General features: G+C 66.4%; 50 protein-coding genes and 3 tRNA genes (2 of these 53 running past the window's edge). 19 read left to right on the top strand and 34 right to left on the bottom strand.

Annotation, left to right across the window (positions count from 1 at the left end; all coding sequences use genetic code 11):
* From WMN78_RS20550 to WMN78_RS20490, 13 genes are all read right to left on the bottom strand, one after another.
* Nucleotides 1-452: the 5' portion of an Asp23/Gls24 family envelope stress response protein gene (locus WMN78_RS20550; protein ID WP_340535598.1), read on the bottom strand. It extends 10 nt beyond the left edge of the window; the window shows 452 of its 462 coding nt (coding positions 1-452); its start codon is at nucleotides 450-452; the stop codon falls past the left edge of the window.
* 87 nt (nucleotides 453-539) lie between these two features.
* Entirely contained in the window at nucleotides 540-989 is a 450-nt protein-coding gene (locus WMN78_RS20545) for a hypothetical protein (protein ID WP_340535597.1), read from the bottom strand.
* 225 nt (nucleotides 990-1,214) lie between these two features.
* Complete coding sequence (locus tag WMN78_RS20540; RefSeq protein WP_340535596.1) at nucleotides 1,215-2,810, bottom strand: glycoside hydrolase family 68 protein; 1,596 nt, start codon at nucleotides 2,808-2,810, stop codon at nucleotides 1,215-1,217.
* Between the two features lie 396 nt (nucleotides 2,811-3,206).
* On the bottom strand, nucleotides 3,207-4,805 hold the full coding sequence (locus WMN78_RS20535; protein WP_340535595.1) for a glycoside hydrolase family 32 protein: 1,599 nt from the start codon (nucleotides 4,803-4,805) through the stop codon (nucleotides 3,207-3,209).
* Nucleotides 4,802-5,944, bottom strand: a complete 1,143-nt coding sequence (locus WMN78_RS20530) for an ABC transporter ATP-binding protein (RefSeq protein WP_340535594.1) — start codon at nucleotides 5,942-5,944, stop codon at nucleotides 4,802-4,804. The genes WMN78_RS20535 and WMN78_RS20530 overlap by 4 nt, the downstream gene beginning before the upstream one ends.
* Nucleotides 5,941-6,894: an ABC transporter ATP-binding protein gene (locus tag WMN78_RS20525; RefSeq protein WP_340535593.1), complete on the bottom strand. Its 954-nt coding sequence runs from the start codon at nucleotides 6,892-6,894 to the stop codon at nucleotides 5,941-5,943. Before WMN78_RS20525 ends, WMN78_RS20530 begins: the two co-directional genes overlap by 4 nt.
* Nucleotides 6,891-7,832 (bottom strand): ABC transporter permease, encoded by a 942-nt coding sequence (locus tag WMN78_RS20520; protein WP_340535702.1) that lies wholly within the window; start codon nucleotides 7,830-7,832, stop codon nucleotides 6,891-6,893. Before WMN78_RS20520 ends, WMN78_RS20525 begins: the two co-directional genes overlap by 4 nt.
* A gap of 90 nt (nucleotides 7,833-7,922) precedes the next feature.
* The gene (locus WMN78_RS20515) at nucleotides 7,923-8,900 is read right to left on the bottom strand and encodes an ABC transporter permease (protein WP_340535592.1); all 978 of its coding nucleotides are present in this window, start codon (nucleotides 8,898-8,900) and stop codon (nucleotides 7,923-7,925) included.
* A 102-nt stretch (nucleotides 8,901-9,002) separates the two neighbouring features.
* Nucleotides 9,003-10,682, bottom strand: coding sequence for an ABC transporter substrate-binding protein (locus tag WMN78_RS20510; RefSeq protein ID WP_340535591.1), 1,680 nt, complete (start codon nucleotides 10,680-10,682; stop codon nucleotides 9,003-9,005).
* A 77-nt stretch (nucleotides 10,683-10,759) separates the two neighbouring features.
* Nucleotides 10,760-11,860: a LacI family DNA-binding transcriptional regulator gene (locus WMN78_RS20505; RefSeq protein WP_425341189.1), complete on the bottom strand. Its 1,101-nt coding sequence runs from the start codon at nucleotides 11,858-11,860 to the stop codon at nucleotides 10,760-10,762.
* A 532-nt stretch (nucleotides 11,861-12,392) separates the two neighbouring features.
* A tRNA-Phe gene (locus WMN78_RS20500) sits at nucleotides 12,393-12,468 on the bottom strand.
* 48 nt (nucleotides 12,469-12,516) lie between these two features.
* A tRNA-Asp gene (locus tag WMN78_RS20495) sits at nucleotides 12,517-12,590 on the bottom strand.
* Between the two features lie 96 nt (nucleotides 12,591-12,686).
* A tRNA-Glu gene (locus tag WMN78_RS20490) sits at nucleotides 12,687-12,759 on the bottom strand.
* Between the two features lie 173 nt (nucleotides 12,760-12,932).
* On the opposite strand from WMN78_RS20490, the gene WMN78_RS20485 reads away from it, so the two are divergent.
* Complete coding sequence (locus WMN78_RS20485; protein ID WP_340535590.1) at nucleotides 12,933-13,952, top strand: PHP domain-containing protein; 1,020 nt, start codon at nucleotides 12,933-12,935, stop codon at nucleotides 13,950-13,952.
* Nucleotides 13,953-13,999: 47 nt separating this feature from the next.
* Here WMN78_RS20485 and WMN78_RS20480 read toward each other — a convergent pair whose 3' ends face one another.
* Together WMN78_RS20480 and WMN78_RS20475 are read right to left on the bottom strand one after the other, a co-directional pair.
* Complete coding sequence (locus WMN78_RS20480) at nucleotides 14,000-14,545, bottom strand: isoprenylcysteine carboxylmethyltransferase family protein (RefSeq protein WP_340535589.1); 546 nt, start codon at nucleotides 14,543-14,545, stop codon at nucleotides 14,000-14,002.
* Nucleotides 14,546-14,651: 106 nt separating this feature from the next.
* On the bottom strand, nucleotides 14,652-15,242 hold the full coding sequence (locus WMN78_RS20475; RefSeq protein ID WP_340535588.1) for a LysE/ArgO family amino acid transporter: 591 nt from the start codon (nucleotides 15,240-15,242) through the stop codon (nucleotides 14,652-14,654).
* Nucleotides 15,243-15,323: 81 nt separating this feature from the next.
* On the opposite strand from WMN78_RS20475, the gene WMN78_RS20470 reads away from it, so the two are divergent.
* The 5 genes from WMN78_RS20470 (at nucleotide 15,324) to WMN78_RS20450 (ending at nucleotide 20,245) form a co-directional block, all read left to right on the top strand.
* Entirely contained in the window at nucleotides 15,324-16,205 is an 882-nt protein-coding gene (locus WMN78_RS20470) for an ArgP/LysG family DNA-binding transcriptional regulator (protein WP_340535587.1), read from the top strand.
* A gap of 77 nt (nucleotides 16,206-16,282) precedes the next feature.
* The gene (locus tag WMN78_RS20465; protein WP_425341188.1) at nucleotides 16,283-17,215 is read left to right on the top strand and encodes a DMT family transporter; all 933 of its coding nucleotides are present in this window, start codon (nucleotides 16,283-16,285) and stop codon (nucleotides 17,213-17,215) included.
* 9 nt (nucleotides 17,216-17,224) lie between these two features.
* Nucleotides 17,225-17,653, top strand: coding sequence for a metallopeptidase family protein (locus tag WMN78_RS20460; protein WP_340535586.1), 429 nt, complete (start codon nucleotides 17,225-17,227; stop codon nucleotides 17,651-17,653).
* Nucleotides 17,654-17,667: 14 nt separating this feature from the next.
* The gene (locus WMN78_RS20455; RefSeq protein WP_340535585.1) at nucleotides 17,668-18,594 is read left to right on the top strand and encodes a cation diffusion facilitator family transporter; all 927 of its coding nucleotides are present in this window, start codon (nucleotides 17,668-17,670) and stop codon (nucleotides 18,592-18,594) included.
* A 235-nt stretch (nucleotides 18,595-18,829) separates the two neighbouring features.
* Nucleotides 18,830-20,245 (top strand): C40 family peptidase, encoded by a 1,416-nt coding sequence (locus tag WMN78_RS20450; protein WP_340535584.1) that lies wholly within the window; start codon nucleotides 18,830-18,832, stop codon nucleotides 20,243-20,245.
* A 64-nt stretch (nucleotides 20,246-20,309) separates the two neighbouring features.
* Here the strand turns inward: WMN78_RS20450 and WMN78_RS20445 are convergent, their stop codons facing one another.
* The 5 genes from WMN78_RS20445 to WMN78_RS20425 form a co-directional block, all read right to left on the bottom strand.
* On the bottom strand, nucleotides 20,310-21,185 hold the full coding sequence (locus tag WMN78_RS20445) for an ABC transporter permease (RefSeq protein ID WP_425341187.1): 876 nt from the start codon (nucleotides 21,183-21,185) through the stop codon (nucleotides 20,310-20,312).
* Between the two features lie 4 nt (nucleotides 21,186-21,189).
* On the bottom strand, nucleotides 21,190-22,167 hold the full coding sequence (locus WMN78_RS20440) for an ABC transporter ATP-binding protein (RefSeq protein ID WP_340535583.1): 978 nt from the start codon (nucleotides 22,165-22,167) through the stop codon (nucleotides 21,190-21,192).
* Nucleotides 22,164-23,357, bottom strand: coding sequence for a hypothetical protein (locus WMN78_RS20435; protein ID WP_340535582.1), 1,194 nt, complete (start codon nucleotides 23,355-23,357; stop codon nucleotides 22,164-22,166). Before WMN78_RS20435 ends, WMN78_RS20440 begins: the two co-directional genes overlap by 4 nt.
* Before the next feature lie 106 nt (nucleotides 23,358-23,463).
* Nucleotides 23,464-26,184, bottom strand: a complete 2,721-nt coding sequence (locus tag WMN78_RS20430; protein ID WP_425341186.1) for a PEP/pyruvate-binding domain-containing protein — start codon at nucleotides 26,182-26,184, stop codon at nucleotides 23,464-23,466.
* Between the two features lie 30 nt (nucleotides 26,185-26,214).
* On the bottom strand, nucleotides 26,215-27,246 hold the full coding sequence (locus tag WMN78_RS20425; RefSeq protein ID WP_305943307.1) for a universal stress protein: 1,032 nt from the start codon (nucleotides 27,244-27,246) through the stop codon (nucleotides 26,215-26,217).
* Between the two features lie 460 nt (nucleotides 27,247-27,706).
* On the opposite strand from WMN78_RS20425, the gene WMN78_RS20420 reads away from it, so the two are divergent.
* Nucleotides 27,707-28,339 carry an FAD-dependent monooxygenase gene (locus WMN78_RS20420; RefSeq protein WP_340535697.1) on the top strand — a complete coding sequence of 211 codons (633 nt, stop codon included), beginning with the start codon at nucleotides 27,707-27,709 and terminating at the stop codon, nucleotides 28,337-28,339.
* Between the two features lie 7 nt (nucleotides 28,340-28,346).
* Here the strand turns inward: WMN78_RS20420 and WMN78_RS20415 are convergent, their stop codons facing one another.
* Nucleotides 28,347-29,030: a copper resistance CopC family protein gene (locus tag WMN78_RS20415; protein WP_340535581.1), complete on the bottom strand. Its 684-nt coding sequence runs from the start codon at nucleotides 29,028-29,030 to the stop codon at nucleotides 28,347-28,349.
* A gap of 112 nt (nucleotides 29,031-29,142) precedes the next feature.
* Between WMN78_RS20415 and WMN78_RS20410 the strand changes: the two genes are divergently transcribed.
* Nucleotides 29,143-30,585 (top strand): NCS2 family permease, encoded by a 1,443-nt coding sequence (locus tag WMN78_RS20410; protein WP_340535580.1) that lies wholly within the window; start codon nucleotides 29,143-29,145, stop codon nucleotides 30,583-30,585.
* 163 nt (nucleotides 30,586-30,748) lie between these two features.
* Nucleotides 30,749-31,723, top strand: coding sequence for a formimidoylglutamase (gene hutG, locus WMN78_RS20405; protein WP_340535579.1), 975 nt, complete (start codon nucleotides 30,749-30,751; stop codon nucleotides 31,721-31,723).
* A 15-nt stretch (nucleotides 31,724-31,738) separates the two neighbouring features.
* Here hutG and WMN78_RS20400 read toward each other — a convergent pair whose 3' ends face one another.
* Nucleotides 31,739-33,751, bottom strand: coding sequence for a hypothetical protein (locus WMN78_RS20400; RefSeq protein WP_340535578.1), 2,013 nt, complete (start codon nucleotides 33,749-33,751; stop codon nucleotides 31,739-31,741).
* 118 nt (nucleotides 33,752-33,869) lie between these two features.
* The gene (locus WMN78_RS20395; RefSeq protein ID WP_340535577.1) at nucleotides 33,870-35,174 is read right to left on the bottom strand and encodes a cation:proton antiporter; all 1,305 of its coding nucleotides are present in this window, start codon (nucleotides 35,172-35,174) and stop codon (nucleotides 33,870-33,872) included.
* Nucleotides 35,175-35,294: 120 nt separating this feature from the next.
* Between WMN78_RS20395 and WMN78_RS20390 the strand changes: the two genes are divergently transcribed.
* From WMN78_RS20390 to WMN78_RS20380, 3 genes are all read left to right on the top strand, one after another.
* Nucleotides 35,295-35,777, top strand: coding sequence for a transporter substrate-binding domain-containing protein (locus WMN78_RS20390; RefSeq protein ID WP_340535576.1), 483 nt, complete (start codon nucleotides 35,295-35,297; stop codon nucleotides 35,775-35,777).
* Nucleotides 35,774-36,799, top strand: a complete 1,026-nt coding sequence (locus WMN78_RS20385) for a cation diffusion facilitator family transporter (protein ID WP_340535575.1) — start codon at nucleotides 35,774-35,776, stop codon at nucleotides 36,797-36,799. The genes WMN78_RS20390 and WMN78_RS20385 overlap by 4 nt, the downstream gene beginning before the upstream one ends.
* Before the next feature lie 131 nt (nucleotides 36,800-36,930).
* Nucleotides 36,931-37,167 carry a hypothetical protein gene (locus WMN78_RS20380; RefSeq protein WP_317781131.1) on the top strand — a complete coding sequence of 79 codons (237 nt, stop codon included), beginning with the start codon at nucleotides 36,931-36,933 and terminating at the stop codon, nucleotides 37,165-37,167.
* A 36-nt stretch (nucleotides 37,168-37,203) separates the two neighbouring features.
* Here the strand turns inward: WMN78_RS20380 and WMN78_RS20375 are convergent, their stop codons facing one another.
* The 4 genes from WMN78_RS20375 to WMN78_RS20360 form a co-directional block, all read right to left on the bottom strand.
* Nucleotides 37,204-37,440: a hypothetical protein gene (locus tag WMN78_RS20375; RefSeq protein ID WP_340535574.1), complete on the bottom strand. Its 237-nt coding sequence runs from the start codon at nucleotides 37,438-37,440 to the stop codon at nucleotides 37,204-37,206.
* Nucleotides 37,441-37,605: 165 nt separating this feature from the next.
* Nucleotides 37,606-39,198: a histidine ammonia-lyase gene (gene hutH / locus WMN78_RS20370; RefSeq protein WP_340535573.1), complete on the bottom strand. Its 1,593-nt coding sequence runs from the start codon at nucleotides 39,196-39,198 to the stop codon at nucleotides 37,606-37,608.
* A complete protein-coding gene (gene hutU, locus WMN78_RS20365; RefSeq protein WP_340535572.1) occupies nucleotides 39,195-40,898 on the bottom strand; it encodes a urocanate hydratase in 1,704 nt (567 codons plus the stop codon). Before hutU ends, hutH begins: the two co-directional genes overlap by 4 nt.
* A 203-nt stretch (nucleotides 40,899-41,101) precedes the next feature.
* Nucleotides 41,102-41,935 carry an IclR family transcriptional regulator gene (locus WMN78_RS20360; protein WP_340535696.1) on the bottom strand — a complete coding sequence of 278 codons (834 nt, stop codon included), beginning with the start codon at nucleotides 41,933-41,935 and terminating at the stop codon, nucleotides 41,102-41,104.
* Between WMN78_RS20360 and WMN78_RS20355 the strand changes: the two genes are divergently transcribed.
* Both WMN78_RS20355 and WMN78_RS20350 read left to right on the top strand, forming a co-directional pair.
* On the top strand, nucleotides 41,847-42,524 hold the full coding sequence (locus WMN78_RS20355) for a hypothetical protein (RefSeq protein ID WP_340535710.1): 678 nt from the start codon (nucleotides 41,847-41,849) through the stop codon (nucleotides 42,522-42,524). The genes WMN78_RS20360 and WMN78_RS20355 overlap by 89 nt on opposite strands.
* A 25-nt stretch (nucleotides 42,525-42,549) precedes the next feature.
* Nucleotides 42,550-43,464 carry an SDR family oxidoreductase gene (locus tag WMN78_RS20350; RefSeq protein ID WP_340535571.1) on the top strand — a complete coding sequence of 305 codons (915 nt, stop codon included), beginning with the start codon at nucleotides 42,550-42,552 and terminating at the stop codon, nucleotides 43,462-43,464.
* 39 nt (nucleotides 43,465-43,503) lie between these two features.
* On the opposite strand, the gene WMN78_RS20345 is transcribed toward WMN78_RS20350, so the two are convergent.
* A complete protein-coding gene (locus WMN78_RS20345; RefSeq protein ID WP_340535570.1) occupies nucleotides 43,504-45,222 on the bottom strand; it encodes an HNH endonuclease signature motif containing protein in 1,719 nt (572 codons plus the stop codon).
* A 270-nt stretch (nucleotides 45,223-45,492) separates the two neighbouring features.
* Between WMN78_RS20345 and WMN78_RS20340 the strand changes: the two genes are divergently transcribed.
* Both WMN78_RS20340 and WMN78_RS20335 read left to right on the top strand, forming a co-directional pair.
* Nucleotides 45,493-46,965 (top strand): amino acid permease, encoded by a 1,473-nt coding sequence (locus WMN78_RS20340; RefSeq protein WP_340535569.1) that lies wholly within the window; start codon nucleotides 45,493-45,495, stop codon nucleotides 46,963-46,965.
* Nucleotides 46,966-47,167: 202 nt separating this feature from the next.
* On the top strand, nucleotides 47,168-47,446 hold the full coding sequence (locus WMN78_RS20335) for a hypothetical protein (RefSeq protein WP_340535568.1): 279 nt from the start codon (nucleotides 47,168-47,170) through the stop codon (nucleotides 47,444-47,446).
* A 27-nt stretch (nucleotides 47,447-47,473) separates the two neighbouring features.
* Here WMN78_RS20335 and WMN78_RS20330 read toward each other — a convergent pair whose 3' ends face one another.
* The 3 genes from WMN78_RS20330 to WMN78_RS20320 all read right to left on the bottom strand — a co-directional run bounded on the left by WMN78_RS20330 (nucleotide 47,474) and on the right by WMN78_RS20320 (nucleotide 50,578).
* Nucleotides 47,474-48,391, bottom strand: coding sequence for a hydroxymethylglutaryl-CoA lyase (locus tag WMN78_RS20330; RefSeq protein WP_340535567.1), 918 nt, complete (start codon nucleotides 48,389-48,391; stop codon nucleotides 47,474-47,476).
* Nucleotides 48,391-49,662 carry a CaiB/BaiF CoA-transferase family protein gene (locus WMN78_RS20325; RefSeq protein ID WP_340535566.1) on the bottom strand — a complete coding sequence of 424 codons (1,272 nt, stop codon included), beginning with the start codon at nucleotides 49,660-49,662 and terminating at the stop codon, nucleotides 48,391-48,393. The genes WMN78_RS20330 and WMN78_RS20325 overlap by 1 nt, the downstream gene beginning before the upstream one ends.
* A gap of 118 nt (nucleotides 49,663-49,780) precedes the next feature.
* Nucleotides 49,781-50,578: an IclR family transcriptional regulator gene (locus tag WMN78_RS20320; RefSeq protein WP_340535565.1), complete on the bottom strand. Its 798-nt coding sequence runs from the start codon at nucleotides 50,576-50,578 to the stop codon at nucleotides 49,781-49,783.
* A 254-nt stretch (nucleotides 50,579-50,832) separates the two neighbouring features.
* On the opposite strand from WMN78_RS20320, the gene WMN78_RS20315 reads away from it, so the two are divergent.
* Genes WMN78_RS20315 through WMN78_RS20305 form a run of 3 tightly spaced genes read left to right on the top strand, consistent with a single transcriptional unit; the run spans nucleotide 50,833 to nucleotide 53,642 of the window.
* Entirely contained in the window at nucleotides 50,833-51,672 is an 840-nt protein-coding gene (locus WMN78_RS20315; RefSeq protein ID WP_340535564.1) for an ABC transporter ATP-binding protein, read from the top strand.
* A complete protein-coding gene (locus WMN78_RS20310) occupies nucleotides 51,669-52,514 on the top strand; it encodes an ABC transporter permease (RefSeq protein ID WP_340535563.1) in 846 nt (281 codons plus the stop codon). Before WMN78_RS20315 ends, WMN78_RS20310 begins: the two co-directional genes overlap by 4 nt.
* 42 nt (nucleotides 52,515-52,556) lie before the next feature.
* Nucleotides 52,557-53,642, top strand: coding sequence for an ABC transporter substrate-binding protein (locus tag WMN78_RS20305; RefSeq protein ID WP_340535562.1), 1,086 nt, complete (start codon nucleotides 52,557-52,559; stop codon nucleotides 53,640-53,642).
* Between the two features lie 92 nt (nucleotides 53,643-53,734).
* Here the strand turns inward: WMN78_RS20305 and WMN78_RS20300 are convergent, their stop codons facing one another.
* The 3 genes from WMN78_RS20300 to WMN78_RS20290 all read right to left on the bottom strand — a co-directional run.
* Nucleotides 53,735-54,367, bottom strand: a complete 633-nt coding sequence (locus WMN78_RS20300; protein WP_340535561.1) for a flavin reductase family protein — start codon at nucleotides 54,365-54,367, stop codon at nucleotides 53,735-53,737.
* Nucleotides 54,368-54,479: 112 nt separating this feature from the next.
* Nucleotides 54,480-55,229, bottom strand: coding sequence for a 3-hydroxybutyrate dehydrogenase (locus tag WMN78_RS20295; protein WP_340535560.1), 750 nt, complete (start codon nucleotides 55,227-55,229; stop codon nucleotides 54,480-54,482).
* A gap of 76 nt (nucleotides 55,230-55,305) precedes the next feature.
* Nucleotides 55,306-55,969, bottom strand: partial view of an MFS transporter gene (locus tag WMN78_RS20290; RefSeq protein ID WP_340535559.1) — the final stretch only. The gene runs 716 nt beyond the window's last position; 664 of the gene's 1,380 nt are visible here — the last part of the coding sequence; the start codon falls outside the window, past its right edge; the stop codon is at nucleotides 55,306-55,308.

Below are 55,969 nucleotides of genomic sequence, written 5' to 3'. Positions count from 1 at the left end.
GCCTCCCTTTCAACCGGGGCTTCCACGGGCAGGCCGGGCTTTGCGGGCCCCGCCACGTAGACGTCGTTGATCTCCACGTTGACCTCGATGACCTGCAGGCCCACGAGCTCTTCCACGGCGGCATAGACTGCGGCACGCACCTGGTCCGCCAAGGCATGCAACGGCGTCCCGTAGACGGCCACGAGGTTAATGTCCACGGCCACCTGGGTCTCGCCGACTTCCGCGTGGACTCCGGCGGCGTGGTCTGAGCTGCCTACGGCGTCCCGGATGGCTCCGAGGGCGCGGGACGGACCGGTGCCGAGCGAATACACCCCCGGAACAGCGCGGGCGGCGATGCCGGCAACCTTGGCGACAGCTGTCTCGGAAATCACGGTTCGTCCGGTTCCGGCCGTCAGGGCAACGGCTGGATCAGCGTGGGCCCCCGGCGCGGGATGTGGGTTCTGGTATTCCATCAGGCACTCCCCTTCTCTTGAACACCACCCTATCCCTTGGCCGCGAAAAGCGACCGAACGCCGGTGATAATCGCTAGCCGAACATCCCTAGGCGCAGTTGGCGGCGAGCCAGGCGGTAACCGGTGTCATGGCGGCGTCGAACTTTCCGCTGGAGTACACGGACTGGTCGCCCAGCCCGGCGACGGCCACCTCCTTGAGGTTGGCGAAATCGGCCTTGAGCTCGTCCGGAACGCGTTCGGCGGTTTCGCTCAGCTCCGCCTTGAGCTGGTCCAGTTCAGCCGTTTTACCCTGCGCGGCCGAGAGCGGAAACAGCGACGCCCCGGTGACTTGCTCGGAGATGGTGGTGCACGCCTCCGCCGCGGACGGAAAGTCCCCGTGGGGGCCGGAGCTCTTGCTGGGGCTCGGCGTCGCCGCTGCAGCGGCCGTTTCAGGAGCGGACGACGACGGCGCGCTGCCGGCTTCCGGTGCGGAGCATGCGGTGAGTGCCAGTGCGGCGAAGAGGGCGGCTGCGGTCAGAGGGCGTGCAAGGTTTTTCAAAAGTCACTTTTCTGGTTGAGATTGCGCCGCCCGATCCGTTTCCGGCCGCGTGCGGCAATGGCGTTCTGTCCCCGGCGTGCGAGTCTAGCCCGGATGGGCTGGGGTATTCCACGTGGCGTCGCGCAATTGTCCCTATATATAGAGGTACAAAAAACAGCAGGGGCGCCCGGAAAGTTCCGGACGCCCCTGCCTTGCTACTGCGGGCGGTGAGTCCCGCCACGCGGGTTACTTGTAGAGACCCTCGCCGCCAACCTTCAGGTTGGTGGGCAGGTAGCCGAACGGGCCAAGGCCGTTCTGGCCGAAGCTGCGGTCAACCTGGGACACGCCGTCGCGGAAGTTGATCTTCACGGTGGGCGAGAGGGATCCGCCGCGGACGCCGTTCACGTTGTCGATGAAGGACTGAACCAGGCCGCCCGGCTGCACGTAGTGCGAGTATGCCTGGAACTGGCGGCCGTTCTGGCTCGGGGTGGGTGCCTCCGGGGACTCGGACGGAAGGTTGAGGTCCGTGGGTGAGCCCAGGGCCAGGCCGCTGTTGTTCATCGGCTGGTAGTCCGAGCGTACGCCGTCACCAACGAAGCCGTAGACACCGTCCGGGCCGCGCATGCCGGCGGCGTAGGTGAACTGGTGGCTGATGGTGAACAGGTAGTACTTGTTCTTGCCGCCTTCATTCTGGATGAAGATCTGCGGACGCTCGGTCTGGTCGTTGACGCAGTTGGCCGAGAGGACCGGGGGCAGGAAGGACCATTTGGTCAGGTCCTTGTTGTCTGCCACGGCCAGCCCCACGTTGGCGGTCTGGTAGTAGGCGCCGCTGCTGTTGACCTCGTTGAGGCTTTCGGCGTTCGGGTCGCCGGCCTTGTAGCCGAGGTCCTCGGGCTTGCACTCGTATTCGCCGCGGGTTCCGCCGGTATTGCCTTCGAAGACCATGAAGGTCTTGCCGGGGTGGGCCGGGTCAGCGAACGTGTAGGGGTCGCGGAACGCGAAGCCCGGGTTCTGCTCCTTGGTCTGGTACATCTTTCCGTCCGGTTCCAGCAGCTTGGTGTGCTTGAAGCCGTCGAAGGTCACGCCGTTCTGGTCGGCGTGGATCTTGCCCAGCGCCTTGGCGATGGATGCGTCCGGGGCGATGCCGCCGCCTCCGGCGTTGCGCTCGGCAACGTCGTAGAACGTGGTGGCGGTGTAGAACACGTTGACCTGGTTGCCCTGCATCAGGCGGGTGGAACCGGACCATTCGGTGTTGCCGATGGACGCGCCGTCAGCAAAGACGTGTCCGCCGTAGTTCCACTTGTCCTTGGCCGGGTCGGCGTTGGTCTTGCGGAAGAAGTAGCCGATCCTGGCGTTCCAGTGGCGCTGGTCGAAGCCGTAGCCAGCCTTGCGGTCGGCAACGAGGGAGAAGATGACGTCCCAGCCCTTGTAGCTGATCTGGTTGGCATTCTCATCCGTCAGGGACCAGGTGTCCCAGACCCAGACGTCGTCGTTCATCGCGGGGAAATCCTCGGGGATTTCCGGCATGGTGACATCCGGGCTCATGGAGTTCTCGCCGGGGGCCACAGTGGAGTCGCTCTGCGCCATAATCTGCTTGGCGTCGGCGCGGGTCCACTTTGAGGTGAAGTCCGCCGCCGGGTCATAGGCCTTCTGGCTGTGCTCGGTGGGCAGCGGGAAGCCGGGGGTGGGGGCAGGCATCTGCTCAGCGGCGGGCGGGTCCGCGGGTTCGTTGGCCTGGGCCGACGGAACCGCAAGGAAGGCAGAGGCCGCCACGGCCGCTGCCAGTGCTGCGGCGGCGGGGCGCCACCGCAGCATCCGGGGTGTGTTGGGGTGCTTGTGCATTTTTTGCTCTTCTCGCGGAGTAAGACCATTCGTGGAAGACGGGCATATGCCCTTTTCCCGAAACTCCGGCGTTCCCGACGACACGGCAGGCGTCATCGAGGACGCCTTTGTGTCGAGGGGTCGGGGCTTGGGTAGGGCCCCGGCAGGCGATTCGGAAAGGATTCCTTTCCGGCGCCGGTTTCTACGTTAGGCAGGCCGAAGCCTGCTTATCAAACCGCGTTTCACGGCTCCGAAAGCCTAGTTTCGCTCCATTTGTGCAAGCGCTTACATTGCCCATTGCGCGCGCGTGCCACATCGGAATTTTCGAGTCAAATGTTGCATCATACATCTGCTTTAGCGTGAAATGTCACCCTCCGGCCACGCGGTATTCACGTTCTGCCCCGGCCCGAACGGGGCCTAGGGGAACAGCGGTCGGGGGCCGCCGAAGACTCCCTCCATCCGCCACGCGTCCAGCCGCAGCAGCCGGACCGTGCCGTCGGCAGACAGGCGGACGGCTTCCCCGCCGAGGGTCGGGTACGCCCGGACCGTCAGCGGTTTGCCGTTGGCGAAGACCTCCAGTGCCGAGCGGTCCACCAGGACGCGCAGGTGCAGTCTCCCGCCGGGGAGGTTCACCGGGCCGGATTTCTCGTCCGCGTCCACAGAGGGGTCCAGGCTGCTGCGGGAGCGGTCCAGGCGCAAGCAGGAATCCCCGCTGGTTACGGCAGCGCTTGCGGCCGGCTGTCCGGCAGGACGAACAACCTCGATGACAGTTTCCTCGGCTGCGCCGCCGCCGAAATTGGCACCCGAACCCGTGACGCCCGCGCCCAAGACACCCAGGCGGAAGACGCTCCCCGGCTCCAGTTCGAGCTCCAGCTCCAGGTCCAGCTGGTTTCCGGACACGCCGGACAGGACCTCGCAGCCGGCAATGGCACGGGGACCGATCCGGACGTGGTCCCGCCGCAGCAACGCCACCTCCGGAACGGGAGCGAAGGCCAGGTCCCCGCCCGCGTCCAGGGTGGCCACTCGCGGCAGGCTCATCACGCCGGACCAGCCGGCCTCCACCATGGCCGCCTCCGACCGGCCCTCCTGCAGCCAGCCGAACATGACCCGCCGCCCGGCCCCGTCGGCAAAGGACTGCGGGGCGTAGAAGTAGCGGCCGCCGTAGTCCAGCCGGTGGAGGTCCCGCGGGGAGTACGAATCCCCCGCATAGCGTCCGGTCCAGTAGAGCGGGTGGCGGGTATCGCCGTCGTGCCAGGCCGAGAAGACCAAGACGTCCGTTCCGACGTCGGTGCCCGCGGCGGGCATGTGGTCCCCCAAAGCCCCGCCGCCTGCACGGAACAGGTCAACACACTCCCACATGGTGCCCTGCCAGTCCGTGGCGGCCGGATCCCCCGAGGACGCATCTCCGATGAACAGCGGGCCGATGTAGTCCCAGCGGCGAAGGTCGGCGGACTCGTACAGGAACGCCGTACCGCCGCGGCCGCGGATGCCGGACCCCACGAGCTGGCGCCAGCGCGGGCCTTCCCGCCAGACGCAGTGGTCGCGGTAGGCGGTGATGTCCACGCCGGCGGGGGGCGCCGGGATGACGGGGTTCTCAGGAGCCTTCGTCCAGCTCAGGAGGTCCGGGGAACCGACAGCCACGCAGGGCAGTTCGCTGGCGCCGTGCCGGCCGGAGTACACCAGGGTGGGCGTGCCGCCGTCGTCCACCATCACGCCGGACCAGCAGCCGTCGGCGTCCGGCCCCTCGGACGGCACCAGCGCCACGCGCTGGTCGGTCCAGTTGACCAGGTCCGGGCTGGTGGCGTGGCCCCACAGGATGCGGTGGTGGAAGGCGCCCTCCGGGTTGTACTGGTAGAAGAGGTGGTAGGTCCCGTTCCACTGGCTGACGCCATTGGGGTCGTTGAGCCAGCCTGCGGGCGAGACGAAGTGGAACCGCGGCCGGTGCGGGTCCGCCTCGGCGCGTGCCACGAGTTGATCCCGGGGCACGGTGGCCAAGGGGTGGGTCAATTCGGTCATGCGGAAGCCTTGTTTTCTGTGCGGGAATCGTTCGTTGGCGACGCTTCCAGGGGTTCGAGGGGTCCGGCGGGTTCGAGGGGCTCGGCGGACAGGGCGTGGCTGGCAGCCGATGCCGGCGGCCGGTAGAGGTGGCAGCGCACCCAGTGCTCGTTGGCGGGATCGCCCACACGGTGGCGGACCGGTTCGACGGCGGAACACCGCTGCTCCGGGTCGCCGTCGAACGCGCACGACGCCGATTCCATCACCGCTGCGCGTAGCGCCGCCCGTTCCCGCGGATCGTAGGATCCGGTGCGGGCGGGATCCGGCACGGCCGAAACCAGCAGCCGGGTGTAGGGATGGGCGGGGTTGGCCAGCAGGTCCAGCGATTCGCCCTCCTCCACCAGCTCCCCGGCGAACATGACGGCGATCCGGTCCGCGAGGTAGCGCGCCGAGGCGAGGTCGTGGGTGATGTAGAGCATGGAGATGCCCTGCTTGTCCCGCAACTGGCGCATCAGGTTCAGGATGCCGATCCGCACGGAGACGTCCAGCATGGAGGTGGGTTCGTCCGCGAGGATCACTTCCGGTTCAACTGCCAGGGCCCGGGCGATGGCCACGCGCTGACGCTGCCCGCCGGAGAGCTCGTGCGGGTAGGAGTTGAGCATGTCCGGGGTGAGGCCCACGGTGGTCATCAGCCCGTCCAGGCGGGTGCGTAGCTGCGCGGGGGTCCCGGCCTTGCCATGCAGGGTCAGCGAACGGGTGAGGAAGTGCTCGATCCGGTGGACCGGGTTCAGGGAGCCGAAGGGGTCCTGGAACACCATCTGCAACTGGCTCCGGTACTCCCTGGATGCCTGGAACCGGTCCCGTTTTAGCACGTCCGTGCCATCAAGCAGGATCCGGCCGGCAGTAGGCTTCTCCAGCCGTGCGATGCAGCGTGCCAGCGTGCTCTTGCCCGAGCCGGACTCACCCACCAGGGCCACGATTTCGCCTCTCCTGATGGTGAGGTCGACTCCACCAAGGGCCCGGACCGAGGCGCGGGAGAACAGTCCGCCACTGTGGAAATCCTTGACCAGGCCTTTCACCTCGAGGGCGGGAGCCTCGCCGTTCGTGAGGTCAGGCGTATTCAGTGCCGTTGCCGGCCGTGCTGAAACGGGGGTGCTCATGGCTGTGCTCCTTGGAGGACGGCGGCCTTCTGGTCCGCGGGAAGGGGCGAAACGAAGTGCCCGGGCGAGGCTTCCTCAAGATCGGCGATGTTGCTGAACTTCACGCCCTCGGCAAGGCCCCTCAGCGGCACCCGGGGGCCGGTGAGCGGAGGGAACGCGCCCATCAGGGCCTGGGTGTAGGGGTGCTGCGGGGCGGCGTGGATGTCCCTGGCCTTGGCCGTCTCCACGATCCGGCCGCCGTACATGACGGCCATCCGGTGCGAGAGTTCCACCATGAGGGACATGTCATGCGTAATGAACAGGACGGAGAAGCCCAGTTCGCGCTGCAGTTCCTTGATCTGGGCCATGATCTCCTGCTGCACCACCACGTCCAGCGCGGTTGTGGGCTCGTCCAGGATCAGCAGCGAGGGCCTGAGGGCCACCGCCATGGCGATCACCGCGCGCTGCCGCATCCCGCCGGAGAGCTGGTGCGGATAGGACTTCAGCCGGGCGGGATCGATCCGGACGAGTTCCAGCAGTTCGGCCGCCCGCCGCAGCGACTCCTTCCGGGTGTAGCCCGCGTGGGTGGTGTAGATATCCACGATCTGGTCACCGATGGTCATCACCGGGTTCAGCGAGTTCATGGCGGACTGGAACACCATGGCCACGTCCTGCCAGCGGAAGCGGCGCAGCTCCTCTTGCTTCATGGCCAGGACGTCCTTGCCGCCGAAGCGGATGCTGCCGCCCGCGATCTCCGCCGGGTCGCGCAGGAGCCGCATGATGGCATTGGCGATGGTGGATTTGCCGCAGCCGGACTCACCCGCCAGGCCGAAGATTTCGCCGGTGCCGATGCTGAAGGAGACACGGTCGACGGCGGTGGTGGACCGGGTGTCGCCGCGGTACTTCACGGTGAGGTCCTTGATTTCCAGGACCGGTTCGTGGGACCCGAAGGAGGTCTGGGAGACGGTCATGCCGATGCTCGCTTTCCGGGTTGTGCAGGCTTGCGCACCGGCTTGGTTTTCTGTATTTTCCGCAAGCGGGGATTCGTAACCTCGTCCACCGCGTAGTTGATCAGCGACAACGAGAACGCCACCAGCGCGATGCACAGGCCGGAGGGCACGAACACCCACCAGCTGCCGGTCAGCAGGGCCCCCTCGTTGCCGGCCCAGTACAGGTTGTTGCCCCAGGAGACCGTGCTGACGTCGCCCAGGCCCAGGAACTCGAGGCCTGCCTGCGCGCCGATGCCGTAGATAATGCAGGCCAGCAGCGTGCCCATCACGATGGAGGCCATGTTGGGCAGGATTTCGCGGAACATGATCCGCAGGGGCCGTTCGCCGGTAACCACGGCTGCGGCCACGAAGTCCTTGGAACGGATGGACAGGGCCTGCGAACGCAGCACCCGGGCCGAGCCGGCCCAGCCTGTGACCACCAAAACAAGAATCACGGTGCCCAGGCCCGGCGGCAGGAACGCGGCCAGGATCACCAGGAGCGGAAGTCCCGGCAGGAGCAGGAACACGTTGGTGGTCAGGGACAGGGCTTCGTCGATGAACTTGCCGAAGTAGGCTGAGGCAAGGCCCACCAGGATGCCGATGAACGTGGAGGCGAAGCCGACGGTCAGGCCCACGAACAGGGAGCTGCGTGCGCCGTGGATGGTAAGGGCCAGGACGTCCTGGCCCTTGGCGGTGGTGCCCAGCCAGAACTCGGCATCGGGCTCCTGGGACGCCATGCCGGTGATCTTGGAGGGGTTGTCCGGGTACAGCACCGGGGCCAGGAGCGCCAGGGCGATGAAGATGAACAGGATGGCTGCGCCGGTCATGGCTTTCTTGTTCGTCAGCAGCCCGTGCAGCAGGGTGCGGTTGGGCCGGCGGACGGAGGCTCCGGGCGGAACGCCCGTGCCGCCGTCGGGCATTCCAGCGATAGTGCCGGTGCCGCCGGCGAGGGTCTCCCCCGCCACGGTTGAGGCGGTGGTTGCGATGGACGTGGTCATGGTCCGTCCTTCCTAGTTGGCGCGCACGCGCGGGTCGAGGCGGACGTAGAGGATGTCCACCAGGAAGTTGGCCAGCAGCACGGCGGCGGTGATGGTCAGGAACAGTCCCTGCATGAGCGGGTAGTCGAGTCCCTGGACGGCGTTGAGGAGCTGGTAGCCCACGCCGGGGTAGGCGAACACCACCTCGGTCAGCAGCGCGCCGCCCACCACGAAGCCCAGGCTCATGCCAAAGCTGGTCACGGACGGGAGCATGGCGTTGCGGGCGGCGTAGCGGAACATGATCCGGCCCGGGCGGAGGCCTTTGGCTTCGGCCATGGTGATGTAGTCCTCGGCGTTGGTGGCGATCATGGTGTTGCGCATCCCGAGCATCCAGCCGCCCACCGACACCAGCACGATGGTGAGGGCCGGCAGCACCAGGTGCATGCCGACGTCGGACATGAACGCCCAGCTGAGGCTGGGCTCAATGGTGTCGCTGAACGCGTGGCGGATCGGGAACCAGCCCAGCGTGACGCCGAACAGGTAGAGGGCGCCCATCGCGAGCCAGAAGTACGGGAAGGACCCGATGAAGATCAGAAGGGGAGGGAGGGCGGAGTCAATGGCTCCGCCGCGCCGCCACGCAGCCAGGATGCCGAGCAGGTTGCCCACGACGGCGGCAATCACCAACGCGGTTCCGCCGAGCAAGAGGGTCCAGCCCACCTGCGAGGCGATCACCTCGGTGACCGGCGTGGGGAAGCGGGAGATGGAGACCCCCATCTGCCCGGTGACCATGTTGTGAAGGTAGTCGACGTACTGCTCCCAGATGGGCCGATCGTCGACGCCGAGCAGTTTGCGCAGCGCCTCGATCTGTTCAGGCTGCATGCGGTCCTGGGTGCGGGCGAACATGCGGGATACGGGGTCCCCCGGCATAAAGCGCGGGAGCAGGAAATTCAAAGTGATGGACACCCAGAAGGCGATCAGGTAGAAACCCAGGCGGCGCAGGATAAAGCGCACGGTTTCCCTCCATTCGGGAATTGCGGAAGTGGGGCGGTGCACACCCGGCGCCGGAAACAGCGCCGGGTGTGCGGTCTGGGGCGGCCTCGGAGGGGCCGTGGATTACTTGGCCGGTTCCAGGGAGGTCAGGACCAGCACCGTGGTGGGCGCCCTGACCGACAAGGTGGCGTACGGGTTTTCTTCCGTGGGCCAGCCGGTGAAGCGGGTGTTGTTGTAGGCGCCCCATTCCGGGCCGGCGAACAGCGGGATGGCCGGGGCAACCGCGCTGTACTCCTCTTGGAGCTTGTCAACGATCTCGTGCTGGGTGTCCTCATCCGCAGAGGCGGCAAACTCGGTCAGCAGGGCGTCGGCCTTGGGGTCGCCGAAGCGGTGGTAGTTCTCAAAGGTCTTCTCCCCCACCGGCTTGACCGTGGCCGTACCCATCATGCCGGCGAAGTATTTGTACGGGCTGGGATCGTTGGCGCTCCAGACGATGCCGGAATCGAAATCGCCGGTCTCGTAGCCTGCCACCACGGCGGCCCAGTCCGGGGAATCAACCTTGGCGGTCACGCCCACCTCGGCGAGGTTCTGTGCGATCACGTTGGCCACGGAAAGCCAGTCGGAGGACGCGGCGCCCACGGAGATCTTGAACTCGAAGGGCTTACCGTCCTTCAGCGTGCGCTTGCCGTCCGCGCCCTTCGGGTAGCCGGCCTTGTCCAGGAGCTTGTTGGCTTCGTCAACGTTGAGCTTGGTCCAGTCGCAGCTGTCCTGGACGTCCTTGTTCTTCCATGTTTCGTAGTTCCCCGACAGCCCGGTGCAGTCCGCCGGCTTGGTGTAGCCGCTCATGCCGATCTTGGTGACCTGCTCCCGGTCCACGGCCATACTGAGTGCCTTGCGGACATCTGTGTCGTTGAACGGGGCCTTGGTGGTGTTCAGCTGCCAGTTGATCATCGAACCCGTGGGCGGGAACCAGTACTTGCGGTGGTCCGGGTCCTTGGAAATGAAGGTCTTCTCGATGTTGGGCATGTACTGGGGCGCCCAGTCAACGTCGCCGTTCGCGGCAGCGAGGTTGGCGCCGTCGTTTCCGGCGAAGGCGAGCATCTTGATGCCGGCGATCTTCTGCTTGTCCGGCTGCCAGTAGTTGGGATTCTTCTTCAGCACGAAGGACTGGGCTTGGAAGGTGTCCACTTCGGTGTAAGGGCCCGTCCCCACGGGCTTTTCGTTGGCGTCCTTCTCGGGATCGGCGATCTTGGACCAGATGTGGTCCGGCAGGATGCTCAGCTGGCCCAGGTCGAACAGCGCCGGGGACCAGGCGGTCTTGAAGCTGAACTTCACCTGGTTGGTGCCTTCGGCCGTGACCGTGTCCAGGTAGTCGTAGCCACCCTTGATCTTCTTCTGCAGGGCGAACGTGGTGACCACGTCGGCCGGGACCAGGGGCTGGCCGTCGGACCATTTCACGCCGTCGCGGAGGGTGAAGGTGATGGACTTGCCGTCCTCGGCCGCCGTCCACTCGCTGGCCAGCCACGGGGTGGTGTCGCCCTTGGCCGGGTTATAGATCAGCAGGGATTCGTAGATGGCCTGCTGGGTCATGGGCGCCACGGTGGGGGCGAACGGGTTGAAGTTGCGAACGAACGTGCCCATGTCCTCGCGGGGAATGGTCAGGAGCGCGCTTTGGGCCGAAGCATCAGCGTTGGCGGACCCGGTGTTGCCCGCGTTTGCGGAGCATCCGGTGAGCACCAGGGCGCCCACGGCAAGGCCGGCCGCGGCGATGCGGGCAGACCTCAGGAATCGTGCTTGTGTCATGATGGATATCTCTTTCCTCGTCTTCGCTGTGAAGGTGAAGGTGTGGTTGGGGTTGCTGTTCAGTAGTTGATTTGCCGTCAGACTGAATAGCGTTCTAGCAGCGGACAGTCGACCATTTGCTGATGTGCAGTGATCGGCTGTCCGGCTGTAAGGCTTGCGAGTGTCTGGACACCCAGCGCACCCATCTCCTCGAAGGGCAACGCAACCGTGGTCAGCTTGGGCCTGAGATAGGCCGCAATGAGTTCCTGGTTGTCGAAGCCGATCACGGCGATGTCTTGGGGGATGGCGAGCCCGCGCTCCTTGATGGCGTCGTAAGCGCCCATAGCCATCCGGTCGTTGAGGCAGAACAGGGCAGTTGGCCTGCCTGCCCCAGCCTGGTATTTATCAAGAATTTCGCAGGCGGCCTCATAGCCGCCGTCCGCCGTCGCGTGTCCCGAGACTACGAGCTCAGGATCCAGTTCCAGCCCTGCTTCGGCGAGTGCTTCGCGGCACCCCTCCAAACGCCCGACGGCCGCGGGGATGTCCGGATCCAGGTTGATGACACCGATTCTGGAGTGGCCGGCTTGCAGCAAACGTTCGACGGCGACGCGTCCCCCGGCGCGCTCGTCCGGGACGATCGAGGGCAGCTTCCCGTCCGCATCGAAGCAGTTGATAAGGACAGTGGGCACCTCGCTGGCGCTCTTCGGAACGTGCACGGCCCGGTGGTAAGTGGCCGCGTAGAGAAGTCCTTCCACTCTTTGTTCCAGCAGCTTTTCAACGGCCGCGTCTTCCATGCCGTGGTTCGGTCCTGTTGCATCGGCTTGGTCGGACGGGGCGATGAGCAGGAACCGGCGGTCCAGCCAGGCCTGGTCCTGCGCGCCCTTGATGATGTCGACGGCGAAGGGTGCCGTGACGATCTCCGTGACGATGCCGTACCAGTCGCTGCGCTGCGATGCCAGGGCCCGGGCACCTGCGTTGGGCCTGTAGCCGAGCGCTTGGACGGTCTCGAGGATGCGGTGCTTGGTCTCTTCCGAGATGCTGGCGTTCTCCCGGTTGCTGAGGACGAAGGACACCGCGGTGCGTGACACTCCGGCAGCTTTGGCCACGTCCGCCATGGTCACGCCCCGGTGGGCGGGCACTGTGGATGCCAGCCGGTGCCCGGGGCCCGTGCCCGCCGCTTTGGGGGTGCTGTTCGCCATCGAATGCTCCAAAATCCTGCCGACGTTGGCCGTCTTGGCCAGCCGAAAGCCTAGTTACTAACGCGCGTTACCTCGAGCGTGTGATTTAGGTTACGCGCGTTACTTGATCACTGTCAACGGGTAATTTTCGGAAGTTCCGCGGGACGGTCTACTCCCCCGGCGACTTTTGGGGCCCGTTGCGCGGCCCGTTGCGTGGGGCCCGTTGCGTGGGGCCCGTTGCGTGGGGCCCGTTGCGTGGGGGCCCGTTGGGCCGCTTCCGCGGTGCGGGGCCCGAGCCGCAGGAATATCACCAGGGGATACGGCCCGGCCTAATCCTCACGAGTCGCAAATCGATTGGCGACACGCAAATTACCCGGCGACACCGGAATACGGGGGGCGCGGGAGCATTTGCGTGTCACAGGGACATTTGCGCGTCGAAACTGCATGGGCGGGGAGGCTGCCAGGCTCCGCCATAGGTGACGCAGGCCCAGTCAGCCCGCGGCTACGGCTTAAAGAAGAAAAGCACCAGTTCCGAAGAACTGATGCTTCCCAGTGGTGGCTCCGACCGGCGTCGATCCGGTGACCTTTCGATTTTCAGTCGAACGCTCTACCAACTGAGCTACAGAGCCTAGGTGACATGTCACCTTGACAGCCGGAATTTCTTCTGGCAATCAGAGCGACCCTGACGGGACTTGAACCCGCGACCTCCGCCGTGACAGGGCGGCGCGCTAACCAACTGCGCTACAGGGCCTTGCTATTTTCTTGCTATCTGCAGTATCGCTACCGCAATTTTTCAAGGCCTTTAGCCTACCAGACTTTTCCATCCGGTTTGACCACATTCCTTGCGTACCCCCAACGGGATTCGAACCCGTGCCGCCGCCGTGAAAGGGCGGTGTCCTAGGCCGCTAGACGATGGGGGCCTGAACTCAATTCGGCTCATTCAGGGCAAAAATAAAGGGCCGAAGCCTTTCGTTTCCGCCCGTTCGAGTTGCTCCGAACTGGACTATAAAAGTGTAGGGCAGACCTTGGGAATATCCAAAATCGGCGGTGTGCGGGGGCCGCGATGGGTGCAGGGCGGGTGCAAGATGGACTGATGGATGCCGTTGATGCCCTCAATGAGATCGCTTTCTGGCTGGAACGCGAGCTGGCCCCCACGTTCAAGGTCCAGGCCTTCCGGAAGGCGGCCGGGATCATTGCGGACCTGGATCCGGCCGAGGTTGCCGCCCGGGCGCGCAACGGCCGGCTGAAAAGCATGAAGGGAATCGGGGACAGAACCTTCGAGGTGATCCGGCAAGCGGTCGACGGCGGCGTTCCCGACTATCTTGACGGCCTCCGCCAGCGCGGGCAGCAACCGCTCGCGGACGGCGGCTCCGAACTGCACTCAGCCCTCCGCGGGGACCTCCATAGCCACAGCGACTGGTCCGACGGCGGGTCCCCGATCGAACTGATGGCGGACGCCGCCCGCACCCTGGGCCGGGAGTACCTCGCACTGACGGACCACTCCCCCAGCCTCAAAATCGCCAACGGGCTGAGCGCCGAACGCCTCACGGAGCAGTTGGATATCGTGGCGGGCATGAACGACGGCGGCGGCGGCTTCCGCCTGCTCGCCGGCATCGAGGTGGACATCCTGGAGGACGGGACCCTGGACCAGTCCGCGGACATGCTGGACCGCCTGGATGTTGTGGTGGCGAGCGTCCACTCGAAACTCCGTTCCGACCGGAGCACCATGACCGCCAGGATGCTGGGCGCGATCAGCGATCCGCACATGAACGTCCTCGGCCACTGCACCGGCCGGCTGCTGCAGGGGTCCCGGGGGAAGCGGCCGCAATCGGAGTTCGACGCCGAGCGGGTGTTCGCGGCGTGCGCCGAGCAGGATGTCGCCGTCGAAATCAATTCCCGCCCCGAGCGGCAGGATCCGCCGGATGACCTGATCCGGGTGGCGCTCGATGCGGGCTGCCTCTTCAGTATCGACAGTGACGCCCATGCGCCGGGCCAGCTGGATTTCCTGCAGTACGGCGCAGCGCGTGCGGCCTTGAACGGCGTCCCCGCCGAGCGGATCGTCACCACGTGGCCGCTGGACCGGCTGCTGGAGTGGGCAGGGCGGGGGAAGTAGCAACCTGGCTCGGGGTTCAAGGCTCGGGCCCTAGCTCCAGCCCGGCCTTAGCTCCCGGACGTCCCGGAATCCTGCGGCCGCCACGGGGTGAGCCGGGGCAGCCAGCGCGGGACGTTCCGCCGGTACTCCTCGTACTCTGCGCCGAATTTCCGGAGCAGGGCGGGCTCCTCATACAACCTGACAAAAGCGACCACCGGGACGGCGCCGACGGCCATGGCCACGACGAGCTTGGGCTGACCCAGCAGCAGCCCCTGCCCGGCCACGGCTGCAGCGATGGCCACATACATCGGATTCCGCACGTAGCGGTAGAGTCCGCCGACCACCAGGTGCTTGGGCGGGGCAAACGGTGCGGGGGTCCCGAGGCCCTCCACGGCGAAATGCACAAAGGAGTTCGCGATCACCGCCGCCCCTGCGCCGATCAGCAGGACGCCCGCGATCTGGGCAGGGACCCCGCCGGGGACAGGAACCTGCACTTCCCAGCGGGTCAGGAGCCACGGAACCGCTCCGGCCACCGTTGCGGGTTCGACGGCGAAGGCCGCAGTGCCGATCGCGGCCCGTTTCCTGTCGCGGGCCGAAGCTGCGGATGCTGTCATAGCTGTAATCGTGGACCCGCCGTATTGAGCGGACAAGGGCCAACCGGTCTTGCGGCGGGGCGCGGCGGGGCGGGGCGGGGGAAATAGCACAGCTGTGCGGCACTTCTCAGCTGACCAGGAGTACGGCCATCGTCATCATGACGGCGGCGATGACGGCGTCAAGGATGCGCCAGGCGCTCCGGCGCCGGAAAACCGGGGCCAGGAACCGTGCGCCGAGGCCGAGGGCCGTGAACCACGCGATGCTGGCCATGCCCGCTCCGGCGGCGAACCACCAGCGGCCGTCCGGGCCGTGGGTGCTGGCAAGCGACCCGAGCAGGAGCACGGTGTCCAGGTAGACGTGCGGGTTCAGCCACGTAAAGGCCAGGCCGGTCCCCAGGACGGCCATCCAGCTGGCAGCCCGCGCCGGCCCGAGCTGTCCGAGCGCCTGGCCGCGGAAGGCACGCCAGGCGGCGAGGGCGCCGTAACCCGCCAGGAAAGCGGCTCCCGCCCAGCGCACCACCTCGAGCACGCCCGGCGCCCGTTCGATCACGACGCCAATGCCGGCCACGCCCAGCAGGATCAGCACCAGGTCCGAGACGGCGCAGACGGCAATGACGAGGGCTACATGCGAGCGCTGGATGCCCTGGCGCAGGACGAAGGCATTCTGGGCGCCGATGGCGACGATGAGGGACAGGCCGCTGGCTAGGCCTGAAAGCACGGGAAGGATCACCCTTTCAACGGTAGGAGAATGTCCATCATGAAACCAGTTAAAGATCCTTTGGCTGGATAAGATGAGCTAATGATGGACATTCATCCGGATCAGGCGCGGACGCTCGCGGCCATCGTCTCGCAGGGAAGTTTCGACGCCGCCGCCGCCCACCTTTCCGTCACCGCCTCCGCCGTCAGCCAGCGGATCCGGGCCCTGGAAGTCGCCGTCGGCCGTCCCGTCCTCAGGAGGACCAGGCCGATTGAACTCACCGAATCCGGCCAGGCCGTGGTGCGCTTCGCGCGGCAGCTCGAGATGCTCTCGGCGGACCTCGCCGATGAACTGCAGCCGGGCACCCCGCACCCGGACACACGGCTTACCCTGGTGATCAACAGCGACTCGCTGCACACGTGGGCGCTGACCGGACTGGCCGCGGTTGCCGGCACGGTGCAGCTGGAAATCCTTCGCGAGGACCAGGACTATTCTCTGGAGCTGCTCCGCAGCGGCGCTGCGGCGGCCGCCATCACGGGCACCCAGAAGCCGGCCCCCGGCTGCACCTCCCGCAGGCTCGGCGTCATGCGCTATCTGCCCGTCTGCACCCCGGCCTTCGGGGCACGCTGGCTCGACGGCGGCGCGACGGCTGAATCGCTGGCAAAGGCCCCCGTCATCATCTACGACCGCAAGGACGACCTGCAGGACCGCTACCTGCGGCGGTTCAGCCGCAAGCCCCTCCAGCCGCCGCGCCACTACGTTCCCGCGGCCCACGAGTTCGGCGAGGCCATCCGGCTGGGCATGGGGTGGGGCCTGCTTCCAGAACTTGAGATCGGCGAGGACCTGGACCAAGGGACACTGCAGACGATGGCCTCCAGGTCCTTCGTTGACGTCCCGCTTCACTGGCAGCAGTGGCGCTACGGTTCGGCCGTGCTGGACGGCGTCGCCGCCGCCATCCAGGACGCTGCGCGCGTGCTGCGGTGAATATTTTGGCAGGATCTCGACTAGACGTGGCCGATTTCCGCCAGCCGCACGGCCGCGGCGGGGGCTAGATTGGCAGCATGGCAACCACCGCCGAAGGCACAGCACCCACACCCGGCGACGCCGGCGGGACGATGCCGGTCAACAACCCGGCCAACAAACTGGGCGTCGCCGCCGTCGTTATCACGGTGGTCCTGTGGGCCTCCGCCTTCGTGGGCATCCGCGCCGTCGGCCCAAGTTTCTCCCCCGGCTCCCTGACGCTGGGACGGCTGGCGATTGCCGCCGTCGTCCTGGGCCTGGTGGTGCTGCCGAAGCTCCGGATGCTGCCCAAGGGCCGGGAGTGGTGGCCCATACTCGCATACGGCGTGATGTGGTTCGGCGGCTACAACGTGGCCCTGAACGCCGCCGAGCACCTGCTGGACGCCGGCACCGCAGCCCTGCTGATCAACGTCAATCCCATCCTTGTGGCGGTGATGGCCGGCATCCTGCTCAAGGAAGGTTTCCCGCGCTGGCTGATCATCGGCAGCCTGATAGCGTTCGCCGGCGTCGCGGTGATCGCGCTCAGTTCGGGACAGCGTTCGACGGCGGATGTGGCAGGCGTGCTGCTCTGCCTCCTTGCCGCTGTGCTCGCCGCCGTCAGCGTGATCGTCCAGAAGCCGGTGCTGCGGAAGTTCCCCGCAGCCCAGGCCACCTGGTTCGGGATCATGGTGGGCGTCATCTGCTGCCTGCCATTCAGCGGCCAGCTTGTGGGCGAACTGCAGCTGGCCCCGTTGCCGGCCACCCTGGGGCTGGTCTACCTGGGAGTCTTCCCCACGGCGATCGCCTTCACCACGTGGGCCTACGCACTGTCCCTCATCGACGCCGGAAAACTGGCCGCCACCACGTACCTGGTCCCCGGCACCACCATCCTCATCTCCTGGCTGGTGCTCGGCGAAGTGCCTACCGTGTGGGGGCTGGTGGGCGGCGTGATCTGCCTGGTGGGCGTGGGGCTGACGCGGCGTAAATCCCGCTAGAGTCTTGGTATGCCCGCCAATTTGCCGCCCGGCCTGCCAATCGTCCCGGACGGCGCGGGCGACGACGCACCGTTCCCCATGACCGAGGAAGATTTTGAGTCGGCCGTGAGCGACGCCCTGGAACGTGTGCCGCCGGAAGTCGCCAACGCCATGGACAACGTGGCCGTGTTCATCGAGGACGACTACATCCCGCAGCCGGGAGAGGACCCGGACACCGTGCTGCTGGGACTCTACGAGGGCGTGCCACTGACCGAGCGTGACGCCTGGTGGGGAGCGGGATCTCTGCCGGACCGGATCACCATCTACCGCCAGCCCATCCTGGAAATCTGTTCTTCCCGCGAGGAGGTCATTCAGGAGGTGGCCATTACCGTGACGCACGAGATTGCCCACCACTTCGGCATTAGTGACGAGCGGCTGCACGAACTCGGCTGGGACTAGCTAGCCTTGTACGCATGGGACACGACCACAGCCACTCTCACGGCATCTCGGCCACTGCCACAGGCAAGCACCGTAAACGCCTGATTGCCGTCCTCAGCATCACCCTGGCCGTGGTCCTGATCCAGGTCATCGGCGCAGTAATTTCCGGATCCCTGGCACTGCTGGCCGACGCCGGCCACATGCTGTCCGATGCCGCCGGCGTTTTCATCGCCCTCCTGGCAGCGTGGATCGCCACCCGGCCCGCGAGCGACCTGCGGACCTACGGCTATCAGCGCGCCGAAGTCCTTGCCGCCCTCGCCAACGCGCTGGTGCTGATTGTCATCTCGGTGGTGATCTTCACTGAGGCCGTCCGGAGGATCGGTTCGGCGCCCGAAGTCCAAACGGACGTGATGCTCTACGCCGCCGTCCTGGGCGCTGCGGCCAACGTGGTGTCCCTGCTGATCCTGCGCGGCGCACAGAAGGAAAGCCTCAACGTGCGCGGCGCGTACCTTGAGGTCCTGGGCGACCTGCTGGGCTCCTTCGCCGTTATTGCGGCCGCCGTGGTGATCATGGTGACCGGCTTCCAGGCGGCAGACACCATTGCCTCCATGGTCATCGCCGTGATGATCCTCCCCCGGGCGTGGCACCTGCTCCGCGATGTGCTGGACGTGCTCCTCGAAGCAACCCCCAAAGGCGTTGAAGTCCAAATGATCCGCGAGCACATCCTGTCCGTGGAGGGCGTGGTATCCGTGCACGACATCCACATCTGGACCATCACGTCCGGCGTGCCGGTGTTTTCCGCCCACGTGGTGGTCGAGGACGCCGTGCTGAGCGCCCGCGGGGCGGACCAGGTGCTGGACAAGCTCGGCACCTGCCTCGGTTCGCACTTCGACACCGACCACTGCACGTTCCAGCTGGAACCGGAGAGCCACTCCGAGCACGAGTCCCACCAGCACGCCTGAGCCCGGGAAATGGCGGGTACCGCCTGCCGCCGAATCCCGACACGCCGCATGTAATGTGACCAAATGACATAGTTGTTGTTTATGTTATTGATGTGACTAGTGTTGCCAAAGTTGCAGCTAGGCACGTAGCCTCGTGTCTGCTGGGTCTCCGCGGCGGGGCATCCACCTGTGAAAATCACCGGTGAAAATCTTCAATTCCTCGCTCACTCCAGCCTGACTGCTGCGAGGTAACTTGATGGGTTTGACCGGATCCGGCCGCAAAACGGCTGTGCTGTGCACCGCCGTCGTACTCCTCGGATCGCTCGCCCTGCCCGCCGGCGCGGTGCCGCTGCCACGCACCGCAGCGCCCGCCGTGAGCGTTCCGGCCTCGCCGGAAATGCCCTCCCCCGAAGAGATCGCGGCGGCCAAAGCCAGTGAAAGCGCGACGGCGGACCAGGTCACCCGGATCGACCGCATCCTTGCCGACGCCGCCGTTGCCCAGGAGGCCAGCTTTGCCGCGGCCATGCAGGCCAACAACGCCTACGGCGATGCGCTGGTCACGCTCGAGATCCGCCGGGACGCAGCCGCGCTCGCTTCGGCGAAGGCCGCATCCGCCGAAGCGGAACAGGCGAAGGCCCGCAAGCAGGTGGGCCTCCTGGCCGGGGACCTGTACCGCAACGGCGGACTCAACCCGGCGCTGAGCACGTTTGTGAGTGGAAACGGAGAAGTGCTGCAGCAGGCCGCGACTCTTGAGGCCATCTCCGCGAGCCGCAGCCGGGCATTTGAGGCGGCCGACAACGCCGCCTCCGCCGCCAAGTCCTTGACCGCCGCCGCGGAGGACGCCAACCGTGCCGCCGACGATGCGTCCAAGTCCGCGGAAGACCGCAAGGTTGACGCCGAGCGCGCCAACGCAGCCCAGGCCAAGGCAGTGTCCGAGGCGAAGGCCCAGCGGACCGTGCTGGTGGACCAGCTGGCCACCCTCAAAAACACCACGGTGGCCCTCGAATCCGCCCGGGTTGATGCCCTGGACCGCCAACGTGCACAGGAACGTCTCGCGGCCGTCACAGCTGCAGCGGCTTCCGAGGCTGCGGCCCAGGCCGCGGCAGCACAGAACAGGCCGGCCGCGCCTGCGGCACCGGCGCCGGCGGCATCCGTTCCTCCGGCACCCGCTCCCCCAGCCCCGGCGGCTCCTCCGGCTGCGGCTGACCCGGCACCTGTGGCCCCGGCACCCCAGCCTGCGGCCCCGGCACCGTCCGTTCCAACGCCGCCGCCTGCTCGGGTTCCTGCACCGTCCCCGGGCGGCTCCAACCAGACCGCCATTTCGGTGGCGCTGAGCAAAGTCGGCTCCCCGTACTTCTACAAATACGGCGGTTCAGGCCCGCTGGGCTTCGACTGCTCCGGGTTGGTGCAGAACGCTTTCGCCGCTGCCGGCAAGTACCTTCCCCGCACCGCGGCACAGCAGTACGCGCAGGCACCCGTGCACGTGCCGTTCTCGCAGGCACAGCCAGGCGACCTCCTGGTCTGGGGATCTGCGCCCGATTTCTACCACGTGGGCATCTACCTCGGCGGCGGACGGGTGGTCCAGGCCCTGAGCCCGGACGACGGCATCACGGTGACCGATCTGGCCTGGATGGCCGGAATGCAACTGCACCCCACCGTTGCCCGGTATTAGGCCCGGTATTAGGACTGTCTGTACTGGGGCTCCCTCCCGATAGCGGGACCGCCTGCTCCGGCGGCTAGGACAGCACGTCCTTGGTGACGAACCTGCCGTAGGCGAGCGCCCCGAAGACCGCGATGTAGCCGGCCTGCAGCAGCGCATTGCCGGCAAAGGAATCCCAGGCGATCGGCTGCCGCAGCAAGTCAGCAAACCCGAACCAGTAATGGCTGAACAGCCAGGGGTGCAGCCATTCCAGCTGGGGCAGTTCACCCATCACCTGGGACACCACCGATGCCACGATGGTGGCCGCCATGGCGCCCACCGGAACGTCTGTCAGCGTGGACAGGAAAAGCCCGACGGCGGACAGCCCCAGCAGTGACACGGTGAGGTAAGCGGCCACCAGCACCAGCCGGACCACAGCTTCCCCGGGGGTGATCACGTCGCCCGACAGCAGCGTCACGGGCCCGACCGGAAACAGTGCCGCCCCGATGCCCGCCCCGGTCAGCGCCACCACCAGCGGGGCGACGACGCAGAATGCAGCTGCGCCCGCATATTTGATCAGCAGCAACCGCACGCGGCCGGCCGGAGCCACGAGCAGGTAACGCAAGGTGCCCAGGCCCGCTTCGCCGGCGATCGTGTCCCCGGCCACCACCCCCACGGTGAGCGGCAGGAAAAGGGGCACGCAGACCAGCAGCGCCGTCACCCCCACAAACAGCCCGTTCTGGGTGAACCTGTCCAGGAACGCGGGCCCGCGGCCGGGCGGCACGGCCGAGGAAAGCCTGACGGCGACGGCCATCAGCACCGGCACGGCAGCGAGCGCCAGCAGCATGGCCCAGGTCCGGCGCCGGCGGAACAGGACGCTCAGTTCAGAAGCCAGCAGCGGCCACCCCGAAGTCGGCCTTCCTGCCGGCGGCGGGGCTTCCCTGACGTCCGCCGCCTCGTCCCTGCTGGTCACGCCTTTACTGGGCAATGTCGAACCCCTCCCCCGTCAGCGCCACAAAGCGGTCCTCCAGGCTGCCCTGCTCCACGGCGAAGCCCCGGACCCGTACCCCGGCCGCCACCAGGGCGGCCACCACCGCTTCCGGCTCCACTCCAACTCCGCCAGCAGGGTTTCCGGGAGGCGCCGCATACACCAGCGCACCGTTGTTCCGGCCTCCTGCAGGGGTCATTCCGAAGGTGGCGAAAACACTTTCGGCCAGGCCGTCGTCGGGCGTTACCAGGCGTATCCGGGCCTTGCCCGCGTCGCGGAGTTCAGCGAGCGTTCCCTGGGCCACCAGCCGCCCCGCGCTCATGACGGCGGCGTGGGAGCAGATCTGCTCCACTTCGGCCAGCAGGTGGCTGGAGACAAAAACCGTGGCACCGTCGGCCGCGAGGGACCGCACCAGGGAGCGCACCTCGCGGGTTCCCTGTGGATCCAGGCCGTTGGTGGGCTCGTCGAGCACCAGCAGTTCCCGGGGCGAGAGGAGTGCGTTGGCGATGCCCAGGCGCTGTTTCATGCCGAGCGAATACGCACGGACCTTCTTTCCAGCGGCGTGCGTCAGGCCCACACGTTCCAACGCTGCCTCCACCCGCGCACGCCGCGTTGCGGTTGCTGCATGCGGGTCCGCGGAATCGAGGCGCCGGAGATTGGCCTCCCCGGAAAGGAACGGGTAGAACGCCGGGCCTTCCACCAAGGCTCCCACCCGCGGCAGGACCTCGTGGAAACGGGCCGGCATCTCAAGCCCCAGCACGCTGACGGAACCTTCCGTGGCCCCTGCAAGGCCCAGCATCATGCGGATGGTGGTGGTTTTCCCGGAGCCGTTCGGGCCCAGGAAGCCGAAGACGGACCCCCTCGGGACGGCGAGGTTAACGCCGTCCACGGCCAACTGATGGCCGAATCTCTTGCTGAGTCCGCGCGTCTCTATGGCCAGTTCGACGCTCCGGCCCGCGGCTGTCACCTCGCGGCAGCAGCGGCCAGCAGCCGCTCCGAGGGAACAAACCCTGCGAAAACGCGCCCGTCATCGGTCAACAGCACGTTCACGACGGCGGTGCTGAACAGCCGTCCGCCCGGCACCGCAACAGCGGCCTGCTGCAGCAGCGGATCACTGGCCACCATAGCCCCGGCTTCCGTGAACGCGGGGCCTGCGGGGAACTCAACCACGCTCTCCCAGCCGGTACCGGTCACCGTAGGCCGAGGGTGTCCGATGTCCGGGTCCCTCGATCCGGGAACCGCACCGGGAACGGCCGCGTCCGGCGCAACATCCGGCGCCACCGCTTCAGGTGCAACGCCGCTTTCCGTGGCGTGTCCGGGCCAGCTGTCCGTGCCGTGGGCCGGCACTTCGATTTCCTTGACGGTGGCGCCCGGCGGCGGGCTGAAGGCGAACAGCGAGGCGTCCGGCGCTTCGAGTGACAGGCTGGTGAACGCCAGCGTGAAGGCCGGCTCCGTCTGGCCGCGGGCCTTCAGTTCAACGCTGAGCGGCAGTCCGGTCTGGCCGTCAACAGCGATTGCAGCGGAAGCGATCAGTGTGCCTTCCGTCCGCGGCGTGATCATCAGGTTGTAGGCGGCCCGGCCCGCAACGGTGACCTCCGGAAGCACTGCAATTTCAGTCGTGGGATCAGCGGCGGCAAGCAGCCGTGCGGCCAGGTCCTCCGGCGTTGGCATCACACCGTCGGTGCCGGCACCAGGATGCTTGTACTCGCTGAAATCCTTGTGCTTGCCGGCATCGGCGGGGAGGGTCAGATGGGTTGCGGTGTTGTCCTTGGAGCTGTACAGCCACACCTGGTCTCCGCTGCGCACGGCATTGCGTTCAGCGAGGCGGTCGAGCACCTGGACCCGCATGTTGCTTGATCCGTCCATGAAGACCCGCGCCGTGTGCGGGCCGCTCAGGAGTTCCAGAGCCGAGGCGGCGTCACTGCCGGCCGACGGTCCGGTTTTCGGGAGCTGGGGCAGGCCAAGCTGGGACGTCTGTTCCAGGGTCCCGGAGAGCGACGGAGCTGCGTGCTGCGCCACCAGCGCCAGGACCTCCTGGGGCGTCTTGGCGGGCAGCGGGTCCCCCGCGCTGGCGGGCAACGAACCCGCAAGAGCGGCAGCGGCAATAACGGCCGGCACTGCGGCCGCGGGTATCCACCGCAGCCATTTTCTGGTCATGACAACTCCGCTCCAACATCGCAGCCTATTGATTCCAGAGTACGCTTCGCACCCGTCCGGTACACCCCCTTGGGACCTCGCCGGTCCTGGCATGGCAGGGGCTTGTTCAGCCTGATTCCGGCGTGACGGTGCCGGCCCCGCCGTCGAGCGTGATGACCTGCCCGGTGCTGATGGCGGCGGTTGCGTCCGGGACGCCCACGACGGCGGGAATTCCGTATTCGCGGGCCACTACCGCGCCGTGCGAATTGGGGCCGCCCATTTCCATCACGAGCCCGCCGGCGGTAAGGAACAACGGCGTCCACCCCGGATCAGTGGACGGTGCTACCAGGATTTCACCGGGCTCCAGTGCAGCGCCCTGCGGGTCCAGGATGACACGGGCCTTGGCGGTGACAGTCCCGGCAGATGCCGGTGTGCCGGACAGGACCCCGGCCGCGGCGCCCGTGCCGGGTGCGTGCAGGGCCTCCGGTTCTGTTCCGTCCGAAAGCAGCACACGGGGTATGCGGCGGCGGCCCAATTCGGCGTCGTAAGCTTCCCGGCGGACCGCCACGACCTCCCGCAGCGACGCTCCGGCAAGGGCCCGGTGGGCTTCGGCGAAGTCGAGGAAGAAGATATCGTCGGCCTCGCCGATGCGCCCGGCTGCGGCGAGCTCCGCGCCCACTGCCGCCACCTCTTTCCTGACCGCAGCCAGGCCCTCCACAATGTGGTAGTTCGGCAGTTCGCGCAGCCCGGCAAACATCCGTGTCCGCCTCAGCGCACCCCGCACCAGCCGGGCGCGCAGCCTGCCAGCCGGGCCACCCCGGCTTCCCGCGATTGCGATCAGGCGCTCGATCTGGGCCTCCGCCTCGCGTGCGGCGCGGGCGAACTGCCGGTCCGGTGCCAGTGCCGGGTCGTCGAGTTTGAGGTAGTTCGCCAGGACTCCGAGGATGTGCGTGGGGTCATCCGACCAGCGGGGCATGCCGAGGTCTATTTCCGCCACCGCCCGGTGGCCGTACCGTGCCAGGAAGCCCGTCAGCCCGGACTGCACGACGGCGGGAAGCCCGCCGGAGCGGTACCGCCGCGCCAGTTCCTGCGGGGAGGCATCCTCAAAGACGGCGGCTGCGCCGGAGTCGCGGATGGCCGTGGCGAGGTGCCAGAGGGCAAGGTCCATTTCCGTAGTCACGTTGTTGGGGAGACCGCGGAGCACCGCCTGCAGGGCACCGGAGTCCGTACCCTGGCCGGCCAGCTTGCCGGCGACCGCCAGCAGGGCGAACCCCATGGCCGGCAGCGGCAGTACTGCCGGGACGATCGGGAAGAGTTCCCCACCCAGGATGCGTTCGGCATGATTCAACCGCTCCGGCCCCGTGGCATCGGCCGGAACCACGAGGGCAGCGCGGTGCCGGAGCCCGAAACTATCTACACGCCGGAGCGCCGTTTCCGGTCGAAGCAGCGCCCGGAACAGCGACTCAGGGACCCTGCCCTTTGCCGCCACCGGAACCACGTGCCGGAGGACCCGCCACGGGGACCTCATGGTCACAGTGAACCGGGGGTCGGCGAACAGCCGGCGGAGTACAGCGGCGGACCTTGCTTCCATGATGTCGAAGACGCGGGGGACGATGGCGCGGCCCACACTGCTGCGGACCACCGGTGTGAAGTCGACGAAAAGGCGCTGACCTGCCTGCCGGTAGGGTGCAGGACCGTTGCGCGGCTCGGGCACGTCAAAGCCGGCGGAGCGGGCCACGGAACCGGCGATCAGCCGGAACCCGGCCATGCCCATCGGCGTGAGGGGGCGGGTGAGTCCCTGGGCAAGGCTGAAACACAGGAAGACCCGAGTGCCGTCAGGCTCGGGCAGGTCGGGACGGGGGTCCGGCAGGGGGTACAGCGTGGTGATGGGCCGCGACTGCACCAGCCACAGCTTGTCCAAGGCGTCGATGGCCCATTCAATGTCCTGCGGCTCGCCGTAGTGCCGCTCCACCTTGCTGCCCAGCGCTGCCAGTGCCCGGACCTGGGCATCGCCCAGGGAAGGGCCGGAATCCGGCGAGAGTGCCGTCCGCTCCGTCCCTCCTCCGGGCAGCGGCCTGATGGCAATGGCCTTGTCCCCGGTCCGCCGCTCCAGAATCTCGCCGGTGGCCGTATCCACTACGAAGTGGTCCGGATTCACCGCCCCGGAAACCACCGCTTCCCCCAGACCCGGGCTCGCATCGATGACGGCCTCATGGCGCCGCCCTGTCACCGGGTTGGCCGTGAACAGGACGCCCGCCACGGCGGCATCCACCATTCGCTGGACCACCACCGCGAGGGCCACCGTTGACGGGCTGATCCCGTGCGTGGCCCGGTAGGCCACCGCCCGGTCCGTCCACAGCGACGCCCAGCACCGCCGGACGGCGTCCAGCACGGCGTCGGCGCCCACCACATTAAGGTAGGTGTCCTGTTGCCCGGCGAAGCTCGCCAAAGGCAGGTCCTCCGCCGTCGCGGAAGACCTTACGGCCACCGGAACGTCTGGCCCCAGCGCGGCGTAGGACTCCCGGACTGCAGCGGCAATGTCCGGCGGAACGTCCACCCCCAGGGTGAGCTCCCGCGCCCGCGCCGCCAGCGCGGCCAGGGCCGCCAAGTCATGGTCTCCGGTGATGGCCAGCGCGCCGTGCACGTCTTCGAGCCCCGCAGGACCCACCGCCCGCCGGTACGCCTCAGTGGTCAGGCAGAAGCCCGGCGGAACCGGCAGCCCTGCCCCGGTGGTCTCGCCCAGGTTGGCTGCCTTGCCGCCCACGCGTGCCAGCATTCCGGCGTCGATCCGTTCCAGTCCCAGCACCAGGCCGTCCGCCGAAGCGTCCGGAGTGCTGACCTGGTTCACCGCTGGCCTTCTGGTGCGCGCGCCGGCGGGTTACGCTGCGCCGAGCATGGGCCCGAAGCTGGCACGGTCCGCGAGGCGGGGGTCGTCCCGGTCCGGAACCACCAGCACGGGCCCCTTGGCATGGTGGAGGATGCCGTCCGAGGTCGACCCCAGCAGCATCCCGGTGAAGCCGCCGCGGCCGCGGGTTCCCACCACCACCAGTTCCACGTGCCGGCTGGCTTCAACCAGGACGTCCACGGGGGAACCGTCCACGAGCTGGGTCTCTACGGTCAGCTTGGGATAGTGGCTCTTCAGCCAGGCCACGCCGGCGTCGAGCTGGACCCGGATGTCCGCGAACAGGGCCTCCCGGTCCATCGGCGCAGGGACCCATGCCAGCGACCCGCTGTACTGCGGCACGGCGCAGACGACGCGAAGCGGCGCTCCCAGCCGTTCGGCCTGGTCCGCGGCCTCCAGCACGGCCACACGGGCCTGCTCAGAACCGTCAACGCCCACCACCACAACGTGTTCAACGGGCTGGTGGCCGGACTTGGCCTGCTCGGCCTTGACGTGTTTGTCGTCCGTGGTCTCCCCCAGGCGGTCCGCGCAGATCAGCGGCACGGTGACCGTTGGGCACTTCGCATGAGCCGGAAGGGCGCTGCTGACCGAGCCGAGGAGCCTGCCCACGAAGCCGCCCCTGCCGCGGGTGCCGAAGACCAGCAGTTCGGCGGTTTCCGACATCTCCAGCAGCACACCTGAGGCGTCGCCGTTCTCCACGGAGGCGTCAACGTCAATGTCGTAAGGGGCCACCTTGTCCAAAGCCTGCTTGAGGATGGCTTCGGCGCCCTCGCGGATCACCGAGTCATCCACAGTGGCGTAGCCGCCGTCCAGGCCGGACGCGGCGAAGATCGGCACGGAGTAGGCGGTCACGATGTGGAGGGGGCGGCGGCGGCGCTCAGCTTCGCGGGCGGCCCAGACGAGTGCGCACTGGCTATGGTCGGAACCGTCCACACCGACGACGATCCCCTCGGGGGCGGCAGAACCGCCGTCGTCATCCCTTGACGGGTGCACCTGATCTCGGCCCATGGGGTCCGCCTCCTCGCGATACTGCCTGATGTTGCCGCTATTCTGCCACGAGTGGCCGTCCACCGGGTGAACCGTGGACCAGGACCTGATTGTGGCCGAAATTCCGCTCTTTTAGACCACTATTCTCGGTTGCCGAAGACTAAGCAAGCGGCCATCAGCCGCGCACGGAGAGGCGTTGGACACCTGAGCCAGCTACCACTTTTTACCCCGCTGAAACATAGAGATCCCACCTCCGATGAGCCGAATTACAAGTGTGAGATTGTTGGGGTAACCAATGTCCGGCAAGGGCTATCCAGAGGTCGAAAAGTTCTGTATTGTCGAGGCGTTGCGAAACTGAGATATGTGTTTCAGAACACAATCCAGCTTCATGCGCGGCGGCCGGACTTTGGGGGTTACGGAGCGTGCAGGAGAACGAGACCTGCGCAGGGAACCATTCGAGGAGGAACGAGCAGTGTCGAGCATGCCTATTTATGGTGGGGCCGAGCAGACCACTACGGTGATCATCGGCTCAGGGCTTCCGGGCCTGGCGATTGCCAGCGAACTCCGGCGGCGTGGGGTGGACTCCATCACCGTGGACGCGCTCGAAACACTGGGCGGGATCCAGTCCACCAACACCGTGTCCCTGCCCCGCTGTGACGCGCCGAATTCAGCCACAATGCAGGAGCGGAACGAAATCCTCCGGCACTTGAGGAACTACGCCAGCAGCCACAACCTGGACATCCGCAACAACACCCGCGCCGTTCAGCTCAACCTTCTGGGCACCGGGCTCTCCGAGCCGTCCGTCCACCAGTGGGCCGTCCACACGCCGGACGGCGTCCTGCTGGCCCACCATATTGTCCTGACCCGCGGCGCGCACAGCCAGCTGCGCCGCATGCTCGCCGACCTCGGGCTGGCACTGGGGCAGAACCTGGCGGCGGCCATGCGGGCCATCGGCATGTACCTCGTGGGCGTCGGGGAACTCATTACTCCCACGCCCAAGGAAGTACTCCGCCAGGCCAAGGCGGTGGGGCAGGCAATCTCCGCGAAGGTTTATCCGGACAGCGTCCCGTCGATCCTGACGGGAAGCTTCGCAGCACTGCCGGCGCCGGCCTAGCCCGGACCTACCGCTCGCGGCGGTCAGTAACGCCGGAGTCACTGGCGCCGGCATCGCTCGCGTCGGCATCAGGGGACTTGAGGTTCCGTTTCGCCAGCACGCCCAGCGCCACGAGGATGCCCAAGGCGGTTCCGGCGAAAAGCACCAGGCTCCAAGGGAACGGTTCCGACGCGTCCGGAGCGGGCTCAGGGATCGTGGGGGTGCCGGGCTGTGCAGTGCCCGCCGAGGGGATCTGGCCCGCCGTCGTGGAACCCTGCGTTGAACCCGCCGTCGAACCCGGCGCCGGGCTGGCCGTGCCGGAGCCCGCCGCTGCGGCGGTGGCGGTGAACGTGAAGGTGCCCTCGATCGGATGCGAATCGGAACTGACCACGCGCCACAACACCGTGAACTCCCCGGCGGGAGCGCCGGCCCGGAGCTTCTGCGACGCCACGTTGTCCACGATGTCCACGGGCCCCTCCGCCCAGTTGGTGCCCGCGGCGTCCTTCACGTGGAACTGCGAGCCGAGGGCCAGCGGGGCCTTGTTGAAGGTTACGGAAACAGTCTCGGGGGGAGCGGCCACGGTGGCGCCCTGCGCCGGGCTGCTGGACTCGGCGGCGTCGTGGGCTGAGGCCGGCGCCGCAGCGGACAGCACGGCAGCCGTGAAAAACAGCGCCCCGACAAGGGCTCTCAGCAAGTGGCGGATGGGACGCATGCGGGGCTACTCCTGTGTGTTGGCTTCCTTACAGACTAGGCGAAATCGGGAGGTTGCATCCCGGCAACCTACTAGGATTCAAGTAATCCCCAACACTCTCCCCGGAGGACTAATGCTTAAGCAGGGCTCTGCACTGGACCGGTACTTCAAGATTTCCGAGCGGGGGTCAAACTTCTCCCGCGAGATCCGCGGAGGCTTTGCCACGTTCTTCGCCATGAGCTACATCGTGGTGCTGAACCCGCTGATTCTCTCCGGGCCCGACTCCAGCGGCGCGACCCTGGGCTTCCCCGCCGTCGCGGCCGTCACCGCCTTTGCCGCGGGCATCCTGACCATCCTCATGGGCGCCTGGGCCAAGCACCCGTTCGCCATGGCCACCGGGCTGGGCGTCAACGCCTTCGTGGCGGTGACGGTGGCAACGAATCCGGGCCTGACCTGGCCGGACATGATGGGCCTGGTGGTCCTCTCCGGCATCACCATGCTGATCCTGGTCCTCACCGGGTTCCGCACGGCGGTGTTCAGAGCTGTCCCGGATGGGCTCAAGACGGCCATCGTGGTGGGCATCGGCCTGTTCATCGCCCTGATCGGCCTGGTCAACGCCGGGTTCGTGCGGCGAATCCCGGACGCCGCCGGCACCACGGTCCCGGTGGGCCTTGGCTTCGACGGCAAGCTCATGGGCTGGCCCACGGTGGTGTTCGTGTTCGGACTGATCCTGACCATCGGCCTGCTGGTCCGCAAGGTCAAGGGCGCCATCCTGATCGGCATCATCGCCTCCACCATCCTGGCCGTCATCCTTGAATTCACCCTCCACATCGGTCCGAGCTTCGACGGCAAGAACTTCAACCCGCAGGGCTGGTCCCTGGTGGCACCGAAGTTCACCGAGTGGGCCGCACCGGACCTGTCGCTGATCGGCAAGGCCAATCCCATCGGGGCCTTCGAACACCTCGGCTTTGTGGCCGCAACGCTGCTGGCCTTCGTGATCCTGCTCAGCATCTTCTTCGATGCCATGGGCACCATGGTGGGCCTGGCCAACGAGGCCGGCACCGTGGACAAGGACGGCAACATCCCCAACGTGGACCGCGTGCTGCAGGTTGACGCCCTCGGTGCCATCGTCGGCGGCGGCGCGTCCGTTTCCTCCAACCAGATCTACGTGGAGTCCGGCGCCGGCATCGGTGAGGGCGCACGCACCGGCCTGGCCTCGATCGTCACCGGCCTGCTGTTCCTGGTGGCCATGTTCTTCACGCCGCTCATCAACCTGGTCCCGTTCGAGGCCGTGGCCCCGGCCCTCGTGGTGGTGGGCTTCATGATGGTGGCCCAGGTGGGCAAGATCGACTGGCAGGACTGGGGCATTGCGATTCCCGCGTTCCTCACGTTCACCCTCATGCCGTTCACCTACTCGATCGCCAACGGCCTGGGCGCCGGATTCATCGCCTACGTGCTGATCCGCACCTTCCAGGGCCGTGTCCGGGAGGTCCACCCGCTGATGTGGGCCGTGGCCGCCGCGTTCCTGCTGTTCTTCGGCATCGGCCCCATCGAGCAGGCTCTCGGCATCCACTAGCGCTTCATCCCGGCCCCGCTCGCCGAGATGGCACGTCGCGGCAGTGTTTCTTGAAAACATTGCCGCGACGTGCCATCTGGCGTTAAGCCAAGTGTCCGGGATTCGGGACAGGTCGACGGCGGCGGGGCTGGTTTTCGAGGCTCCGCTGCGGTGAGCTTGGAGTATGCCGCACACAGCCCTCACAGTCGATATCCCGCCGCTCACCTGGCGGGGCCGGTTCGACGGCGACAGCGCCGAACACCGCCGCTGGTGGCAGGCCGTCAAGCCGTACCACCACGGGCCCGCTGCTGCTTCGCACGCCGAGGCACAGGCGTCCCCCCGCTGTCCCGCCGTCATTCTCGGTTTCAGCAGCGAAGCGGGAGTGTTGCGGAACAAGGGCCGGGCGGGCGCCGCCTCGGGCCCCTGCGCCATCCGGACCGCTCTGGGTCCCCTCGCCTTCCATCTCCCCCGCGAGGTGTTCGACGCCGGAGATGTGACCGTCAAGGACAACGCCCTGGAAGGCGGCCAGGCCCGGGCCGGGCTGGCAGTGTCTGAAATGCTCGACGCCGGCAACCTCACCGTGCTGCTGGGCGGCGGCCACGAGACCGCGTTTGCCAGCTACCTTGGCGTGGCCAACTCCGACGCGGTCCGCAGCGGCAGGCGGCTGGGGGTGCTGAACCTGGACGCGCACTTCGACCTCCGGGACGCGCCCGAGCCCTCCTCCGGCACACCCTTCCTGCAGATGGCCCGCGCGGAGGAGGCCGCCGAACGCACACTGAACTACGCCGTCGTGGGGATCTCCGAGCCGAACAACACCCGGGTACTCTTCAAGACCGCTGAACGGCTGGGCGTGAAGTACCTCCTCGATGAGGACTGCACGGCGGAAGCCACCCGTCAGTTCGTGGCCGACTTCCTGGACACCGTGGACGTGCTTTACCTGACCATCGATCTGGATGTCCTGCCCGCCGCCGTGGCCCCGGGGGTCAGCGCACCGGCCGCCTTCGGAGTTCCGCTGGCCGTCATCAGCGCCGTGTGCCGCCAGGTGGCCGCCAGCGGAAAGCTGCTGCACGCGGACGTGGCCGAACTGAACCCGAAGTTCGACATCGACCAGCGCACCGCCAAGGTGGCCGCGCGGCTGGTCAACACCCTGCTGGGCTAAGCCTCCCGCGCGCCGTCAGGCACGGAAACTGACGACGGCGGTGGCCCACGGTCCCAGCGTGACCGTCAGAACTCCGTTGTCCGGTGATGATGCCTCCGCTGCCGCCGCATGCGCCTGCGCGCCTGCGGCGGCCCCGATGACCGCCACGTCAGCGGATCCCGAGGCGGCACCGGAAGCGGTACCTGCGGCGCTCTCCTGGGGGAGCGTGAGGTTGACGGTGGTCTCGCGGGGGCTGAGGTTGCCCAGGAACAGCTGCAGGCCTGCGGCCGACTGCACCGGATAGACCGTCACTGGGTTCCTGCCTGCCGGCGGGTGCACCGGTGCTTCCGCAACGGCCAGCACCGGATCGCCCTTGCAGGCAGCGAGCTTTTGCAGCAGCTCTCCCGCAGGGTTGAGCGTGCCCTCGGCGGTGGCGATGCCGCGCGGCGGTCCCGCTTCGAAGTACGTTGCGGAGGCGACGCCGTCAACGGTGAGGGCGGCAAGGCTGGCCAGCGTCCAGGCGGCGGCGAAGCTGTGGTCCTGGAGTTCGTCGCCGGGGGCGTGCTCGTCCGGGGCGTGCAGGCGCGGCTTGAGCGTGATGGGGCCGACATGCACCGGGCGCCCGTCCCCGAGTTTCACGGCGTTGGCCGCGGCGAGCCGCTGGACGGGTACGGTCTCCAGAATGTGGGGAACTTCCGTGCTGTGGACCTGCGGCGCGAGGCTGAAGGTCAGCGCGTCGGCGTCCTGCGGGACAGGGGTGCCGCTGCCGTCACTGCCGCCGGCAGTCCAGCGGTTGAGTTCGGTGAAATGGGAGCGGGTGCCGGCCAGCAGCTGCCCGCTAAATCCTGCTTCGACAAGCGACGCCTTCAGCGCGCCAAAGGCTGCCGGGTCCGTGCACTGCGTCGCGGGGTGGAACAGTCCCAGCCGGACAACCCGTGCCAGTTGCCCGCCCAGGGCGCTGGTGAGTGCGTCCGCCACGCCGTCGGCCGAATCGGAGACGACCCGCACGTCCAGCGCGGCGCCGTGCCGGTCCGCCTCGCGCGTTGCGGCGGCCAGCTTGGCGGGCCACGCTTCCCGAGGCTCGTACAGCTCCACCAGGACTGCGTCGAGGCCGGGCAGCTGCGGCCGCTCCCCCGAGTCTTCGGCCGGCGTTTGCGTTGGGTCCACGGGTGGTGAGTCCACGGACACTGCGAGCGCGGGAACGGTTCCGGCCGGTTCGCCCACCGTGAAGGCCGCTGGTTCATGGCTTTCGCGGATCGGGTTGTCCGGTGTCTCGATGCTGAGGGCTTCGATACTGACCGACTGGTTCACGGTGTCCCCCGGAGCGACGTCCACCGGGATGGGCAGCGCGGAGGGCGTGCTGTAGGTCTTGAAGGAACCGTCGCTCCAGTTCCGCTGGTCCTCGGTTTCGAAGATGTCCCCCGAGAAGCCGAGGTCGAAGGCCGTCCCGGCGTCTGCCCACTCCATTGAGGAGATATCCGAGAAGACCAGGTCCGGCCGGATGTCCGTGGGGAAGGCCCCGCTGGCTACGGTGCCGTCCGGCGACACCACGCTGACGTCCCGGCCCGCTTCGCTGGTGGGATGGAGGACCACCAGGCCGATCCGGTTGCGCCGGAACGCCGTTTTCGCCCGGCCGGAGAACGATACCTCGACAGTGGCCGGGGTGATCCGGAGCATCAGCATGCCTTCGTAGGCCGGCGTTGCGCCGGGTGCCTCAGTGCCCTTCGCCTCAGCGCCGGGTGCCGCGTAGTCAACGTGGATGCGGAGGCTGATGCCGTCGTCGTCCTTCAGTTCCGCGATATCCCGCACCGACGGCGCAAGGGTGCGCCATTCGTGGTCCCGCACCACCGCCTTGATGGCCCGGAGCACGGACCGGCCTCCGTAGCTGATGTTCGCCAGTTCGTCCCCGATCAGCTCCGCCGTCCAAACCCCCACTGCGAGCTTGCGGATCTGCGGATCAAGGCGCCGCTCGAGGGCAGGGCGCTGGTCGGATACCGCCTGGGCGGACGGTGTTGCGGAGTGCAGTGTTGCGGAGTGCTCGGTAGACACGGGAGGCTGCTCTCTGGTGGCTGGTGACTGCGCCCAGCTGACCCCGGGCCGGTCCTGTGGACTTGACGATATCGGATGAGGCGCGGGCGCTCAATGGCCGCGAAATCGGGCGTGTTCCTCACACTGCGGTCTTCGGCGCCTCGTCCTCATCGCCGAACTTCTCCGCCGCCTTCCGCTGGCGCAGCCGGTCGAGCCTGTTCATGACGGGAGCCGTGGTTGCGCCGTGCAGGACCACGGACGCGGCCACCACCAGGCCCACGATGGCCCACAGCTGCTCGGCCTGGTCCGTGAACTGACCCTTGCCCAGGGCGTAGGCGAGGTAATACAGGGAACCGATCCCGCGAATGCCGAAAAACGAAATGGCGATCCGTTCCCTGGGGCCCGTCTTGCCTCCCGCCAGCGCCAGAACGCCCGACAGAGGCCGGACCAGCACCAGGAAGACCACTGCCACTGCGACTTCCGCCCAGCCGATGCCCTCAAGCAGCCCGCGGGCGATGGCTCCGCCCAGCAGCACCAGGATGACCACCGTCATGAGCCGCTCGAGCTGCTCTACGTAGGAGTGCAGCACCCGGTGGTATCCGTGGGTGTGTTCAGCGGCGCGGATAGTCACAGCACAGACAAACACGGCAATAAACCCGTATCCCTCGATCATTTCCGTGACCCCGTACGCCAGGAATGTCGCCGTGAGCGCCACGAAGCCTTCCGAATGTTCGGACAACCTGACGCTGTCATGCCGTGACGAGAAGAAGAGCCGGGCCAGGACTTTGCCCGTGCCGAAGCCCAGCAGGAGGCCGATCCCGATCCGCCAGAGAACGTCCACGGCGAACCACTCAGGGAACCACCCGGACGGAGAGGCGCCTGCTGCGCTGATGGCGATGGCCAGATAGACAAACGGAAACGCCAGGCCGTCGTTGAGTCCCGCTTCGGACGTGAGCCCGAAACGCACCTCATCTTCCCTGTCGGACTCCTCGTCGCTGTCCGCCGGCTCCCCCACTTGGACTTCCGAGGCCAGCACAGGGTCCGTGGGGGCGACGGCGGCTGCCACCAGAAGCGCCGCAGCGAGCCCGAGGCCCAGCAGCCACATTCCCAAAAGGGTGACCGCAAGGATGCACACCGGCATGGCTATGCCCAGCATCCGCCAGGTGGTGGCCCACCGCCGGCGCCCCACGGGCCGGTCCAGGGCCAGGCCAGCGCCGGTCAGCGAAATGATCACGCAAACCTCGGTGAGGTGGAGCGTGAATGTCCCGTACTGGAGCGGATCCGGGTCCGGAAGGTCACCGAGGGCGCTGAAGATGACAATGCCCGCGCCGAGGAACACCATGGGCATGGAAAACGGGGCGTTCCGGAGAAGCTTGGGCAGCACTGCGGCTGTCAGGACAGCCAGGCCGGCCGCGGCAAAAATGATGCTGGGAGGTTCGAACATCGTCGCCTTCTCTCCTGCTTGCGCCACGATGCACAAGACCGGATGTTGCTGTCCGCCTTATCGGGCAAACGATAAGTAGGCTGTCTGAAACAGCACTACCACGTGGCGGAGGCCGGAGGCATGAAGATCCCCAAAAGCTTGGCAGCAGCGCTGCTGGCATGCGCGCTGGCCTTGACGGCCTGTGGGAACTCCTTTCCCGCCGATCCGGAAAGAACACTCGACCGCGTCACCGGCGGGACGCTCCGGGTCGGGGCCAGCGCCAACGGCGAGTGGGTGATCCTCCCGGACGGCGGCGAACCCCAAGGGAGCGAGCCTGATCGGGTCCGAGCCTTCGCGGCCAGCCTTGGCGCAGAAATTGAGTGGGTCGACGGCACCGAGCATGTGCTGGCTGAAGCCCTCAAACACGGTGAGCTGGACCTGGTGGTCGGCGGCCTCAATGACAAGACACCGTGGGAAAAAGATGCAGGCCTGACGCGGGCCTACGCCGAATCCACTGACAGCCGCGGCAAGATCCACAAACACGTCATGCTCGTGGGTAAGGGAGAAAACGCGTTCCTGCTCGAGCTGGACAGGTTCCTCATGGCTTCCGGAGCTGCGAAATGAAAGCTCTCCCGAAACACGAGCCGAAACACGAACCCGTCCGCTTCGGCCACACCACCCTGCCAGGGGAACAGCAGGATGCACTGCGCAAGGCCGTGAAGTTTGAATGGATCACCCTCGCCTTCCTGGCCGCCTCTACCGCGCTGGTGTACGTGGTCCTGGGCAACTCGCAGGCGATGAAAGCCGCCTGGGTGGAGGACCTGTTATCCTTCCTTCCTCCGCTATCCTTCCTGGTCGCATCCCGCGCCATCCGCAAACGCCCAAGTGAAGAACACCCCTACGGTTTTCACAGGGCCGTGGGCATCGCCCACGTGGTGGCCGCGGTTGCCCTGACCGTCATGGGCGCCTACCTGATTGTGGATTCAGGCATTGGCCTGCTGACCGGAGAGCACCCAACGATTGGCGGCTTTGAATTCTTCGGCCAGACCATCTGGCTGGGATGGGTGATGATCTTGGCCATGGTCCTGACGGCAGGACCACCGGTCTATCTGGGCCACGTGAAGATGAAACTGGCCGAGAAGCTCCACGACAAAGTCCTTTACGCGGACGCCGACATGAACAAGGCTGACTGGATGACCGCGGTGGCGGCCGCCGTCGGTGTGGCGGGGATCGGCTTCGGCTGGTGGTGGGCGGATGCGGTTGCCGCCCTGGTGATCTCAGCCAGCATCCTCCACGACGGCATCCGCAACACCCGCGCCGCCATTTCCGCCCTGATGGACAAACGGGCCCGGACTTTTGACGATGCCGAACCCCACCCGCTGGGCGGTCGGATCGACGATTACCTTTCCAGCCTGGACTGGACCGGGACCGCCAGGTCACGGATCCGCGACGAAGGCCACGTATTCCATGTCGAATCGTTCGTGGTCCCGGTGGACGGGCAGATGCCCTCCATGAAGCAGCTCGAGGACGCCCGGCAGGCCTGCATCGACTTGGACTGGAAGGTCCAGGACATGGTGATTATTCCAGTATCGGAACTGCCTTCGGAGTACTTGCCCGGCGTGGCCGTTTCCGGCGGAGAACGCTGAAAAAAGGCTGTCCCTCCGGGTTTCGGATCACCGAACCCCGGAAGGACAAATGCCAGACATCTTACGTTTTTTGACAGCACCGGTAGACTGGGCTGAGGCCAATTGGCATTTATTTGAGAGAAAGACCCCCAATGACTGCAGCAACCATGGAATCCCAGACCACCGACGTCCGGTCCATCCACCTGACCTTCTCCTCCGCCGAAGAGATCCACAACGGCCTGGACAGCGCCGTCAAGGAACTCATCGAAGCTGCGGTCGAAGACGGCAACTGCGGCATCCGGGTCACCCGCGTCGAGCCGGGAGCCTACACCGTTGCCCTCGACGAATCCGTCCCCTTCGGTGAAACCTACGAGGACATCGCCGCCTAGCTACGCGGCTGAGGCTTTTGCTGGATGCCCTAGGGCTTAGGTCCTGCGGACCTGGACACCGTCGGACTTCATAAAGAGCTGGGTTTCCGACGGAGCCGAGGGCACCAGCCAGAGCACGTTTCCGCTGACGGAAATTTCCTCAACTTCACCTGCGGCCACTACATGCGCGTGCTTGAGGATTTCAACCCGATCGCCTGCTTTGAGGCTCCTCCAGTCGGAAACCGTGGCAGCAAATGCCATCCGCCTGGACAGAACCGTCCCCCGTGCTTTCATTGAACTTCTACCCCTTTGTATATGTTCGTTCGCCACAACATCGTTGGTGTGGACTTCATCACTACATCTTTAGTTCTACTACAAATTCCGGGGCCCCGTGCGTTGTGTCGCTTAGTATTTCGGGGGCCCCGGAAAATTCGTATTTCTACTGCAGAATGTTCACTTTTACGCCAGAATTCCGACGGCGGATTCGGCTGCCGCGCGTACCTCGCCTGACGCAACAAGCCGGTCTGCCGCTTCCAGTTCCGGTGACAGGAACCGGTCCGTTCCCGGCCCCTCCACCACATTCCGGAGCGCCGTGAGCACGGCAGTTCCGGCCGGTCCAGGGGTCAGTTCTCCCCCGGACAGCTGCGTCCGCATGTCGATGGCCCGCGCCGACGTCACCAGCTCGATAGCCAGGACGCGGCGCAGGTTCTCCACGGCTTTCCTGAGCTTCCGGGCAGCGTGCCAGCCCATGGAAACGTGGTCCTCCTGCATGGCCGAGCTGGGGATGGAGTCCACCGACGCCGGGACGGCCAGCCGCTTGTTGTCCGACACCAGCCCTGCCTGCGTGTACTGCGCAATCATCAAGCCGGAGTCCACCCCGGGATCCGCTGCCAGGAAAGCCGGCAGCCCGTGCGAGCGCGCCGGGTCCAGCATACGGTCGGTGCGGCGCTCCGCAATGGAACTCAAATCCGCCACCGTTATCGCCAGGAAATCCAAAACGTACGCCACCGGGGCGCCATGGAAATTACCGTTGGAACTCACCCGGCCGTCCGGCAGCACCACGGGGTTGTCGATGGCTGCCGCGAGCTCCCGGGCGGCGACCAGGGCCGCGTGGTCCACGGTGTCGCGGACGGCTCCGGCCACCTGGGGTGCGCAGCGCAGCGAGTAGGCGTCCTGGACCTTGGAGTCGCCCACCCGGTGTGACGCCACGATCGGCGAGTTGGACAGGACGCGGAGCATGTTGTCCGCAGACGCAGCCTGGCCCGGGTGCGGGCGGAGGGCCGCATGGAGCTCCGGCAGGAACACCTGGTCGGTGCCGAGCAGCGCCTCGACGCTGAGCGCGGCGGTGATGTCCGCCGTCGTCAGCAGCTGGCGGATGTCCGCGATGGCCATCAGCAGCATGCCCAGCATGCCTTCCGTGCCGTTGACCAGTGCCAGCCCTTCCTTCTCCGCGAGCGTGACAGGTTCGATCCCGTGTTCGGCAAGCAGTACGGCGACCGGTTCTTCGCCACGCCCGCCGTACGTCACGCCGTCGGGCCCTTCCGCTTCCCCCTCGCCCATCAGCACCAGCGCGCAGTGGGACAGCGGCGCGAGGTCGCCGGAGCAGCCGAGCGAACCGAATTCGCGGACCACCGGCGTGATCCCGGCGTTGAGGACGTCCACCATGGTCTGGAGCACCACGGGGCGGACGCCGGTCCGGCCCGAGGCAAGCGTCTTGGCGCGCAGGAACATGATGCAGCGCACCACTTCGCGCTCAACAGCCGGGCCCATGCCGGCGGCGTGGCTGCGGATCAGCGACTTCTGCAGCTGCGCGCGCAGTTCGTTGGGGATGTGCCGGTTGGCCAGCGCGCCGAAGCCGGTGGAAATGCCGTAGGCCGGAACCTCGCTGTGGGCAAGGTCGTCGATGTGGGCGCGGACCTTGGCAACCGTGTCCAGGGCTTCCTGGGAGATGGTCACCCGGGCGTCGTGACGGGCGACGGCGACGACGTCCCCGGGAGTGACGCCGCTGGAGCCGAGGGTGACGGTGAGCGGTTCGTGTGTCGTGATGGTCACTTTGTGGTTCCTTCGTTCATCGGGATGCGGACGCCGCGTTCCTTGGCGACCTCGATCGCGCGGTCGTAGCCGGCGTCGGCGTGGCGGATGACGCCCATGCCGGGGTCGTTGGTGAGGAGGCGTTCGAGCTTTTCGGCGGCGAGGTCGGTGCCGTCGGCCACCGAAACCTGGCCGGCGTGGATGGAGCGGCCGATGCCCACGCCACCGCCGTGGTGGATCGAGACCCAGGTGGCGCCGGAGGCGGTGTTGAGCAGGGCGTTGAGCAGCGGCCAGTCGGCGATGGCGTCGGAGCCGTCTGCCATCGCTTCGGTCTCGCGGTACGGCGAGGCGACGGAGCCGGAGTCGAGGTGGTCGCGGCCGATCACGATGGGCGCCTTGACCTTGCCCTCCTTGACCAGCTGGTTGAACAGCAGCCCGGCCTTGGCGCGTTCGCCGTAGCCCAGCCAGCAGATGCGCGCCGGCAGGCCTTCGAACTCGACCCGTTCAGCGGCGGCGTCGATCCAGCGGTGCAGGTGCTTGTTCTCGGGGAAGAGCTCCTTGATGGCCTTATCCGTAACCGCAATGTCCTCGGGGTCGCCGGAGAGGGCAACCCAGCGGAACGGGCCCAGGCCCTCGCAGAACAGCGGGCGGATGTAGGCGGGGACGAAGCCGGGGAATTCGAAGGCGCGGTTGTAGCCGCCCTTGCGGGCCTCGTCGCGGATGGAGTTGCCGTAATCGAACACCTCGGCGCCGGCGTCCTGGAACTCCACCATGGCCTGGACGTGCTTGGCCATCGATGCCTGGGCCTTCTTGGTGAAGCCTTCTGGATCGGCGGCGGCCTCGCGGTGCCATTCCTCCACGGTGATGCCTTCGGGGAGGTAGCTCAGGGGGTCGTGGGCGGAGGTCTGGTCCGTGACGATGTCCACCGTGAGTTCGCCGGCGTTGTGGCGGCGCAGGATCTCGGGGAAGACGGTGGCGGCGTTGCCGACGTAGCCGACCGACCAGCCGCGGCGTTCTTCCTTGGCCTTGAGCACTTTGGCGATGGCGGCGTCGAGATCGGTTTCCACCTCGTCGAGGTAGCGCTTGCCGGCGCGGCGGCGCAGGCGGGTCTCGTCGACGTCGACAATCAGGCAGGCGCCGTCATTCAGCGTGACGGCGAGCGGCTGGGCGCCGCCCATGCCACCGCAGCCGCCGGTCAGCGTCAGGGTGCCGGCGAGGGTGCCGTTCTCATCCCCGGTAAGCTTGCGGGCGATCGCGGCGAAGGTCTCGAAAGTGCCCTGCAGAATGCCCTGGGTGCCGATGTAGATCCAGGAACCGGCGGTCATCTGGCCGTACATCATCAGGCCCTCGACCTCGAGGCGGCGGAATTCGGGCCAGTTGGCCCAGTCACCCACGAGGTTGGAGTTGGCCAGCAGCACGCGAGGCGCCCATTCGTTGGTGCGGAAGACGCCCACCGGCTTGCCGGACTGGACCAGCAGGGTCTCGTCCTTCTCCATGGTTTCGAGAGTGCGGGTGATCGCGTCAAACGCGGCCCACGACCGGACGGCGCGGCCGGTGCCGCCGTAGACCACCAGGTCATCGGGGCGTTCGGCCACCTCGGGATCCAGGTTGTTCATGAGCATCCGCAGCGGGGCTTCCGTCTGCCAGCTTTTGGCGGTGAGCTGGGTGCCGCGGGCTGCTTTGACCGGGCGGGCACCGGTGGTGAAATCGGCGGGTGCCATGGGGGCTCCTTCGTGTCTTGGTGGTTCCGGGGAATGTGGTTCTGTATCAACTAAAGCCTGTCCGATGGCTTGGAAACAGTGGGTTCAGGCCAGTGCTGTCCGGGATTCCAGACGCGCCCCCTGTTCCCAACTGACTCGCAGTTAACGTCGCGAAACGCCCGTTTGGCGACGTTAAGTGCCAGTCAGTTGGGAGGGGCCAGTGCCTACGCGGCGGGACGTCCGTGGATGCGGACGGAGAGTTCGTCGGCCACTTTCCGGATCCGCGCGGCGAGGGCCGGCCATTGGTCCGCCGGCAATTTGTCCTCGAGGAAAGTGACGGCGACTGCCGCCGTCGGCCATCCCACGTGGTCCGTCACCGCGGCGGCAATCGAGCCGAAGCCGGGGGTCACCTCGCCGTGTTCCGTGGCATAGCCCCGCTGCCGGACCTGGTCCAGGTGTGAGGACAGCGCCGAGTACTTCATGATGGCGCCTTCCACCTCATGCCGGGCGGTGAACGCGGCGGCATTCGGGTAGAGCGCGCGGACCTGCGACTTGGGCAGCGCGGCGAGGATGGCCCGCCCGCTGGCGGTGAGATGACTGGGCAGCCGCACGCCGACGTCGGTCACCAGGGACGGCCGGTTCTTGGCGCGCTCCTCCACGATGTACAGCACGTCGCGTCCATGGAGCACCGCCAGGTGCGCGCTCTCGCCAATGACGTCCACCAGCGAGGCGAGCATCGGCCGGCCCAGCCGTGACAGCGGCTCCTGGCGCGAATACGCGGAACTGAGCTCGAAGGCGCTGATGCCCAGCCCGTACCGCTGCTCCTCGTGCAGGTGCATGACGAAACCGTTGGCCTCCATGACGCCGAGCAGATGGTAGACACTGGAGCGCGGCAGGCCCAGTGCGGTGGCAATGTTCGACGCCGCCATGGGGCCGCGCTTGGAGGCCAGCAGTTTCAGGATGCGCAGGGTGTTTTCTGCCGCCGGCACTTTCGACGTCACCTTTACCGCCGTCTTTGACGCCGCTTTTGGGGGCGTGTTTGAGGCCGCGTTTTGCATTCTTGCGGGGGACTCGCCGTCCGCCATTTTTCCTCCAGAGTTCGCTGCCGGACGCGTGAGTGCTGTCCGGTATCCCGTACTTAAGCGTGCGTGCTGCCTCGCGTCCGGAATCGCCATCGAATCATACTGGTGTCCGGGATACCAGACCCTCCCGGACGAGTGGTCGGCGCGGTCAGGGGACTTCCGCCCCTATGCCGATTCCCCGGCGCGGTGCTTCGATGGAGGGCACGGACTGCTCGAGGAGGCCACCATGAACTGGATTGCCGGGCTCTTCCTGATCGCCCACGGCTTGCTCCATCTCGCCATCTGGCTCCCCAAGCCGGATGCGAAAGCCCCTTTCGACGTCGGGCACTCCTCCTTCGCCGGCAACGTCAGGCGCCTCGCGGCGGCCCTGGCTGTGGTTGTTTCCCTTGTTTTGGCGGCCGGAGGGCTGGGACTTATCGCCGGAGCATCGTGGTGGGCACCGGTGACCATAGCCGGAGCGGCAATCTCGGCGGCGTTGCTCCTGCTGACCTTCAATAAGTGGTGGCTCATCGCACTCGGCATCAACGCCGCCATCATCGTCCTGGCCTCGCAACAAAATGGTTAGGAACCCAGCAGTTAGGAACCCACCCATGACCAAACCACTCGCGGGAAAAGTAGCCCTGGTGGCGGGGGCCACGCGCGGTGCAGGGCGCGGCACCGCCGTCGCGCTGGGTGAGGCAGGGGCGACCGTCTACTGCACCGGCCGCAGCGCCGGAGGCCGGAAGTCCGATTACGGCCGGCCGGAGACCCTTGAGGAGACGGCGGTTCAGGTCAATTCCGCAGGAGGAGTAGGCATTCCGGTAGCAGTGGACCACCTGGATCCGGCCGCCGTGCAGACGCTCGTGCAGATGATCGACGGCGATCAGGGGCGCTTGGACATCCTTGTGAACGACATCTGGGGCGGGGAAAACCTCATCGAATGGGACGCTCCCGTATGGTCCCATCACCTCGGTTACGGCCTGCGGATGCTGCACACAGCCGTCGACACACACCTGATCACCAGCCACTTCGCGCTCCCGCTGCTCATCCGGAACCCCGGCGGCCTGGTGGTGGAAATGACCGACGGCACCCGCGAGTACAACGCCCGCTACCGGGTTTCGACGTTCTACGACCTCGCCAAGAATGCGGTGCTGCGGCTCGCCTTCATCCAGGCGGAGGAACTGAAACCTTTTGGCTGCACCGCGGTGGCCCTCACGCCGGGATGGATGCGCTCCGAGATGATGCTGGAGCATTTCGGCGTCACTGAAGAGAACTGGCAGGATGCCGCGGCCACCCAGCCCCATTTCGCCGCAATCTCTGAGAGCCCCCGCTTTGTGGGCCGTGCCGTTGCCGCCCTGGCTGCCGACCCGGACGTCCAGCGTCGCTCCGGCGGTTCATTTTCCTCCGGCGGGCTGGCACACGAGTATGGTTTCACCGACACCGACGGCTCGCGGCCGGACTGCTGGAGATACCTCGTGGAAGTCCAGGAGGTAGGGCTCTCGGCGGATGCCAGAGGCTACCGCTGAGGCTCCAAAGCTAGTCCTGAGAATGTGCTGCGCACCTTCCTAGGCGGCCGCGTGCGCCTCGGAGGTGAGGAACAGTGCCCAGTCCTCGAATGGGTCCTCGGCCAGCAGATGGTCTGTTGGCTCGGGTTCGGACAACAGGTCTCCGGGCAGCGGTTCTTCGGGCAGCGGTTCCCCGGGTTGCAGGTCTTCGGGCAGCGGGTCTTCGGGCAGCCGTTCGCCGGGTGCCAGGTCTTCGGGCAGCAGGTCTTCGGGCAGCCGTTCCCCGGGTGTCACCCATTCGCGGTCCGAATCTGCGCCAAGATGTGCGGGCAAGGCGAAGTCACGACAGTTGTCGAACTGTCCAGGCGGGCCCGGGTCAAGGTAATCGGCCAGGGCCAGGATCTGACCTGGCACCTGGGGCGGTTCCCAGTCGGGTTGTTCGCTGGCGTAGCGGCGGCCCGCGGGTGAAGTCCAGCCTGGTGGTTCGTTGGCGCTGGCGCCGGTGGGGGTCCATGCGGTGCTGTGTTTGAGGCGGTGGTGTTTGGGGCAAGGCTGGCCGAGGTTGCTGATCCCGGTGGTCCCGCCGCGGGCCCAGGCAAGGAGGTGGTCTGCGTCGTTGTCCAGGGACTGGTTGCTGCAGCCGGGGAACGGGCATTTTCCGTCCCTCAGCCGCAGCCATTGCCGCAGCGCTTTGGGAATCCGGTAGCTGGTCCGGCCGATCTCCAACGGCGCACCATCCCGGGGGTCGGTCAACACCCTGAGGAATGACGACGCCCCATCGGCCACGAGGGCACGCGCCATGGACGGCGGCACCGGGCCGTAGCCGTCCAACATGGCCGGTTCCTCGGTGACGCCGAGCAGCGAGAAGACCGGAACGGTAATCAGGACCTGCGCCAAGGGGGACGGGACATCCCCGGCCTTGCCGGTCCCGACGTCTGCTATTCCGTCCTCGGTCCCACCGCTGGTGAGGAGCCAGGTCGCGGCGACATCGGCGCGGAGCTGGGTGAGGGTCCTGGCCTCGTCCGGGCCTTGGAGGGCGCGGGCGGCACTGGTGGTGCGGTCCCAGATCCCGGCAGCGGTAGCGGCGGGCAGGTAGGCCGAGAGCCAGGCCATGCCGTCACGGTCCGGGATGTACTCCACCCGCCGGTCAGCGACGCCCCGGGCATGGCGCACCTCGATGCTCACCGGATGGTGCCGTTCCCGCCACGTACGGACCTTCACCCGGAACCGGGCCGGGACAAGGTCCCCGGCCGGGTAGCCCCGCGCCGGCGTGGGTGCGGCCGGGTCCAGGAAATGTGCCTCCAAACCAGCGGCTCCAGCCTTGTCGAGGTTGGTGGTTTCGTCCACCATGACCCGGGCGTGCTGCCACGAAATTCGCCCCGCCTGCAGTGCGGACAGCGTCAGCGGCAGGGCGGTGGTCAGGGCGTGGGCCTCGGAAAGCAGCGCACTGGCGGTGCGTTCGCTGACTGTCAGGACACACGCGACCTCGGCAGTTACGGCCATGTCCCGGGCTGTGTGTTCCTGCGGGGACGCGGCCGGCGGTGCCAAGGCTTCGGCTGTTTCAGCGTATCCGGCGGCGAGATGCACTTTCAGGGCGGCCATTCCGGCTTCCATCCGGGCCAGCTCAGCCATCCCGTCCAGGCACGCATCCGCCCGGTCCCGAAGCAGGTCAGCACCAGCCACGCCCGGAATGCCCGTCCCGCGCCGGACCAGACCAGCCAACGCAGCACCGGCAGCCCCGATGGCCTCCATCGTCTCCACGACTGCGCTGATTTCCATACCCAAAGCATCGCAGGAGGCACCGACATTCTTTGAGGGCAGAGCAGCGGGGCCAGAAGGATCCGTTCGCGCCCAGGAGACAAGGCCGCAAGTGTCCGTTCGCGCCCAGCAGAGGGGCCGCAAGTGTCCGTTCGCGCTGGGCAACGATCCCGGATGCCCAGCGGACAGTCTGGAATGAAAGACATCAAACCGCCGTGAGGCTCATCACGCAGGGCTCGAAAATGGTCTGCTGGATAGCGATCCCCCTCCCAATGACGAGAAGGTATTCGCATGCAACAAGCCCCCGCGCCCGAAACCACCACCAGGACCTCCGGAGCTACCGGCAGCACCGTCCGCGCCGCTGCGGGCGCCGCCGTCGAGACCGTCCTGAACCGGGGACTCAATGTCCGCCACATCCGGTTCATGGCCTTGGGGTCGGCCATCGGCACCGGCCTGTTCTACGGCTCGGCATCCGCCATGCAGAAAGCCGGCCCGGCGGTCCTCTTCGCGTATATGATCGGCGGCGCGGCCGTGTTCATGGTGATGCGGGCCCTAGGCGAGATGGCCGTGCGGCATCCCGTTTCCGGCTCCTTTGGCCAGTACGCCAGCCGCTATCTCGGCCCGCTGGCCGGGTTCGTGACCGGCTGGACGTATGTCTTCGAGATGGCGATCGTGGCCATTGCTGACGTCACGGCCTTCAGCATCTACATGGGGTTCTGGTTCCCGGACGTGGAGCGGTGGATCTGGGTACTGGCCATCATCTTTTTCCTGGCCGCCCTGAACCTGCTCAGCGTCAAAGTCTTCGGCGAGCTGGAGTTCTGGTTCTCGCTGATCAAGGTGGTGGCCATCATCGCCATGATCGCCGGTGGGATCGCCATCATCATCTTCGGTTTCCAGGCAGGCGGGTCAACCGTCGCACCGGGGATCGGCAACCTCGTGGACCACGGGGGCATGTTCCCCAACGGCTTCGAGGGGCTGCTGGCCTCGTTCGCCGTCGTGATGTTCGCCTTTGGCGGCATTGAGACCATCGGCGTCACCGCCGGCGAAGCGGCCGACCCCAAGAAGGTCATCCCCAAGGCAGTCAACACCGTGCCCGTGCGGGTTCTGCTGTTCTACGTGCTGACCCTGGGCGTTCTGATGAGCCTGTTCCCCTGGAACGAAGTGGGAACCAACGGCAGCCCGTTCGTGCAGATCTTCAGCGGCCTCGGCATTCCCGCCGCTCCGCACATCCTCAACGCCGTGGTGATCACCGCAGCCCTGTCCGCCATCAACAGCGATATTTTCGGCGCCGGCCGCATCCTCTTCGGGCTGGCCCGCCAGGGCCACGCTCCGGCCGGCTTCGGCAGGGTTTCCCGTCACGGGGTGCCGTGGATGACCGTGGTGATGATGGCCGTCGTCCTGCTGGCGGGGGTGCTCCTGAACGCCGTCATGCCGAAGGATGTCTTCTTGGTGATCGCCTCGATCGCAACCTTCGCCACAGTCTGGGTGTGGGTGATGATCCTGGCCTCCCACGTTGCCATGAAACGGGAGATCGCCCTTAAGGGACTGCCGGCGTCGGAATTCCCGTCGCCCTGGTGGCCGGCAGCCTCCGTCCTGACTATCGCCTTCATGGCCATGGTGATCGTGGTCCTGGGTGTATTCGAGGAGTCCCGGCTTGCCCTCTACGTGGGCGCGGTGTGGCTGGGCGTGCTGGTGCTGGCCTACCGTCTGTGGGTCCGGGGCCACGGCCGTGCCCGGGCCGAACTGGTGGACGAGACGGCGTAGAACCGCGCGGACGGAGCAAGTAGTCCAGAAAAAATTTCGAGTGTTCCACGGTACAGAAGGGGTAGGAGTTACGCATGCGACGCGTGGGGTTTGGCCTCTAGGTTGGTCAACAGGCGCAGACCGGACGATTTAATCCCCGAACCGAAGCTTCCGGACCGCCAGCGAATCCTGATTGTTCAGGCACTTCAAAGGAGTGGTTTTGATGAAGGATCTTCCAGCCCCCCGGCCCGCCTACCCCCGCGACCGGCGCCGCCTGATCTCTTGGCTTAACGACGCAGCGGAGAAAGTCCGCACAGCCGCTGTGCCGTTCAGGATCGGGGATGTGGTTCTCGGCGACGACCCGTTCAACGGCCGCCGGCTCGGCGTGGTGACCGTGATCCGCGGCTCCTCGCTGGGCCTGCGGACGGCCGCTGACGTCCACCCTGACCTGGAGCCCGCGGTTGTCTACTACGACTACCGCCAAGTGAGGACACCGGACTAGCCGGCGCCCGACAGAGGACTCAAGCGCTCAGGCCGGCGGCGGAAACACCCCCGCAGCGGACAGCCCGGAGCGTGGCTTCGTTGACACCTTGTCGCAGATCCAGCGGCCAAGTTCCATTGCGCGCCGCGGATCAATTGCCGTCTCGAACCCCGCGCGTCCCAGCATCCATGCCAGGTCTTCGGTGGAGATGTTGCCTGCGGCACCTGGCGCGAAAGGACAACCGCCCAGGCCCCCTACCGCACTGTCGAATACTCCGACGCCGGCGGCCATGGCGGCGTACGTGTTGGCCAGCGCCGTATGGCGCGTCTCGTGAAAATGCGCCCGCAGCTGCACATCCGTCTCAGCACGCAGCCCGGCAAACACGTCGCCGACCTGCCAAGGGTCAGCGCAGCCGATCGTGTCCGCGAGGGCAACCTCGGCCAGCGTCCCACGCTGCAAGGCGCTGCGGACGACGGCGAGAGTCTGCTCCTTGGGCACGTCACCTTGATAGGGACAGCCAAACGCGACGGCCGCCGTCACCGTGAGCGGGATCGAAGCCGCCGCGGCAATGGCGGACACCTCCTCCAAGGCGGCGAGCGCAGCGGAAACGGTGGTGTTCTGGTTGGCAGCAGCGAAGGCGTCCGTCACCGGCAGCACGTAGTTCATCTCGTCCACGCCGGCATCAACGGCACGGACCGCGCCGCGGGTATTCAGGACCAGCCCGATGAAGCTGGCGCCCGCATCCCTGGGAACCCCGGCCATGACCGCATCCGCATCCGCCATCTGCGGGACTTTTTTGGGGTTCACAAAACTGACGGCCTCTATTCGCCGGGCACCCAGGGAGATGAGCTCATGGATCAGGCGCAGCTTGTCGTCGGTGCTAACGGGCACCTTCTCGTTCTGGAGCCCGTCCCGTGGGCTGACATCCACAATGGAAACTGCCCGTGAGGCTTGCATGTAGTTCATCAGATGGCACCCTCAGCCTTGGCGTCCTGCAGGTCCTCGTCGGAGAGCCCCAACAGTCCCTTGTATATGTCACGGTTGTGAAAGCCCGGCGTCAGCGGACCATTCCAGCCAATCTCCCCTGCGCTGCGTGTCAGCTTCGGGATGATTCCGGGTTGCACCACGGTGCCCAACTGCTTGTCCGGGACTTCCACCAACATTCCCCTGGCACGCAGCTGGGGATCCTCGAAGATGTCCTCAATGCTGCTGACGGGGCTGTTCGGCACGGAGTGGCGGTCCAGCACCGAGGTGAGCTCATCATGGCTGTAGCCTGCGGCCCACTCGGCAATGAGGGACTCCAGCTCCTCCTGGTGCACACCCCGGGCCGCATGGTTGCTGTACCGCGCGTCCGCCGCCAGTTCGGAACGCCCCATGGCGGCAGCCAGGCGCACGAAGACCGAGTCCTGGTTCGCGGCGATTACCACCCATTTGCCGTCTGCCGAACGAAAAATATTTGACGGCGCGATTCCTTTCAGCCCGGAGCCGCTGGGCCCGGGGACAACGCCAGTAGCCGCAAAGTCCGGCACGGCGCTCTCCAGGAGTGAGAAACATGATTCCACGAGGGAAACGTCCACCACCTGTCCTGTTCCTCCCCTGGCGTCCCGCCAGTACAGGGCCAGCAGGATTCCCTGCAGGGCATAGAGCGACGCCAGGCTGTCCCCAAGCGAGATGCCGGTACGCGGAGGGGCTTGGTCCGGGTATCCGTTGAGGTAGCGCAGGCCTCCCCGCGCCTCAGCAACGGAGGCGTAGCCCGGTTTCTGTGCATCCGGTCCGGTCTGGCCATAGCCGGACACCCTGGCAATGATAAGACCGGGGTTGACCCGCCAGACCTCGTCGGGGGAAAGGCCCAGTTTTTCGAGCGTGCCGGGGCGGAAGTTCTCCAGTATGACGTCTGCTTCCTCGCACAGCTCCAGAAACAGCTCACGTCCGCGCGGGGATTTCAGGTCCAGCGTCACGCATTTCTTTCCGCGGGACTGCACGGACCACCACAGCGTGTGGCCGTTCACGCGCGCCCGGCCCCACTCCCGCATGGGATCCGGGCGGTCCGGTGATTCAATCTTGATGACTTCCGCTCCGAAGTCGGCCAGCTGGCGTCCCGCGAATGGACCCGCAATGAGGGAACCCAGCTCCAGGACACGGACTCCGGCGAGGGGGCCGGCCTCCTGCGGGACATGCGGCCGGGACATAGCGCTGGGCGCGTCGTCCCGCGCGGCGGTCTCGGAAACCTTCACCATGTTTGGACTCCTGTTCTGCGGGCGCCGGCACATCCGCGGCAACTCTGTCGCGGATTCGGTTAGCGGGGAGCCTAGTGAGTTGCTTTTCCCGGGCGCCAGACTATTTCATATTGTGGACCTAAATCCACGATGTGGGTAGCCCCTCGGGCGGAATGACTCCCCCGATAACCCTCGTCGCCTCCTCCGCAGCCGCCAGGACGGGCTCAACCCAGGAGGCGCACACGTCGTAGGGCATCCTCATGGCAGGACCCATGACTGTCAGTGCGCCATACAGCTCGGCCTGGGGCCCAAAAATGGGTGCCGAAATCCCGCTGGCGCCCGAGACCCGCTCCCCGGTGGTAATGGCGAATCCGTCCGCCCGGGTTTTGTCAACGGCGGCCTCCAGGTTAGTAGCGTCCGTGATGGTCTGGTCTGTCAGCGAATGCAGCCCGGAACGGTAGACCTGTTCCGCCACATCCGGATTCCAGGCCAGAAGGACGCGGCCGGCGGCACCCACGTGGAGCGGCATGATCTCACCCACCTGCACCGCCCTCCGGAGCATGCGCTTGGTCTCTGCGAGCGCGATACACACGCGCTTTCCCTGGGATTCCCGGAAGATGCAGGCCGTTTCGCCGAGTTCATCCCGCAGCCTCCGGAGCACAGGCGTAAGTAATTCCAGAAAGTCCAGGCCCTGGGTGGCAGGCGCAGCCCAGTGCGCCATCCGGACTCCTACCCGGAACCGGTCTCCGCTCCGGTCCAGGATGCCCTCCTGGACCATGTTCGCGACCAGTCGCTGGACAGTCGAGTGGGGCATTCCCGTTGCAGCGCGGATCGCGGCCAGTGAAAGCTCCGGATGCGCAAGGGAAAAAGCGTCCAGGATGGCAGTGATCTTTCGAAGAACCAGCAAAGGCGTGGCCGATGATTCAGTGGGGCTCATGGACAAAGTGTATGAGCCCCGCCTATTGGCGCCGCACCATACCCGGGCGCCGCCAAGGTTTCGCGAACATCGTTGAGTGTGATGCGGGTTACTGCTAGCATCGGGTCCACATCCTGATGGTGAACCCACGATGTGGAAATTGCCCGACTCGTCGGAGCTGACGAAGCGGGCAAGGTGCGACTCAAGAATGTTCGACCTACCCAGAATCAGCAGCGACAACAAATCGGCCAGCGCGGGCCGGGAAGAGTGCAATGATGCCAGCTGCACAGGCAGACACGACCAAGTACGCGGTGGAGCTCACCGGGTGCACCAGGCAATTTCCCACGCCCGGGGGTGAGACCTACTTCGCCGTCCGGGATATCAACCTCAAAGTCGAGCCCGGCAGGTTTGTCTCGATCGTAGGTCCTACCGGTTCCGGTAAGTCCACCATCCTCAACATGGCAGCGGGCCTCCTGAACCCGAGCTCCGGCGAAGTGAGGAGTTTCGGGGAACCCGTCAGCGGCGTGAACCGACGCGCCTCCTACATGTTTCAACAGGACCCCCTTCTGCCATGGAAGACGGTGATTGACAACGTCAGCCTGGGTCTGACCATGGCCGGAGTTTCGAAATCGGAAGCCCATTCGGAGGCGCGGCGCTGGCTCGAGAAGGTCGGCCTGAAGAATTTCGCGGACCGCTACCCGCATCAGCTCAGCGGCGGCATGCGCAAACGCACTGCCATCGCGCAGGCCTGGATCGTCAACCCGGACGTCCTGCTGATGGACGAGCCTTTTTCAGCACTCGATGTGCAGACCCGACAAATCATGGAGAACGAACTCCTTCAGCTGTGGCAGGAATCGGGCAAGGCAGTGGTGTTCATCACGCACGACCTGGACGAAGCCATTGCGCTTTCCGACGAAGTCGTGATCCTTGGAGCGGGCCCCGGGAGTACCGTCGTCGGAAGCTACGAAATCAACATTCCGCGGCCGCGCGATCTCCTGGATATCCGCGATGACCCCCAATTCGTAGCGCTGCACCGGGAAATCTGGGGCAGGTTGAAGATCGAAGTTTCGAAGACCTACGAAACGGCTATGGCGGAAGAAGGCGAGGTCGCATGACTATCGTTGGATCAAAGAAAAACGGGCTCTCCGCGGCGCTGGACGGCGGCACGCGCCGCCGTGCCGCCAGGACCGAGATGTCCCCGCTGGCGATGCGAAGCACCCAACTCCTCCTTACCCTCGCAGTCCTTGGCGCCTGGGAGCTTTCCGTGCGAACCGGGATCGTGGACGAGTTCTTCTTCCCGCTTCCCTCGGATATCTTTCAGACCGTCTGGGTCTGGATATCGTCAGGATTCGTCTTCCCGCACCTGTGGATCACCATGCAGGAGGCTATCCTCGCGTTCGTCGTGGGGGCCGCCGCCGGACTACTGCTCGGCTTCGTCCTTGCCCGCGTGCGCTTTCTTGAGCGGCTGCTGGACCCGTTCCTCCAGATGTTCAACGCGCTTCCCCGCGTTGTCCTGGCCCCGATCTTCCTGCTCTGGTTCGGCCTGGGAATCTGGTCGAAAGTGGCGTTCGGATTCACCTTGGTGTTTTTCATTGTTTTCTTCAACACCCTTGAGGGCGTGAAGAGCGTTGACCGTGTCCTCGTTGATAACGCCCGGATGCTGGGCGCCTCCGAAAAGCAGCTCTTGCGCCACGTCTTCATTCCAAGTGCCCTGACATGGATTTTCTCCAGCCTGCACATCAGCGTGGGTTTCGCCATTACCGGCGCCGTAGTGGGTGAGTACCTCGGCGCTTCCGCCGGCGTCGGCTACGCGATCGCCCAAGCCCAGGGCGTCTTCGATACCAAGGGCGTCTTCGCCGGGATGTTCATCCTGATGATAGTGGTCCTGATTATCGATCTGCTCGTCAATCGCCTCGAGCGGCACCTGCTCCGGTGGCGCCCCGTTCAAGCGTCCTAGCTCCCAGAACACACCACCATGACCGTCAAGAAGGGACACCCGATGATTCGAAACGAAAACCGGCAAAGGCGCCGGAGCATCATCCGGCCACTGGCCATCATCGCAGCTGCAACCTTAGCCCTCTCGGCCTGCGGCACGCCGTCCGCTGCACCCCCCGGACAGGCCGGGACAGGAGGCGCAGCCCAAGGCGAAGGCGGAGGCTCGAAGGTGATCATCGGCGTCGGAGGCCAGACCCTCCTGACCTACCTCCCGACGACCCTCGCGCAGGAGCTCGGCTACTACCAGGAGGAGGGCGTAAGCGTCGAACTCCAGGACCTGCAGGGCGGATCGAAGGCATTGACCGCCATGATCGGCGGCAGCACCAACGTGACCAGCGGATACTACGAACACACCATCCAGATGCAGGCGAAAAACCAGAAGATCAAAGCCTTCGTGGACATGGGCAGGTCCTCCGGCCTGGCCTTGCTGGTGGCACCGAAGAACGAGGGCAAGATCAAGACCATTGCCGACCTCAAGGGCAAGAACGTCGGAGTGACAGCACCCGGGTCCTCCACGGACATGTTCATCAAGTTCCTGCTCGCCAAGAACGGCCTGCAGCAGACGGACGCCGCGGTGTCCGCCATCGGCGCCGGATCCTCGGCCGTAGCGGCCATGGAGCAGGGGCAGGTGGATGCGGCTGTAATGCTCGAACCCGACGTTTCCGTACTCACCAAGCGGATCGGACATGATCCGGTGCTGTTGGAAGACGTCCGAACCACCGAGGGACTCAAGGAAGTGTTCGACGCGGACGCCTGGCCATCAGCGAGCCTCTACGCCAAGGCTGACTGGCTGGACCAGAACAAGGAGACGGCCGGCAAACTCGCCAGGGCGATTAAACGCACCCTTGAATTCATTGATGGACATTCGGGCGAAGAGATCGCCGCGAAGATGCCGGAGAAATTCGCTGGCGGAGACAAAGCCTTGTACGCCGGGGTGATTGAAGAGCTCAAGAAAACGCTGAGCAAGGACGGCGCCTTCACTGAGGACGGCGTGCAGGCAGTGCTGAAGACCCAGCGCGTGGCCAACCCCGAGGTCGGGGACAAAGACATCCAGCTTGCCGACACTTACACGAACGAGTTCGTGAAGTAGAACTGGCAACGGGGCCGGTCATCCATAGAAGGATGGCCGGCCCCTTTTTTATGCGGCGCGATAGAGGACTCAAGCGCTCGGGCCGGCAGGCGTCACGCTCCCGGTTCGTCCCGCCGTCGGAAGTGGCCGGGCCAGTCGGACCTGCGGATTCGTCCGAGTTCCTCAACCGGACCGAGGTACCCCCATTCATCCCGGCCGAGCCGCGCCAGCGGTTCGAGGAGGTCGATCCGGGGGTGGCTGCCCTCCAGAACATCCGTGGAAATGGCGGCATGGGTGACCTCCCCGAACACCAGGACGCAGTCTCCCATTTCCAGGGTTGAATGCAGCCTGCACTCCAGGGCCACAGGGGACTCCGCCACCCTTGGAACAGTCACGGTGAGGCCCTCTTCGCGAGTCAGGCCGGCGGCGTCGAACTCGCTCACGTCCGGCGGGAAGTTGGTGCCCGTCGCATTCACCTCGGCCATGAGGTCCGCGGGTGCAAGGTTCACCACGAACTCCCGGCGCTCAAGGATGTTCCGCAACGAGTCCTTCCTCCCCACCGACGTGAACTGGATGATCGGCGGTGTCACGGATGCAACGGTGAAGAAGGAGTGAGGGGCGAGGTTGTCCACACCATCGGCGGAGGTGCTGGACACCCAGGCAATGGGGCGGGGAACAACCACGGCCGTCAGCAGCCGGTAGAAGTCCCCGCCGGGCAACTCGTCGGGACTGAAATCCTTGCGCATGGTTCCAGCCTAACTGTGCCCTTCCCCCGCGCCGTTTCCCGCAGCACCTGCCGCGCAGTGCCCGCCGCGCAACACCCGCTACGTAGTGCCCGCAACTGCGGGCGACAGCAAACTACCGGGCCGACCAGCCGCCGTCCATGGTGTAGCTGGCGCCGGTGACCATGCCGGCGTCGTTCGAGGCGAGCCAGGCGACCAGTGAAGCGACTTCCTCCGGCTCAACGAGCCGCTTGATGGCGGATTCGGTCAGCATGATCTTCGACAGCACCTCGGATTCGGGGATGCCGTGGACCTTGGCCTGGTCGGCGATCTGCGACTCCACCAGTGGCGTGCGCACGTAGCCGGGGTTGATGCAGTTGGACGTGACTCCGTGCTGCCCGCCCTCCAGCGCCGTCACCTTGCTGAGCCCTTCCAGGCCGTGCTTGGCGGAAACGTACGCGCTCTTGAACGGGGATGCGCGGATCCCGTGCACCGACGAGAGGTTGATGATCCGGCCGAAGTTGTTCGCGTACATGTGCGGCAGCGCCGCGCGGATCAGCAGGAACGGCGCCTCCAGCATGAGGGTGATGAGCCGGCGGAAATCGGCCGGATCGAAGTCCTCAATAGGGCTGATGCGCTGGATCCCGGCGTTGTTGACCAGGATGTCGCAGTCCAGGCTGGCCGTTGCCAGTGCATCCACGTCCAGCAGGTCCACCGCCCAGACGGTGCCGCCCACTTCGTCGGCAAGCGCTGCCGCGGCGGCCTCGTCGACGTCGGCGATCACGACTTTGGCGCCGCGTGCGGCGAGGGCCCGCACACTGGCTGCGCCGATGCCGCCGGCTCCTCCGGTGACCAGTGCCTTGCGGCCGTTCAGCGTGTTTTCCATAACCAGCCTTCCTGTTCGAGTGTTTCAACGAGCCGGCCGGCTCCAGCAGGGCTGGAGCCGACCAAAATCCAGTAATTCAGCGTGTGGCTGCTAGCGCCAGGCCTTCGCGCTCGGCGTCGGCCCGGTCCACGTCTTCAAGGGCGATGCCCTTGGTTTCCTTAAGGCTCAACACTGCCACCGTGGTGATGGCGCACGCCACCACCAGGTAGATGGCGGTGGGGACCCATGATCCGGTGTCCTTGAGCCACTGCGTGGCCAGGAGCGGCGCCAGCGAACCGGCGAAGATCGAGGTGACCTGCGAGCCCAGCGACACTCCTGCATAGCGCATCCGGGTGGGGAAGAGCTCCGCCATGAGGGCGGGCTGGCCCGCGTACATAAACGCGTGCAGGCATAGGCCGATGGTCACTGCCAGGACGATGACCACGGCGTTCTTGGTGTCGAACATGGGGAAGGCGAAGAACGGCCAGGTGGCGCCGGTGATGGCGCCGACCAGGTACACAGGCTTCCGGCCCCAGCTGTCCACGAGCCGTCCCACCTGCGGGATGACCAGGAAGTGGATGAGGTGGGCGATCAGCAGCGCGAGCAGGAGCGAGGACGTGTCGTACTTGTGCACGCTCTTGAGGTACACGATCGCGAAGCTGACCACGAGGTAGTACATGATGTTTTCCGCGAACCGGAGGCCCATGGCCTGCAGGATGCCTTTGGGGTACTTCCGGATGACTTCGCCGACGCCGTAGCTG

Origin of the sequence: Arthrobacter oryzae (assembly GCF_037911235.1) — a bacterium.
Lineage (GTDB): Bacteria > Actinomycetota > Actinomycetes > Actinomycetales > Micrococcaceae > Arthrobacter > Arthrobacter oryzae_E.
Note: the sequence above shows the minus strand (reverse complement) of the source record. Positions and strands in the feature narration are given on the sequence as shown.

Excerpts from the sequence above, each read along its gene's own strand:
- WMN78_RS20540 (WP_340535596.1), bottom strand. The coding sequence starts at position 2,810 with ATGCACAAGCACCCCAACACACCCCGGATGCTGCGGTGGCGCCCCGCC.
- WMN78_RS20535 (WP_340535595.1), bottom strand. The coding sequence starts at position 4,805 with ATGACCGAATTGACCCACCCCTTGGCCACCGTGCCCCGGGATCAACTC.
- WMN78_RS20530 (WP_340535594.1), bottom strand. The coding sequence starts at position 5,944 with ATGAGCACCCCCGTTTCAGCACGGCCGGCAACGGCACTGAATACGCCT.
- WMN78_RS20525 (WP_340535593.1), bottom strand. The coding sequence starts at position 6,894 with ATGACCGTCTCCCAGACCTCCTTCGGGTCCCACGAACCGGTCCTGGAA.
- WMN78_RS20520 (WP_340535702.1), bottom strand. The coding sequence starts at position 7,832 with ATGCCCGACGGCGGCACGGGCGTTCCGCCCGGAGCCTCCGTCCGCCGG.
- WMN78_RS20510 (WP_340535591.1), bottom strand. The coding sequence starts at position 10,682 with ATGACACAAGCACGATTCCTGAGGTCTGCCCGCATCGCCGCGGCCGGC.
- WMN78_RS20505 (WP_425341189.1), bottom strand. The coding sequence starts at position 11,860 with ATGGCGAACAGCACCCCCAAAGCGGCGGGCACGGGCCCCGGGCACCGG.
- WMN78_RS20485 (WP_340535590.1), top strand. The coding sequence starts at position 12,933 with ATGGATGCCGTTGATGCCCTCAATGAGATCGCTTTCTGGCTGGAACGC.
- WMN78_RS20480 (WP_340535589.1), bottom strand. The coding sequence starts at position 14,545 with ATGACAGCATCCGCAGCTTCGGCCCGCGACAGGAAACGGGCCGCGATC.
- WMN78_RS20470 (WP_340535587.1), top strand. The coding sequence starts at position 15,324 with ATGATGGACATTCATCCGGATCAGGCGCGGACGCTCGCGGCCATCGTC.
- WMN78_RS20465 (WP_425341188.1), top strand. The coding sequence starts at position 16,283 with ATGGCAACCACCGCCGAAGGCACAGCACCCACACCCGGCGACGCCGGC.
- WMN78_RS20460 (WP_340535586.1), top strand. The coding sequence starts at position 17,225 with ATGCCCGCCAATTTGCCGCCCGGCCTGCCAATCGTCCCGGACGGCGCG.
- WMN78_RS20455 (WP_340535585.1), top strand. The coding sequence starts at position 17,668 with ATGGGACACGACCACAGCCACTCTCACGGCATCTCGGCCACTGCCACA.
- WMN78_RS20450 (WP_340535584.1), top strand. The coding sequence starts at position 18,830 with ATGGGTTTGACCGGATCCGGCCGCAAAACGGCTGTGCTGTGCACCGCC.
- WMN78_RS20435 (WP_340535582.1), bottom strand. The coding sequence starts at position 23,357 with ATGACCAGAAAATGGCTGCGGTGGATACCCGCGGCCGCAGTGCCGGCC.
- WMN78_RS20425 (WP_305943307.1), bottom strand. The coding sequence starts at position 27,246 with ATGGGCCGAGATCAGGTGCACCCGTCAAGGGATGACGACGGCGGTTCT.
- WMN78_RS20420 (WP_340535697.1), top strand. The coding sequence starts at position 27,707 with ATGCCTATTTATGGTGGGGCCGAGCAGACCACTACGGTGATCATCGGC.
- WMN78_RS20415 (WP_340535581.1), bottom strand. The coding sequence starts at position 29,030 with ATGCGTCCCATCCGCCACTTGCTGAGAGCCCTTGTCGGGGCGCTGTTT.
- WMN78_RS20410 (WP_340535580.1), top strand. The coding sequence starts at position 29,143 with ATGCTTAAGCAGGGCTCTGCACTGGACCGGTACTTCAAGATTTCCGAG.
- hutG (WP_340535579.1), top strand. The coding sequence starts at position 30,749 with ATGCCGCACACAGCCCTCACAGTCGATATCCCGCCGCTCACCTGGCGG.
- WMN78_RS20395 (WP_340535577.1), bottom strand. The coding sequence starts at position 35,174 with ATGTTCGAACCTCCCAGCATCATTTTTGCCGCGGCCGGCCTGGCTGTC.
- WMN78_RS20390 (WP_340535576.1), top strand. The coding sequence starts at position 35,295 with ATGAAGATCCCCAAAAGCTTGGCAGCAGCGCTGCTGGCATGCGCGCTG.
- WMN78_RS20385 (WP_340535575.1), top strand. The coding sequence starts at position 35,774 with ATGAAAGCTCTCCCGAAACACGAGCCGAAACACGAACCCGTCCGCTTC.
- WMN78_RS20380 (WP_317781131.1), top strand. The coding sequence starts at position 36,931 with ATGACTGCAGCAACCATGGAATCCCAGACCACCGACGTCCGGTCCATC.
- WMN78_RS20375 (WP_340535574.1), bottom strand. The coding sequence starts at position 37,440 with ATGAAAGCACGGGGGACGGTTCTGTCCAGGCGGATGGCATTTGCTGCC.
- hutU (WP_340535572.1), bottom strand. The coding sequence starts at position 40,898 with ATGGCACCCGCCGATTTCACCACCGGTGCCCGCCCGGTCAAAGCAGCC.
- WMN78_RS20360 (WP_340535696.1), bottom strand. The coding sequence starts at position 41,935 with ATGCAAAACGCGGCCTCAAACACGCCCCCAAAAGCGGCGTCAAAGACG.
- WMN78_RS20350 (WP_340535571.1), top strand. The coding sequence starts at position 42,550 with ATGACCAAACCACTCGCGGGAAAAGTAGCCCTGGTGGCGGGGGCCACG.
- WMN78_RS20345 (WP_340535570.1), bottom strand. The coding sequence starts at position 45,222 with ATGGAAATCAGCGCAGTCGTGGAGACGATGGAGGCCATCGGGGCTGCC.
- WMN78_RS20340 (WP_340535569.1), top strand. The coding sequence starts at position 45,493 with ATGCAACAAGCCCCCGCGCCCGAAACCACCACCAGGACCTCCGGAGCT.
- WMN78_RS20335 (WP_340535568.1), top strand. The coding sequence starts at position 47,168 with ATGAAGGATCTTCCAGCCCCCCGGCCCGCCTACCCCCGCGACCGGCGC.
- WMN78_RS20330 (WP_340535567.1), bottom strand. The coding sequence starts at position 48,391 with ATGAACTACATGCAAGCCTCACGGGCAGTTTCCATTGTGGATGTCAGC.
- WMN78_RS20325 (WP_340535566.1), bottom strand. The coding sequence starts at position 49,662 with ATGGTGAAGGTTTCCGAGACCGCCGCGCGGGACGACGCGCCCAGCGCT.
- WMN78_RS20320 (WP_340535565.1), bottom strand. The coding sequence starts at position 50,578 with ATGAGCCCCACTGAATCATCGGCCACGCCTTTGCTGGTTCTTCGAAAG.
- WMN78_RS20315 (WP_340535564.1), top strand. The coding sequence starts at position 50,833 with ATGCCAGCTGCACAGGCAGACACGACCAAGTACGCGGTGGAGCTCACC.
- WMN78_RS20310 (WP_340535563.1), top strand. The coding sequence starts at position 51,669 with ATGACTATCGTTGGATCAAAGAAAAACGGGCTCTCCGCGGCGCTGGAC.
- WMN78_RS20305 (WP_340535562.1), top strand. The coding sequence starts at position 52,557 with ATGATTCGAAACGAAAACCGGCAAAGGCGCCGGAGCATCATCCGGCCA.
- WMN78_RS20300 (WP_340535561.1), bottom strand. The coding sequence starts at position 54,367 with ATGCGCAAGGATTTCAGTCCCGACGAGTTGCCCGGCGGGGACTTCTAC.
- WMN78_RS20295 (WP_340535560.1), bottom strand. The coding sequence starts at position 55,229 with ATGGAAAACACGCTGAACGGCCGCAAGGCACTGGTCACCGGAGGAGCC.